The organism is Rhodococcus sp. RD6.2 (assembly GCF_001040705.1).
Lineage (GTDB): Bacteria > Actinomycetota > Actinomycetes > Mycobacteriales > Mycobacteriaceae > Rhodococcus_G.
In genome coordinates this window covers 226,771-282,051 of record NZ_CVQP01000009.1, presented here as the reverse complement: position 1 = coordinate 282,051, position 55,281 = coordinate 226,771, and the positions used below count along the sequence as shown (strand labels likewise).

The following is a 55,281-nucleotide window of genomic DNA, read 5'->3' as shown; positions in this document are numbered from 1 at the left end:
CGAGCAATTCGGGTGCGTGGACACGAATCCGTTCGTCGAACACCGCCCGCCAGGGACCGGCCACCGCCGCCCGCGTCTTCTCGGCGCCCAGTCGAACGTCGGGTATCCACTCGACGGCGTCGGTGTTCGCCCACCAGTCGGCGTGGAACCGGGCGAGTGCGGCCACCGCGGACACGGCATCGTCGTGGGAGCAGTCGCTGCGCAGCGACCCGAGGCACCGCTGCGCCCCGAGGTCCTCGAGGAGCAGCACCGATGCGCCGGTGTCCGCGTCCACCTCACCGAAGTACAACTCCGGAACCCGCACCCCGGACGCCGGTGCGATCGTCCGGTAGAACGCCAGCTCCCGTGCGGCGTATCCGAGCCGGTGGAACAGCGCGCGGCGTCCGGCATCGGCGTTGGGGAGTTTCGCGATCACGGTCGCGGGAAGGTCCGGACCACCGCGCAACGCCAGACGGACAACCTGACCGGTGAAGCCCGCACTGCTCCCCAACGGTTCGACGGACACATCCGACACCGAACCGCGCCCCAGGGCCGACGACAACCACTCGGTCGTCATGTCGTCGGCGCACCGAGGAAGGCCGGAGAGCTCCCGGTTTCCGGTGCTCATTGGTTCAGAATAGGACGAGGAGTCCGATCATGTCGACGTGTCGCCGCCGAGGAGGGTCATGGGGTCATGATCGAGTCGTCGACGAATCAGCAACGGGCCCTTATCGCCATGGTCCAGGTACTCGGGCTCAGTGTCTGGTTCTCCGCCACCACCGTCGTGCCGAGCTGCGGACCGAGTGGGGTATCGAGCCGACGACGGCGGTGTGGCTCACCGCGTCCGTCCAGATCGGGTTCGTCGTCGGCGCAGTCACGTCCACCGCGCTCAACCTCGCCGACCGATTCCCACCCCAGTACCTGCTCGCGGCAAGCGCGTTCGGTGCCGCGTCCTGCACGGCGGCGCTCGCCGCGGTCGCCGGCGGACTCGCTGCGGCGATCCCGCTGCGGTTCCTCACCGGAGTTCTGCTCGCCGGGGTCTATCCCGTGGGGATGAAGCTGATGGCGTCGTGGTCTCCGTCGTCGGACCGCGGTCGCGCGTTCGGGGTGCTCATCGGGGCCCTCACCCTCGGGTCCGCTCTGCCACACCTGATCAGTGGGCTCGGCCCGCTTCCGTGGCGGGCGGTGATGGCGACCGCCGCCATCCTCGGGCTCGCGGGCGCGCTCGTGGCTGCCCTGGTCCTCGTCCCGGGCCCGCACCTCGACACCCGTCCCGTCACCCCGCATCCCCGCTATGCGATTGCGATGTTTCGTGATCGCGGACCTCGTTTGGCGAATATCGGCTACTTCGGCCACATGTGGGAGCTCTACGCCCTGTGGACCTGACTGTCCGCGTTCATCGTCGCCGGCCGCGAGCAGCGCGGAAGCACGGTGACCGCCGCAACCAGCATCATCACCTTCACGTCGATCGGGCTCGCCGGGTTCGTCGGGTGCCTGCTCGGCGGCTGGGCGGCCGACAGGCTCGGACGTCCCCCGGCCGCTGCGGCGGCGCTCGTCGTCAGCGGTCTGTGCTGCCTGCTGTCCCCACTGATGTTCACAGCTCCGCTCGGTGTTCTCCTGCCGTTTCTCCTCGTCTGGGGTGCGGCGGTCATCGCAGATTCCGGAGTCTTCTCCACTGTCCTGTCGGAGACCGCCGACCGGCGCTATGTCGGCACCGCACTCACCGCGCAGACGGCCATCGGCTTCCTGCTGACCGTCGTGACCATCCAGCTCGTTCCTCTCGCAGCGGGTCACATCGGCTGGCAGTACGCCTTCCTCCTCCTCGCCCCCGGCCCCGTGGTCGGCGCCGCCGCCATGACCGTTCTCCATGTCAGCGGTACCGTGACACGCCCGCAACGTTTCGCCGGGTGACCGCGGGGGTATGCGTCGATACGGTGAGAGGAACCGAACTCGGGAGGCCGCAGATGATCGTCCGTCGTATCGCCCGCCCCATGCTCGCCACCGTCTTCATCGCCGGTGGCATCGACTCTCTGCGGAACCCGGGCGCCAAGGCGCCCGCCGCCGAGCAGGCAGCCGACAAGCTGCCCGCGTCAGTTGCGGAGAAGGTTCCCACGAATCCGGAGACGCTGGTCAAGATCAATGCCGCGGTACAGGTCGGCGCCGGCGCACTGCTGGCGGTGGGCAAGGCACCACGGCTGGCATCGTTGGTACTCGCCGGCAGCCTCGTTCCGACCACCGCCGTCGGCCACGCATTCTGGAATATCGAGGACCCTGCGCAGCGCTCTGCGCAGCGAATCCAGTTCTTCAAGAATCTGTCACTTCTCGGTGGCCTGTTGATCGCCGCCGTTGACACCGAGGGCAAGCCGTCGCTCGGCTGGCGGGGCCGCCGTGCCGTCCGACACGCACAGGACCACGTGGCGGATGCCCTCGGGAACGACTCCGGGCACCCTGCTCTCGCCGCTGCGTCCGATCGCGCCCACGTGGCGGTCGAACACGCCGGCGAGCTGGGTGGCGAAGCCCTCGAGGTTGCTCGGGAGCGCAGCGGCGACGCCCTCGAAGTCGCTCGCGAACGCGGAGGCGAGTGGGCCGCCCTTGTTCGCGAGCACGGCACAGAGCTCGCCGAACAAGCACGTGCTCGCGGACTCGAACTCGGCGAACTGGCCCGCGAACGCGGCGCCGAATGGGCAGAGGTCGCGCAAGACCGGGGTGGTGAATGGGCGGAGATCGCACGCGATCGCGGAAGCGAATTGGCCTCGGCCGCAAACGAACAGGCCGAGATTCTGGGGCGCCGCGCGCGACGGAAGGCAAAGCGGGCACTCGCCACCGCCCGGGAGCGCGCTGCCGACCTGCAGCACTGACGCACCGTTCCAACGCACTGGGCTCGCCCGGGCAGACCGGGCGGGCCCTTTCGTCGTGACACCATTGCTCCCAGCGACCCGCCGTGCTCGGCCCCTCGCCGGATTCCCTACGGCATCGTCGCTTCTCGCCGGCTTTGCGCGCTGAACACCAAAGGTCCGCGGGGGTTCGTCTTACGACGAACCCCCGCGGACCGTGTACGTGACGGCCTGTCAGTCGTCACCGGTGAGCTTCTCGGCAACCTCGTTGGCCTTGTCCTTGACCTTCTCGACGCCCTTCTTGGCCGCCGACGACGCCTGGTCTGCCTTGCCTTCGTTCTTCAGGTCGTCATCGTCGGTGGCGGACCCTACCGCCTCCTTCGCGCGTCCCTTGAGTTCTTCCGCCTTGTTGCTGAACTTGTCACCGACACTCATGGCAATTCTCCTGTCGTGATTGATGATTCGTCTGCATCCCCGCGAAAGGGGTCAAGCCCTCGAACGCCCGGTTACGAGCTTGACGAGGAAGAGCAGGATGCACGCACCCGCCAGGCAGGTGACGAAACTGAAGATCCAGCCACCGCCGTCCACATCGGCACCGAAGAGTCCGAAGACCCAGCCACCGATCAGGCCACCGATGATTCCGACGACAATGTTGAGGATGATGCCCTGCTGTGCGTCCGTTCCCATCAGCTTGGAACCGATCCATCCGGCAAGGCCGCCGATGACGATCCATCCGATGATGCTCATTGACAACACTGTGACGTCTCCTTCTGTAATACCGGTTCACGAGACCGGCCGGTAGTGTGGCCGCGCGACCGCGGCCGCGTGAATGTGGCTTTCGCGCAACTCGACTACGAGTGCACGGACGCCGAACCGTCAGGGAGTACCGAGCGCCTCACGGGCCATACGGATTCGCATCCTCTCGGCCTCTGCTGCAAGGACACCGACTGCCACCACTGCCTGTCCCGAGGCGGGTCCGCGGTCAAGACTCGTCTCGCGGGTAAGTTCGCTGTTCGTCGACAGATCGGTCATCACTGCCACCTTTCGGATCAATGCGTGAGGCTCCGTGCTCGGCGCCGCTGCGGTTGACGGACTGATACCCCGGATCTCGACGGGTCATACCTCGGGCAGCAGACCGATCCTGAACTGCTCGGACACAATTCACGCGGAGACGGCAGTCACGGCACGACGCTCCGACTCCGCGAGCCCTCCCCAGACGCCATAGGGCTCGCCCACTGCCAGGGCCTGTTCCAGGCATGCCCGGCGAACGGGGCACCGTCCGCACACGGCTTTGGCCTTCGACTCCCGGAGCCGGCGCGCCCGCAACCCCTCGCCCGTGGGCGGAAAGAAGACCGCCGAATCCGTCGACCGGCACGCGGCCCGCATCTGCCATTCCCAGTCGCTGCCCAGCGGGCGCAGTCGATCGATTCGCGGTTGAGTGATTCGGTTCCTGCTCGCAGACTGCTTCGCCATGGTCGACCTCCCAGTGGATTCGAATTTCCCGGACCTCGCGGCTGAACGTGGTGACTACTTCTAGGGCACCCGGTCAGAGCATGTCAACCAGGGAAAACACGTTTAATCCCTGTACAGAGCGGGTAGGCGGCCGCCCCACCGATCTCGCTGGAATCGGGTGGGTATGGAATCTCGGCGCACGGGGTACCAAGCGGTTGTCGGTATCAGTCGGTGGTCCTCACGGTCACCACGAAGGAGTGTTGAAGCATGCAGTCGAAGACAGCGCGGACATCCTTGTCCGCCGCTCGGATGTCTGTCGTGAAAGGCATGTACGCGGTGTACGGGGTCTCGTACTTTCGGGACAGGACCCGGACCGGGGGCAAGATCATGACGGCACGAACGCGGGCGGTGACCCCATGCGTGCAGTGAACTCCGAGCAGCCGGCCGACGGTAGGGTTCAACAGATGGACCTTCCCGAGCTCGCGCCCGTGTCAAGCCTCGAGCTGGCGGTCGACGTCATCGAAGGCGTCGTGGTCCTGCGTGCCAGCGGCGACATCGACGTCGTGACCGCGCCTGACTTCGAGCAGAAGCTGTCCGAGCTGGTCGGAACGCGCGGAGCGTCCGCGCTGATTGCCGACCTGCTCGGGGTGAAGTTCCTGTCCTCGGCGGGCCTCGCGGTGCTGATGCGCACCGCCGACAGCGCAGAAGGCAGAACCCGATTCCTGGTCGTCGCCGACGGCCCCAACACGTCGCGGCCGATGGAAATCGTGGGAATGACCGACACCGTCGAGGTCTTCCCCACCGTCGAAGCGGCCCTCGCGACGGTGTGACGCCAATGGAACAGGCGGGTTCGCAACGGACGTCGGATCACCGCGTGGACGCCGGCCGCGGCGATCGACGCCTGGCCCTCGAGAGCGTCCATGCCGACCCGTCCGTCCTCACCGCGGTCCGTCACCGGATCGACGGGTTCGCGCGCGAGATCGGGTGGCCGCCGGACACGACGACCGACGTACTGCTCGCGACCTACGAAGCCCTGGCCAATGTGGTCGAACACGCCTACCCAGCCGACGAGCGGGGCACGTTCGACCTGCTTGCCACCTACCACCATGCGGACGGCACACTCAGCGTCGTGATCGTCGACCGGGGCACCTGGCTCCCGCAATCCGACGACAACTCGGCGCGGCGCGGGCAGGGGCTCCGGCTCATGCGCGCCTTGTGCGAGTCCGTCCGCGTGGAACCCCGCGACGGCGGAACAGAAATCGAGTTGCAATGGAAGAGCGGAAATCACCGTCCGTTACCGTTGCCCGGCCGAGAACAGCAGGTTGACCCATGACTCAAGCCACACCGCAGTCGGACGCATCGAAGGCTGTCGGCAGCGAACCGCTTCCTGTCACGCTGTCCGTCCCGGCGCAGCACGCGCAGCTTCCGGTGATCCGGCTGCTCACGGAGATGGTCGCGATGCAGTCCGGCTGCACGCTCGATCAGACCGCCGACGTCAAGCTCGCCGTTGACCAGGTGTGCACACTGCTCATCGATGCAGCTGCCCCGGCCACCGAGATCACCTGTCGATACCAGGCCGTCGGAGACGACTTCCGAATCACTTTGACGGCAGACACGATCACACAGTGGCGACCGGCTCCCGGCAGCCTCGAACGGCGAATCCTCGAGTCGCTGACCGACATGCTCACGATCCGGGACGAGTCCGCCGGAGCAACGCAGCCCGACCGATCGATCGTCCTGCTCAGCATCGGGAAACCCGTATGACGGTGGCCGAATCGGACCACCCGTCCGAACCCACCCGCTCGGCCGAAAGCCAGCAGATCGACGAGTTGTTCACGACCCTTCGACAGCACCCTGAGGGCAGCCCCGAGGCATCCTCGGCACGCGACGAGATAGCAGCCCTGTCGATGCCGTTGGCGCGCAACATCGCCCGACGATTCGCGGGGCGAGGCGAGGACGTGGAGGATCTCAACCAGGTTGCCTACGTCGGCCTGCTTCACGCGATCGACCGATTCGAACCCGCCCGGGGAAGCAACTTCACCTCGTTCGCCGTCCCGACCATCATGGGCGAGGTCCGCCGGTACTTTCGCGACCACAGCTGGAGCACCCATGTGCCCCGTCGAATCAAGGACCTCACCGTCAGCATCGGCAAGGTCACCGACGGATTGGCGCAGCGCCTCGGACGGTCTCCCACGGCGGCCGAGATCGCCTCCGAGATCGGCGCAGAGACCGGCGAGGTGATCGAGGCGCTCGCGGCGCGCAGCGCGTATCAGCCTGCGTCCCTGGACAGCCCGCTCGCGTCGGAGGACGACAACGCCGCCACCCTCGCCGACACCCTCGCCGCGGAGGACGACGAGCTCGAACGTTCGGAGCACTACCTCATGCTTCGGCCACTGCTCGACGAGGTGGCACCCCGGGAGCGACAGATTCTGATCCTGCGGTTCTTCAAGGAGAAGAGCCAGGCCGAGATCGCCCGCGAGATCGGCGTCTCACAGGTCCACGTTTCCCGGCTGCTGACCAGGACTCTCGCCGAGATCCGCGCCAGACTCGGCGACGACTGATCTCCGCGCCGGTCAGGGCCGACTGGGTAGGCGAACCACCTGGACGAAGAAGTTGTCTATCTGGCGGATCGCCGCGATGAACTGGTCCAGGTCGACCGGCTTGGTGACGTACGCGTTGGCGTGGAGCTTGTAACTGCGCACGATGTCCTCCTCCGCACCGGAGGTGGTGAGGATGACCACGGGGATGTCCACCAGTTCCGGATCGGATTTGATCTTCTCGAGCACCTGCCTGCCGTCGTACTTCGGCAGGTTGAGATCGAGCAAGATCAGGTCGGGCCGGACGGCATCCGCGTAGTCGCCCTTCCGATACAGGAAGTCGAGGGCCTGCTCCCCGTCGCGAACCACGTGCAGGGTGTTGCCGACCTTGTTGAACTCGAATGCTTCCTGAGTCATCAGTACGTCACCCGGATCGTCCTCGACGAGCAGGACGTCGATTGCCTGGCCTACGGGGCTCATGTGTGTGTTTCTCCAATGTTGTCGACGGTGTCGGTTGACCGGGCATCCGGATCGGTGACGGCGGGCAGCGTGAAGCAGAACCGGGCGCCGCCGTCGTAGCTCGAATCGAGCGCAATGGTGCCGCCGTGATACTCGACGATCTTCTTGCACAACGCCAGCCCGATTCCGGTGCCGGCATACGCCTCGCGGGCGTGCAGTCGCTGGAAGATGACGAAGATCTTCTCGGAAAACTCTTCGGACACCCCGATCCCGTTGTCCTGCACACATATCTGCCACATGTCGTCGGATCGCTGCGCGGTGACGACCACCAGCGGCTCGATGCCGGGTTCCGCGAACTTGACCGCGTTGCCGAGCAGGTTCTGCCAGAGCATCACCAGCAAGGTGGGATCCCCGTCGATCTCCGGCAACCGATCGGGCCGTTCGATGCGAGCTCCGGTGTCCTCGATCACGACCGCGAGGTTGCCCGCCGCCTTGTCGAGAGTCCGGTCCAGTTCGATCCGTTCGAAACTGTCGGTCACCCTACCCACTCGGGAGAACGTCAGCAGATCGTTGATCAGCGTCTGCATTCGGCGCGCACCGTCGACGGCGAAGTCGATGTACTGACGGCCCCGGTCGTCGAGCGCGTCGCCGTAGCGCTTCTCGAGCAATTGACAGAACGAGGCCACCTTGCGCAACGGCTCCTGCAAATCGTGGGAGGCGACGTAGGCGAACTGTTCGAGGTCGGCATTGGACCGCCGTAGCTCCTCCGCCTGGGCGTCAAGCTGTCGAGCCTGTTCTTCGAGCTGCGACTGTCGTTCCCGGACCACGCCGAGCTCCGCAACGATCCGTTGACGCATCCCCTCGATATCGGTTGCGAGCGAACGGATGTCGGCGGGACCACGTCCGGCATCGACCCGCCGATCGAAATCGCCCTGCGCGACGAGGCGCGAGGTGTCCGCCAACCGTGCGAGAGGCCGAGTGACAGCGACGCGGACCAGCACCGCGAAGACTCCGGCCGCCAGCACGAGCACCACCGCGAGTGCGGTGAAGACGGCGTTGCGGATGGTCCGCATGTCGCCGAGTTGCTCCTGAGCCTCGCCCACCACGTCGGTCAGGTGCCGATTCTGCTGGTCGAACCCCGCGCGTACCTGGTCGAAGAGTTCCTTTCCACGGTCGTAGAGCGCCTGATCGGCCACGATGGCGTCACCGGCCGGGTCGGCGAGGAGCGGCTCGGCGAAACTCGACTGCCAATCCTGCGCCGAGGCCTCCAGCGCGTCGAGATCATCAACCAGATCGGGCCTGCCGTCGAGTAGTTCGCGGATCTGGTCCGCCGACCGCTGCTGCGTCTGCAGTCCTTCCTGATACGGCGCCAGGAACGACTCGTCGCCCGTCAGCGCGTACCCACGCACGCCGGTCTCCTGGTTCACCAATCCGGCCTGCAGTTGGTAGGCCTCGGAACGCGCGGGCATCAGGCGTCCGACCAGGTCGTCGGTGATGTGGGAACTGCGGGTGAGCACAGTGGCACCGACCACCGCACCGGTGCACACGAGCAGTGTCATGATCACCAGGATCAGGTTGAACCAGCCCTGCACCGTCAGTTTGGTGCCAAGTGAGTTGCGTGCCGTCGTCGTCACGAAGCCTCCTCCGTCTCGGTCCAGCGCACGTGCAGTACCGCGACGTCGTCGCTCAGCCCTCCGTACGGCGCCGCGAGACCCTCCACGTGTCCGATCATCGAGTCGACGAATTCCGCTCCGTCCCATTGATCGTCACACGAACGGGCATACGCGAGCAGACCGTCCTCGCCGAGGCGTTCCTCGGGACCTACTCGCGCCTCGAACAATCCGTCGGTGAACAGCACGAGCCCGGTTCGATCATCGATCTCCAGGATCGACTTCTCCCACTGTCCCCGCCTGCGTCCCACTCCGAGCGCCGGCCCCCCGGGCACCTCGAGCCACTGCACGCCGCCCGGCGTTCGCAGCAGGATGCCCGGATGGCCGGCGCGCACGATCTCGACCGTGCGACGGTCGGCGGCCAGAACCATGCTGGTCACGGTGGCGAAGATGTGCGAGCGGGCACGTTCGGCGACGAGGAGTTCCTCCAATGTGCTCATCGCCGTCTCGGCGTCGATCCCCCCGAGTACCAGAGTCCGCCAAGCAATTCGCAACCCCACACCCAGTGCCGCCTCGTCGGCGCCGTGACCGCAGACGTCACCGATGAGCACGTGCACGGCGCCGTCGTCGCCTTCGACCACGTCGAAGAAGTCACCGCCGAGAAGGCCACCGACGCGGCCCGCCCGGTACCTGGTCACGACCTCCATGCGGCCGCTTCGGAGCAACGGGACCGGAAGCAGGCCGCGTTCGAGGCGCGCATTCTCGCGGGAGCGCTGCTCGCTGGCCCGCAATGCCGCCGACGCCAACTCGGCCCGCTTGCGTTCGATCGCGTACCGCACTGCGCGGGTGAGCAATTGCGCGTCGACGTGCCCCTTGACGAGGTAGTCCTGAGCGCCTTCCGCGACGGCGATCAGTCCCGCGCCCTCCTCTGCCAGCCCCGTCATCACGATCACCGGAACACCAGACGCGTAGCGCTGCACCGCGTCGAGCGCATCGAGCCCTCTCGCATCGGGAAGGTTCAGGTCCAGCACGACGCAGTCGGGCCTGGCGGTGCCGAGATGGAGACGTGCCTCGTCGAGCGAACGCGCCCAGACGATGTCGAACTCGACCGCGGCCTCCGTCGCCATCTCCTCAACCAGTACGGCGTCGCCGAAATCGTCCTCGATCAGCAGCAGGGACACCATGGCGGTCCTCGACCCGCCGAACCGGACGCCGTCGGTTCCGATCACTTCATCTCCTGCACCCCTCACACGGAGTTCCCGAGGGTATCGGGTGTGGAGTGCACTGCGCACGTCATGGACATACCTCTAGTCGTACTCGTCAGGGCGATCGGTCCGCTCACCGGCTCGTGTCGATTGCGGGCTTCTGCTCGCGCAGAATTCACGGAACCGTCTCAGGCACCGTCCCGAGAAGCGTTCATGATCGGCCCGTCGTGGCCGGCAGGAGCGAAAAGGATGTCGGGCGGGGCGCTGTCGCGATACTCGACGGGCCACGTCATCGACCCGACGACCGGGTGTGGTGGCTTTCGACGAGGTCGCGAGCGAGATCTGCCACTTTGCGGTTCATCTGCTGGGACGTGCGGCGAAGCAAATCGAATGCCTCGTCCGACGAGATGTTCTCCGTGGCCATCAACAGCCCGATCGCCTTGCCGATCTCCCTGTTGCTCGCCAACCCGGAGCGGAGTGACGCGACATCATCGCCGCGATCGACGGCGGTGACGGTCACCGATGCGAAGGCGCTCAGGACGCTGGCATGGTCCGCGGACCTGGCGGTGAAGGCGCCGGGCCGGTCGGAGAAGAGATTCAATGCCCCGACCTTGTGTTCGTCGATCAACAACCGGAAGCCCATCGCACCCCGGACCGGGGTGGTCTCGACGAGCACGCGGGCCAGTTCGGGCCACGAGGACCCGTCCCGAAGATCCGCCTCGATCTGGGGGACGGCCTCCTCGATGGTGTCCACACAGGGTCCCTCTCCCAGGGACCGCTCGAGCTGATCGATGTGTGCGGCAACCGGATCTGTCGCGGCGACGGTGACGTAGTCGCCCCCCTTGCGGAGCATCACGCTGGCGCGGTCGCAACCCGGCACCAGGAGGGTGGCCGCGGTACAGATGGCGGTGTAGACCTGCTCGGCATCCGCTCCCTTGTAGAGAATCTGCGCCAGCTCGGCGAACACCGAGCCCGGGTCGACGCTCGCCCCATCGGACAGGCGGTCCGAGTCGCCTTCGTCCACCGTCACCGGAGCCGGCTTTCCAGGTTGGGCTGGTGGCGCTGCGTTGACGGGCCTGCCGAGGGGCGGCACAGGGACAACACGCTCATCGATGGGGTTTACCTCCTGGAGGCCCCGGATCCCGCCGCAGCAGCACGACTCGACCCCGCGGACACGGCGACAGAATGGGCTGCTTGTTTAACCCGGACCGATCCTACCCCGGCCGACGTGGTCCCAGTACCGCCGACCTGGGGCGTCACCTGCACCGGAGAGGCGGCCGAGGAGCCCGTCGTAACCAGACTCACTCAACAAAGGTAAGGTTCACCTAACTCACAGGGGTTTCCAGTTTCAGCCCCTGCGAGTGGTCCCCGCAGCCGAGCGGCGACCACCCCGTGCCGCGTGACGAGGATGGACCGAGGATGACGCTTCTGCAGGAAAAGCGGACCGCACTGGCCCGCGCGGTGCTGGGCGAAGACAACTATCGCCGCGTGTTGCGTGTGCTCAACGACCGCCGACAGAAACCGCGCGTCGGCAAGGTGCGCTTCGGTGACCTGCGCCGGATCGAACCGATCTGCCGCGAGTACGGCTTCGACCGGGGACGCCCCGTCGACCGCTTCTACATCGAGAACTTCCTCGACGCCCATCGTTACCTCGTCACCGGGACGGTGCTGGAGATCGGCGAGCGGACCTACACCGAATCCTTCGGAGAAGGCGTCACCCGCTCGGACATGCTGCACGTCGCCGACGTCCCGGGCGCGACCTACGTCGCCGACCTCACCGACGCACCGAACGTGCCGACCGGCACCTACGACTGCATCATCCTCACGCAGACACTGCAGATGATCTTCGACACGAAGGCGGCGGTGGACACCCTGCACCGCATCCTCAAGCCGGGTGGCGTCGTGCTGTGCACCGTTCCCGGCATCAGTCAGATCGCCGATCCCGTGTGGAACTCGACCTGGTACTGGTCGTTCACGGAACTGTCCGTGAACCGCCTTTTCGGGGACGCGTTTCCGGCGGAGGGAGTGGCGGTGCGGGCGTACGGCAATGTGCTGTCGGCGACGGCGTTCCTGCACGGCATGGCCGATCGTGAACTCGAGCGGCACGAGTTGAACGTCTTCGACCCCGAGTACCCCGTCATCGTGTCGGTGGTGGCGCGCAAGGGCGGCGATGTCGCGGCGTGACGCCCTCGTCGCGGCGCTACGACTGCGGGCCCGGCGATGTCGGCGTCGCGGCGGAATCCTGATGTACCACTGCATCACCGAGGACACCGCCGACCCCTGGGCCATCTGCGTGTCCCCGCACGCATTCGACGAGCAGATGACCGTGCTCGCCCACGCCCGGGCCGCCGTCGATCTCGGCGACTTCGCCGGCGACGACGCCTACACCCGCACCGGCGCCCGGATCGCGGTGACGTTCGACGACGGCTACCTCGACAACCTCACCACGGCATTGCCGATCCTCGAACGCCACGAGATCCCGGCGACGATCTTCGTCATCGGCAACGGGGTGGGACGCACCCGCGAATTCTGGTGGGACGCACTGCAACGCGCCCTGCTCACTGGCCCCCTGCCCGAAGCGTTGGACTTTCCGTTCGGCTTCTCCCCGACGGGGTACACCCTCGACGAGCGGCCCGGTGACGACGAGGCGCTCACGGGTTGGCGCGCCGATTTCGACGCCGCCGTCACATCACGGCAGAAACTCTTCCGCGCGCTCTGGGATGCGATCGTCGTACTGGAGCCGACCGAACAGGACGACGCGGTCGACCACCTCCTCGCCTGGGCCGGGCGGCCGACGTCACCGCCGACACCACGGCGAGCGGTCGATGCGGAACAGTTCGCGGAGCTCGCGGCGCACCCGCTGATCACCATCGGCAGCCACACCCTCGACCATCCCTCACTCACGGACCTGCCCCCGACTCGGCAGCACGCCCAGATCCTCGAGGGGCGCCGGACGATCGAGGAACTTGCCGGGCGTCCCGTGACCCGTTTCTCGTATCCGTACGGCCGCCACGACGACACCGCACGTGCAGCCGTTCGCGATGTCGGCATCGACATCGCCTGCTCCAGCGTCCCCGTGCCCGCGATCACCGGGGACGATCGCCACGCCCTTCCACGACTGCAGCCGACAGAGATGGACGGCGACCGGTTCACCCGCCGGCTACGCGAGGACTACGGCCTGCTCACCGGCACGACGAGATGAGTACGCGGTCGCGTCACGGGATTCGATCCAGGTGGTGAACCCCGTGTAACCACGGGTCCGGAACGGTGTTCGCTCCGCCACAATTGGCGACGTCCCGATCCGTCATCTCGCCCTCTGGGAGCCCGATGAACCCCCTCGAATCCACGCTCCCGAACACCCGCGAGCTCGATACGGCCTGGTTACGACGGTCCCTCGGTGTCTGCAGCTTCCTGGAGCAGTCCCGAGCACTGTGCCCCGCCGACGGCGCAGTGGTCACGTTTGCCGTCAGGTGGGCGCCGTTCGGTGGGCCGAGCCCGGAAGATCTGCTGGTCACGTTCGGGGTGGGTCGGGCGAAGTTCGTGTCGATGCTGCGCGCTGCACTGGCCCCGAGGGACAGCGACGTGCACCAGGCCAGGGAGATGAAACGAAAGCTGCTCGCTGAACTGGCAGAGCCGTGGGGTGCGAGGTCGCGACCAGCGTGAACCGACAGGTAGGTTGCACACAATATAACTGTGCACTACCGTTCATTGGGTGACCGACGAACTCGCCCTCGACAAGCAGCTGTGCTTCGCGCTGTATGCAGCGTCCCGCGCAACGACGGCGGTGTACCGCCCACTGCTCGACGAGCTGGGACTGACCTACCCGCAGTACCTGGTCATGCTCGTACTGTGGGAACGAGACGGCCGCGGCGTCCGTGAGATCGGCGACGAACTCGACCTGGACACCGGCACCCTGTCGCCATTGCTGAAGCGAATGGAGGGCCTCGGTCTCCTCGAGCGTCGCAGGCAGTCCGACGACGAGCGGCGGGTCCTGATCCATCTCACCGACGCCGGACACGACCTCCACGAGCCCGCACTGGCCGTCCCCCGCCGCCTCGCCGGATGCTCCGGTCTGCCGACGGAGGAACTTCTCGCACTCCGCTCGACCCTCAAGCGCCTGACCCTCGAGTTGCGCTCCGGCGCGACCCCAACCGACGACTCCACCACAAGCTCCACCTACACAGGGAGAAACCCATGACCATCGTCTACACCGCAGAAGCGCTCGTCTCCGGCGACGGCCGCAACGGCCAGGGTCGCACCAGCGACGGACGCCTCGACCTGACGTTCGCGATCCCGGTCGAGATGGGCGGCACCGGCGACGGCACCAATCCCGAACAGCTGTTCGCCCTCGGGTACGCCGCCTGCTACCACTCCGCACTGCGTCTGGTCGCCCGGCAGTCCGGCGCCGACGTGACCGACTCCGCGGTCGGCGCCCGCGTCGGCATCGGCCCGACCGAGGGTGGCGGCTTCGGCCTCGAGGTGACCCTCGAGGTGACGCTGCCCGCCCTCACGCGCGAGCAGGCCCAGGAGCTGGCGGACAAGGCCCACCTGGTGTGCCCCTACTCGAACGCCACCCGCGGCAACATCGACGTCACCATCCTCGTGACGGGCGACGACGACTGACGGAACGAGGACCGACGATTCGGCTCGGAAGCGAGGATCCGCCACGGCGGAAACGACTTCCGGGCCGAAGCCGTTCTCAGAATCCGCCTAGGCCCTTGCCGATCACCACGGCGCCCATGACGAGAAGCACGATGGCCATCACCTGGTGGTTCTGGGCCTGCAGCCAAGTCTTCGCGGACGCGAGCGGCTCACGCAACCGGTCCGCAGCCAATGCGTACCCCACGACCGGGATCACCACCGTCGACGCCGCCAGCACTGTGAACACCACCAGCGCGACCACCTCGCCGCCGCCATCCAGCCCACCGGCACCGATGGTGACGCCCGCGGACACACACAGGAGCAGGTTCTTCGGGTTCACCGCGGCCAGCACGACACCGAGACCGGCCGCCTTCGGCAACGTCAGCTGATCGATCGCCTCCATCCACTTCGGGGTGGACGTGTCCCCGCGCTCCCGCCACTGCTTGGCCGCGAGCACCACCAGCAGGGCACCGAGGATCACCTTGAGCCACGAGACCGAGGACGACCCGTCGTCGTCCGATGCCCCGACCGTGCCTGCGAGGAGGATGAAGATACCCGTCGCGGCGACGATCCCGACGACCCAGCCGATGCCGAAACCCACGCTCGCACTGCCCGCGTTCGCCGACAGCAACATGAGGATCGCCGCGACGATCGGAATCGGCGAGATCGCCACACCGACCGCGAGGGGAAGAAGATCACCGATGACTGCACCCATGACGCGACCGTATTTCGGACGGCGTCACACCGCCTCGCCCGATACGAGTGAAATCACTCCCCGAGGACACTCACTTCCCCGAGCCCGGACGACTTCGCGAACCGGTAGGTGACGCCGGTGAGCCGTTCCGACAAACCCCACAGCGACGCCGCGACGGCGCGATCACGGGACTTGCCGGACGATCCCACCACCTTGGGATACCCCCGCTGCTCGAACGGTCCGTCGGGACCGAGGTAGCTGCCCGACACCGCGGACGGGGCGGTCGCCGCATACAACTCGGGGAGCGCGCCCATCTCGGCGTTCTGCGCGAACAGGTTGCCGACTCCCATGAGCCGGTCCCAGACCGACTGCGTGTGGCCCTGCAATCCCGTGGACGCGTACCCGGGGTGCGCGGCAAGCGATTTCACGGTGGACCCAGCGGCAGCGAGTCGACGATCGAGTTCGTAGGCGAACATCAGATTCGCCAGCTTGGACTGCCCGTACGCCGGCCACCTGCCGTAGCGGCGGTGCTGCCAATTCGGATCGTCGACGTTGATCGTGCCGATCCGGTGCATCAGGCTGGACATCGTCACGACACAGTCGGTGACGCGGTCCAGCAGCAGCCCGGTGAGTGCAAAGTGCCCGAGGTGGTTGGTCCCGAACTGCATCTCGAAGCCGTCCGCGGTCGTGGACTGCGGTACCCCCATCACACCCGCGTTGTTGATCAGGACGTCGACCGTGTCGACGCCGGCCGCAAAGTCCCGTACCGACGACAGGTCCGCGAGGTCGAGGCGGCGCACCTCGGCGTTCGCGCCGATCGCCGCGGCCACAGGGGCGGCCTTGTCGACGTTGCGGCAGGCCAGGATCACGGTCGCGCCCGCGGCCCCGAGTGCCTTCGCCGCTTCCGCCCCGAGTCCGCTGTTCGCTCCGGTGACGACGACGGTGCGTCCCGTTTGATCGGCAATGTCACGCGCAGTCCATTTCGCCATGTCGCCAGCCTACGTGGGTCAGCGGTTCCCGGGACGTGAGAACACCCGCCGACCGAAACAGGCACCGGCTATCGTCGCGTGACATGACCGACCCCCAGACACCCCTCGGACTCGCCGTCATCGGAACCGGATTCGGGTGTATCACACACGTTCCCGCCTTCCGCGACGCCGGCTTCGACGTTCGCGTCCTGATCGGCCGCGATCGCGAACGCACCGCGGCGCGGGCGAAGCGCTTCGACATCCCGCACGCGGCGACCTCACTGTCCGAGGCGATGGAGTTGACGCAGATCGACGCCGTCACCGTTGCCACTCCCCCGCACACCCATGCCGACCTGGTGATCGAAGCGGTCGGTCACGGCCTGCACGTGGTCTGCGAGAAGCCGTTCGCCGCGGACCTGTCGCAGGCGCGCACGATGCTCGACGCGGCGGATCGAGCCGGTGTCGTGCACCAGGTGGGAACAGAGTTCCGTTACGCGACGCCTCAGGCATTGCTGGCGCGGGAGGTTGCCGCGGGCTCGATCGGTACCCCCAAGCTGGGCACGTTCCTCCTCCACCTGCCGATGTTCGCCGCGGACGGCGCCGAGGCGCCCGATTGGTGGACCGACGGCGCCTCCGGCGGTGGCTGGCTGGGCGCGCAGGGAACTCACATGATCGACCAGATCCGTTACACGCTGGGAGAATTCGATACGGTCAGCGCCGGACTACCTGTGGTGGCCGACCGCGGCCAGACAGCCGAGGACTCGTTCACGGTGCACTTCCGGACCGTCACAGGAGTGGACGGGGTGCTGCAGAGCACTGTCGGGGCATGGGGCCCGCTGATGATGACGACCCGGGTCGCGGGAACCGCAGGCACGCTGTGGTTCGAGGGCCAGACCCTCCGGCACGCCGACGCGTCCGGCGAACGCGACGTACCGGTTCCGGACGATCTCGTCAGCCCTGCACCGGTGCCGCCGCCGTTCGACCTGTTCTCGACCACCTACGACTGGCTGCACGCCTCCGGGATCGACCGCGCGCCGTACACCCGGCTCGCGGACACCTTCCGTCGCCGGATCCTCGGCGAGCCGATCGGGGCGCACGAGCCGCGGCCGGCCACCTTCGCGGACGGGGTCGCCGGGCAAGCGGTGATGGATGCCATCCGGCTCTCGGCAACCGAGGGTCGGTCGGTACGGGTCACGAACCCGACCTGACCCCGGACGGGACCCAACGCACGATGGGAGGGGGCGCAGATCGCTCCGCGCCCCCTCCCATCGGGATGCCTACCCGCGGTCTACAGCGGCGGGGGGGTCACGCCTCCGGCCACCGTATGGGCGCTGATCCAATTGATCACCTCGATGATGCTGAGGATGGACGAGCCGGCGGCCCCGTCCTCGGGCGTCGTCTCGTCGGCAATGTAACCCAGCGCCATGCTGGTCCCCTCTCGTACGTCTGATGCCGCCGATCGGCATCGATTGCCCGGCGGACGTTACCGGAACGAGCGCACCCTCGGCCTCGAACGAAAACAATCACACCTGCGCAGATCCGGATGGGACACCGCTGACTCGCGCACCTGGGCGTTTCCGGTCCGGCAGCACACCAGCGGACCCCCGGAAACCCATCGGATTCAGCGTTCGACACCAACGGTCGGGTAGGTGACGAAGCTCGGCTGATTCGGGTCCAGCTGCAGGTGCTGCGGTCGCAACGCGCTGTCCGAGCGCATCGGTCCGAGCGGCAGGTACCGCGGGGCGCTGAGTGCATACACGTCGACCCGCAGGCGGTGACCGGGCTGCAGAATCGCGTCGGTCGCCAGCAGCTTCACGTCGAGCACCGTCGGCTCACCCGGAACCGTCGGCTGTCGCGATTCCAGCGAGAGGCGGTGATGAGCATCCACGTAGTCACCGTTCGGAGCCTTCGTCGACTTCGAGTCGTCGACGGCGCGGAGCGAGGACGTGAGTGCACCGTTGCTCAGCACCGTGGACCGGCCGTCGGGTGCGACGTCGTTGAGCGTCACAGCCCAGAAGCCGTCCGTCGCGTCGTGCACCGTGTTGAGGCGCACGTTGATCGGGCCCGAGATCGCCGTCGGTTCGGTGACCGGCGCCCCGGTGAACGTCAGACCGTCGCCCTCCTGGACCCGAGAGTCCTTGGTGCACACTGATCCGAGGATCACGGTTGCGCCCGCGGTGCCCTGTGCCGAGTCCCGGGAGCACAGGCTGCGCAAACCGGGTGCGACGGTCAGCCGGGCACTGTCGGCGGGTTTGTCGGCGGCGAGGCTGCCGTCGTGGACGCTGTGGCCGGCGGTACCGCTCGGCGCCGCCGACAGGTACAGCCGCTCGTACTCGACACCTGCCCTCGGGAACTGGTCCGTCGTCGTCCATCCGCCGCCCTGCTGGAGCAGCGTCACCGGCCCGTATTCGTCGATTCCGTTGTCGATTCCCTTGAGCCACTTGTCGAACCACGCGCGCTCGAGGACGTCGATGCGGGGCGGCGCGCCCGGGGTACCGAATCCCTGGCCCGGGTTGAGGTGATACGTCTCGCCCATGACGAGTTGCTTCTCGCCCGGCGGCAGGTCGATGCCGTTGTAGATACGGGGCTCGCTGTTGGCGAAGATGTCGTGCCAGCCGCCGAAGACCATCGTCGGCACCTCGATCGCACTCAGGTTCGCGAGCCGCTGCTGATAGAACGGTCCGTCCTGCGCGACGTCGAGCGTGGTCGGCGAGATCTCGCCGACCGTCGGAGCGGACATCGCCTGCACCAGTTCGGGAAGCAACGTGCCGGGGTTGGCGAGCCGATCGGCCACCCACCGCTGATCCACCGTGCCCCGCAACAGGTCCTGGGCGTTCGGAATGAGTTTGGTGCCGTTCACCAGCGACAGCCACAGTGGCATGAAGCCGACGCCGAGGCCACCACCGGTGCCGACGATGTCGCGGATCAGGTCGTTGCCCGGTTCCACGGGAAAGATCGCCTCGAGCGCGGGTGGCCGATGACCCGCGGCCTGCACCGAGTTGATCCCGGAGTACGAGACGCCGCCCATGCCGACCTTGCCGTTCGCCCACGACTGCTTGCTCGCCCAGTCGACGAGCTCGACGCTGTCCTGCTGCTCACGGGGGCCGAGGACGTCCCACATGCCCTGCGAGAACCCCGTGCCGCGGGCGTCGACGACGACCTGCACGTAACCGCTCTGCACCAGCGGGCGATTGACCCCGAACGCCTTCATCCCGCCACCGGCGACCATTCCGGTGAGCTCCGGGATCCCGTCGAGGGGCGTCCCGGTGAGATTCAGTTCATTGAGGAAGGCGATCAGGTTCTCGCCGACTCCGGGCAGCGACAGCCCCGCGTCGGCGACGGCACTGACGAGCTTCGTGTACGGAGTGACATTGAGAATGGTGGGCAGCTTCTCGCCGATGGCGCGTCCGGAGGCGTCGGCGGGCCGATACACGTTGGCGCGCAGCACGGTGCCGTCGCTCATGGTGATCGGAACGTCCCATTCGATCGCGACGCCGGGATGTTTCGGGGCCTCGACGGCGGTGGCCAGCCACTGCTGCGCCGCCGCTCCGCCGGTGGGATCCGCGATCGCAACGGCGGGGCCGCCTGCGATTCCGACCCCGATCGCCAGCGCGGTCACGACCGCACCGAGTATCTTCCCCTGCACGCGCACCCCGGATGCCCCCTCCGTGTCGGCGGGCACCGGGAGCAGCACACCATGACCGGCACCACAGAAAACCTACCGGAGGGTAACGGCTCACCAGGGGCAGGTCAACGGCTACAGGTTCGCGCCCGGGGGCCGTTGCGCCTACCTTTGGACTGTGCCTTCCGCTCCGCTGCCCGTGCGTGACGGCCTCAACCCGACCCGGTTGCGGCTGCCCGCAGGCAGCGACAGCGCCACGGTGCTCGATCACCTGCTCGCACGTTTTCCGGACGACCGCGAGCGCCTGCGAGAGAAGGTGGCAGCGGCCGAGGTCGTCGACGGATCCGGGACCGCGATCACCGCCGAAACCCCTTATCGTGCACACTCGTTCGTGTACCTCTACCGGGATCCGCCGACGGAGCCGCGGGTGCCGTTCGAGATCGACGTCCTGCACCGCGACGAGGATCTCCTCGTCGTCGACAAGCCTCATTTCCTGGCGAGCACTCCGCGTGGCCGACACGTCGTCGAGTCGGCCCTCGTCCGGCTGCGCCGCGACCTGGAGTTGCCGGACCTGACACCGGTGCACCGGCTCGATCGGGTGACGGCCGGTGTCCTCGTCTTCACGATCCGACCGCAGGCGCGCAGGGCCTATCAGGAGTTGTTCGCGCACCGAGAGGTCACCAAGGAATACGAAGCGGTCGCCGGGCTCGACGCAAACCTGCCCCTACCGACAACCGTACGGAGCCGGATCGTGAAGCCGGACGGCGAACTGCGGTGCGTCGAGGTCGCGGGCGAGCCCAATGCGGAGACCCGGGTCGAGCTGATCGAGGCCAGGGGCGAGGTCGCCCGCTATCGGCTGCTCCCCAGGACGGGAAAAATGCACCAGCTCCGGGTCCACCTGAACTCGCTCGGCATCCCGATCGTCGGCGACAACTTCTACCCGACGCTGTACGACGTTGCGCCCGAAGACTATTCGACTCCGCTTCAGTTGCTCGCGCGCTCCCTGAGCTTCGTCGATCCACTGTCCGGCGCGACGCGGACGTTCACGAGTCGCCGACGCCTGGCCGCCTGGATCTGACCGACGAAAGGGCGCGGAGGTGGCCTGAATCACACTATCTTGCACCTCAAATGCAAATTAAATAGCTTCAGTTCATGAGCCTCTCAGCAGCGTCCACCGAAGTCATCCGCGCCACCCTCCCCGCGGTCGGGGCAGCCATCGGCGACATCACCCCGCTCTTCTACAACAAAATGTTCGCCGCGCACCCCGAGCTCGAGCGCGACCTCTTCAACCGCGGCAACCAGAAGCAGGGCGAGCAGCAGCGTGCACTCGCCGGCTCCATCGCCGCCTTCGCGACGCTGCAGGTGAGCGAGGACGCAGCCAACATCGATGCGATCATGTCCCGGATCGCGAACAAGCACGCCTCGCTCGGCATCACGGCTCCCGAGTACGAGATCGTCCACAAGTACCTGTTCGAGGCAATCGTCGAGGTACTCGGCGAGGCCGTCACCCCGGAGGTTGCCTCCGCGTGGGACGAGGTCTATTGGCTGATGGCCAACACCCTCATCGCGATGGAGCACAAGCTCTACGCCGACGCGGGCGTCGAGGACGGCAAGGTTTGGCGCGAGGTCAAGGTCGCGCGACGCGTCCTCGAGTCCGCCGAGACCGTGTCCTTCGTCCTGACTTCGGTCGACGGCACGCCGCTGCCGCACTACCTTCCGGGCCAGTACATCTCGGTCGGCGTGCACCTCGCGGACGGTGCCCGACAGATTCGCCAGTACAGCCTGGTCGGATCCCCGACCGCCGACGACTGGCAGATCAGCGTCAAGGCCATCCCCGTCGACGGCGACAACCCGGCAGGCGAGGTCTCGAACTTCCTGTACGAGAACGTCTTCGAGGGCGACACCCTGTCGGTGACCACCCCGTTCGGTGACCTCGTCCTCGACGAGGGCGACGCACCGCTGCTGCTGGTGTCCGCAGGCATCGGCTGCACACCGATGATCGGCATCCTCAACCACCTCACGGCCACCTCTGCCACCCGGCCGGTCTCGGTTCTGCACGCCGACCGCTCCCCCGCACGCCACGCGCACCGCGCCGAGCTGACCGAACTCGTCGGCCAGCTGCCGTCCGCGACGATCCACCGGTGGTACGAGGACCTCGGACAGCGCACGCAGGACGAGGACACCTACCTCGGACGCGCCGACCTGTCCGGCATCGACATCGCCGACGGCACGCAGGTGTACCTGTGCGGACCGCTGCCGTTCATGCAGTCGGTGCGCGAGAGCCTGATCGAGCGCCAGGTTCCCGCGACCGCGATCCACTACGAGGTCTTCGGCCCCGACAGCTGGACTCCGGCGAGCTGATCCGAAAATACGTGTGGCCCCGACTCGTTCGAGTCGGGGCCACACGCGTCCCTAGACCCCGGAGATCTCGTTGGGCGTCACGGCGAGCTCCGCACTCGCCGTCACCGCGCCGGTCGTCAGATCCACCGCACGCACGGTCCTCGTCGCAGGCTCGGTCACGTACGCGGTGTCACCGTCCACGAACAGCGTCGGTCGCGGATCCTGCCATTCGAGCGGTTCGGTCCACGGAGCGACGACGTCGATGCGGCGGGTGACGGTGGCGGCAACGGGATCGATCACGTGAAGCGCACCGTCGGTGCCGAGCACGAGGGCCTCACCCCGCGGCCCGCGACCCAGCGACCGGAAGCTGTAGCTCGTGCCGAGTTCGACCGGAGTCAGCCGATGGGTCACGGTGTCGACGAGCATCACCCGTTCGGGACGCTCCAGCTCGGCGTCGCGGTCGGTCTTGTAGTCGCCGAGGACGATCGGCGACGCCTCGCTGCCCGCCTGATTTCCGATGCGCCCGTATGCGTCCGGGCTCGGCACCTTCGTGATGACACCGTCGCGGTGGACGAGAACGCCGTCCTGACATCCGAAGACCAGCGCACCGTCCGCGGCGACGGCCTCTCCGTGCACCCCAGGGCACTGCTCGTTGCGCGTCACCTCGCGGCGGTCGCGGTCGAGAACGACGATGCCGCTGCGGGATTCGGAGTCGCCGATCGTCGTGACGAGTCCGCCGTCGGGTAGGTCGACGGCGACGCCGTGGTGCGCCTCCGGCGTCTGATGGACGGCGCCCTCGGGCCTACCGTCGGCCAATGCGTGCGGATCGAAGGATTCCACGCGCCCGGATCCGTCGGCGAACAGCGTCGTCCGTCCGCCGTGCCGGACGACGTGCCCGGGTTTGTCGGCGTCGAAGGCCCAGGCCGCCAACGCAGGCGTGGCGGTGTAGTGGTGCGCGTGGTCACCGTGAGCCTCCGACCACGCACCCGTGTCGAGCACCCGGAACTGGGACCCGGCGGAGAGCAGGACGTGCCGACCGTCACCCGCCGGGTTGAGCCGTGTGAAGCCGTCGAGTTCGAACTCGGCCACGGTGTCGAGGCTCGACGCATCGAGGACCGTGACGCCGCCGTGGTGGGTCACAACCAGCCGCGGTGCGGCCTTCGACACCTCTGCCGGCGCCGCTGCCACCGTGGATGTTGGTTCGGGATCGGGCGCGTCGGCCGAGGCTGCGCAGCCCGTGAGCAGAATCGCGAGGGCCGCCGCCGGAACGACGACCCGAAAGAGTGAGGTCATGGGACAACCCTGACCGTTAATGAAAACTATTGTCAAAGACGATTGCGTGCATGTGTTTCCCGCGAGAAAATCCGAAGAAACACCGGCGCGAAGTCTTGACTCGTTCCAGAGTGAGGGGCCATATTGGCCATGTGTCCCCGACACCGGACTACGCAGGCCGACTGCGCGAGGCGGATCTCCGGGCAACCCGACCCCGGGTCGCCGTGATGGGCGCCGTGCACGCCCTACCCCACGCGGACACCGAGACGATCTTTTCGTCCGTCCGCCTCGAACTCCCCGACGTGTCCCGTCAGGCCGTGTACGACGTGCTGCATGCACTGACCGCGGCACGACTGGTCCGGCGCATCCAACCGGCCGGGTTCGTCGCACGCTACGAGGCACGGGTCGGGGACAACCACCACCACGTCGTCTGCCGATCCTGCGGGATCATCGCGGACGTCGACTGCACGGTCGGCGAGGCACCGTGCCTGACGCCGGCCGATCCCAACGGCTTCCACCTCGACGAGGCGGAAGTGGTGTTCTGGGGAACCTGCCCCAATTGCCTCACCGCACAACCAGATTCGTCCGCGAGCACCTGAGCGCGACAGCACCGAAGAGACCTGTGATCAGCCCGTTCACCCACTCTCGGAAGGAACACCGTGACATCCGACAGCAGCGCAACCAGCAGCGGTAGCGACAGCGAGAACCCCGCGATCGACTCGCCGACGCCGAAAGCGCCCCGCCCCAACACCAATCAGGACTGGTGGCCGAACCAGATCGACCTCTCCGTCCTGCACGTGCACTCGCCACTGTCCAACCCCCTCGGCGCCGACTTCGACTACGCAACCGAGTTCGCGAAACTCGACGTCGAGGCACTCAAGCGCGACGTCATCGACATGATGACGACCTCCCAGGACTGGTGGCCTGCCGACTACGGCCACTACGGCGGACTGTTCATCCGCATGAGCTGGCATGCGGCAGGCACCTACCGCATCTCCGACGGACGCGGCGGCGGCGGACAGGGCGCACAGCGCTTCGCGCCTCTCAACAGCTGGCCCGACAACGCGAACCTCGACAAGGCACGTCGCCTGCTGTGGCCGATCAAACAGAAGTACGGGCAGCAGATCTCGTGGGCCGACCTGCTCGTGTTCGCAGGCAACTGCGCGCTCGAGTCGATGGGATTCGCAACGTTCGGTTTCGGGTTCGGACGCCCGGACATCTGGGAACCCGAGGAGGTCTACTGGGGCCTCGAGGACGAATGGCTGGGCACCGACAAGCGCTACAGCGGCGAACGCGACCTGGCGAAGCCGTTCGGTGCGACGACGATGGGCCTGATCTACGTGAACCCGGAAGGCCCCGAGGGCAAACCGGATCCGCTCGCCGCCGCCTACGACATCCGCGAGACGTTCGGCCGGATGGCGATGAACGACGAGGAGACCGCGGCACTGATCGTGGGCGGCCACAGCTTCGGCAAGACGCACGGTGCCGGTGACGCCGACCTGGTCGGCCCCGAACCGGAAGCCGCTCCGATCGAGCAGCAGGGCCTCGGCTGGAAGAGCGCATACGGCACCGGCAAGGGCCCGGACCAGATCACCAGCGGCCTCGAGGTCGTCTGGACGCCCACCCCGACCCAGTGGGACAACAGCTTCCTCGAAACCCTCTACGGCTACGAGTGGGAACTGACCAAGAGCCCCGCCGGAACGTGGCAGTACACCGCGAAGGACGGCGCGGGCGCAGGCACCATCCCCGATCCGTTCGGCGGAGCCGGCCGGGCCCCGACGATGCTCGTCACCGACATCACGCTGCGAGAGAGCCCCATCTACAAGGACATCACCCGACGCTGGCTCGATCACCCGGAGGAACTCGCCGAGGCGTTCTCCAAGGCCTGGTACAAGCTGCTGCACCGCGATATGGGTCCGGTATCGCGGTACCTCGGGCCCTGGATCGGGGAGCCGCAGCTCTGGCAGGACCCCGTCCCCGCCGTCGACCACCCGCTCATCGACGAGCAGGATGCCGCCGCACTGAAGTCGACGCTCCTCGCCTCGGGCCTGACGGTGGCGCAGTTGGTCGGCGTCGCATGGGCGTCGGCGGCCAGCTTCCGCGGTACCGACAAGCGGGGTGGCGCGAACGGTGCCCGCCTGCGCCTCGAACCGCAGCGGAGCTGGGCCGCCAACGAGTCCGCGGACCTGGACACCGTCCTTCCCGTCCTGGAACGCGTCAAGCAGGATTTCGACGCGTCGGGCAAGACGGTCTCGCTCGCGGACCTGATCGTGCTCGCCGGAGCGGCGGGGGTCGAGAAGGCCGCGAAGGACGCCGGATTCGACGTCACGGTGCCGTTCTCGCCGGGACGGACCGACGCCACTCAGGACACGACGGACGTGGAGTCGTTCGCGGTACTCGAACCGCGGGCGGACGGGTTCCGCAACTACGCCCGGCCCGACGAGAAGGCTCCCCTCGAACAGCTCCTGCTCGAGCGGGCGTACATGCTGAACCTGACGGCACCCGAGCTGACCGCGCTCGTCGGCGGCCTGCGCGGCCTCGACGTCAACCACGGCGGTACCAAGCACGGCGTGTTCACCGACAAGCCGGGCACGCTGACGAACGACTTCTTCGTCAACCTGCTCGACATGGGCACGGAATGGTCGGCGTCGGAATCGGAGCCGAACGTGTACGTCGGACGCGACCGCACGACCGGTGACGCCAAGTGGACCGCGACCGCCGTCGACCTCGTTTTCGGATCCCATTCCCAGTTGCGTGCCCTCGCCGAGGTGTACGCGTCGGAGGACGGCAAGGCGAAGCTCGTGGACGACTTCGTCGCAGCGTGGACGAAGGTCTCGAACCTCGACCGCTTCGACCTCTGACCTGATCCCAAGCCTCGGCCCCGGCACCCCGCGACGCAGTTCTCGCGGGGTGCCGGACATTAAGGTGTGCCAATGACTTCCCAGGAACAGTGGGAGCGGCGCACCGAATGGCCGATGGCCGTCGTCGCATTCGCCTTTCTCGTCGCGTACAGCTGCGAGGTGCTGCTCGACCTCAGTGCCGGCTGGGCCGCGGTCTGTTCGGCACTGATGTCCGGCACCTGGCTGCTGTTCGTGATCGACTACGTCGCTCGTCTGTATCTCGCCGAGCGACGCGTGCACTGGTTCTTCCGGCACCTGCACGAGTTCGTCGTCGTCGTGCTGCCCGCGATCCGACCGCTGCGCCTGCTTCGCCTTGTCGCGATGGTCACCGTCATGCAGCGGGCGATCGGCGGCGCGATCCGCGGCAAGGTGCTCATCTACACGATCTCCACCTCGTCGCTGCTCCTGTACGTTGCGTCCCTCGCCATGTACGAAGCGGAGCGCGACCATCCCGACTCGACCGTCAACTCGTTCGGCGAAGCCCTCTGGTGGTCGATGACGACGGTGACGACCGTCGGGTACGGCGACTACTCACCGGTGACGACGACGGGCCGTTTGATCGCGGCCGCCCTGATGATCGGCGGGATCAGCCTCATCGGTGTGGTGACCGCCACCATCGCCTCGTGGATCGTCGAGCAGGTCGCGGAGGAGGACAAGGCGAAGCAGGCTGCCACGGCTCACCAGATCGAGGAGTTGCGGCACGAGGTTCGGCGCCTCACGGATCGACTGGCGCAGGATCGGGTGCCGTCGGACTGACGATGCCCGAGAAAAGCGAAAACCCCTTCTCGACGGAGAAGGGGTTTCGACAGCATTGTGGTGGCCAGGGCCGGGATCGAACCGGCGACCTTCCGCTTTTCAGGCGGACGCTCGTACCAACTGAGCTACCTGGCCGGGCGGCACCCGGACCGGATGCCTTCGCTCGGTGTGACACGTCACTCTCACACACAAGAGCGACCCTGACGGGACTCGAACCCGCGACCTCCGCCGTGACAGGGCGGCGCGCTAACCAACTGCGCCACAGGGCCTTGCTAAATGTCGTTGTCAGGCGACATTCTTTGTGCCAGACGCTTTCGCGTCTCGCTCGGTTTGAAACCTAGCAGGCGAACCCGCTACTTCCCAAATCCGTACCCCCTACGGGATTCGAACCCGCGCTACCGCCTTGAAAGGGCGGCGTCCTAGGCCGCTAGACGAAGGGGGCCTACCGAATCTCTCCGGCAAGTACCCGCAACGGCTGTTCCGTTGGGAGCTCGCATAGCTTAGGACACATCTTTCCCAGAACTCAAATCGGCTGGTCACCGCCCGTTTCTGCGTCGTTTGCGACGTTTTCGCCGGCCGCTGCGGCCTCGGCAGCTGCGGCAGCGAGCGGCGCGAGGTCCTGCCAGCCGTCCCGATGCCACCGAGCAAGCCATTCCTCGGATGCCATGGCCTCGAGCAGAACCTCGAAGGCCTCCTCGAACCGGTCGGTCAGTCCCGTGCTGTCCGTGCTCAAGTCGAGCATGTACCGCTGGCCGGCCAGACACGCACCGAGGACGCGGCTGAAGACTGCCGGGTCGGCGCCCGGACGGAGGTGACCCTCGCGCTGTGCGCGCAAGACGAGTTCGTGGGCGGTGTGCCCCCAGACCTGCGTTCCGCCTGCGCGAACGTCCGAGTAGAACTCGGGTTCGATGATCAGTCGAAATTCGGCCTGGACGATGACCTCCGTAGCGAAACGCTCGGAGAGTTCGACGATGATCGCGTGCAGCACCTGAAAGGGGTCGGCGTCGACCCGCTTCCAGCGGTCGATCGCCTCGGTGTACTTACCGAGCGCTTCCGCCAAGACTGCCCGAGCGAGGTCTTCCTTCGATTCGAAATGGAAGTACATCGCGCCTTTGGTCGCGTGCGAACCTTCGAGGATCGTGTTGACCGACGCCGCGGCGTAACCGCGGCGCGCGAACTCAACAGCGGCTGCCTCGACAATCGCCGCGCGGGTTCGCCGTGCGCGTTCCTGTTGACGTGCCATATGAGCTTGTCTCGCCTCCGAAACCTGCAAGTCGTGTCCGTCCGCCCCGACAGGCCACAGAAGACCTCGATCAACACTAACCCCGCAGGACCCGAAATTGTGCGCATGCTCGCCGAGGTTCGGAATGTTAGAGTTCTTACCCGGGAGTAAGGTTGCGTCACCCACGGGCAGAACACACCAAGTGGTACGCTTTCCGGAACTCGGGTGCGCCGCAGGGGGTGCGCACCCGAGTTCACTCTTCACGAACCTCAGAGCCAGTCGCGCCTCTTGAAGCTCCAGTACAGGCCGAATCCGAGCCCGAGGAGCAGCACCAGACTGAACCAGAACCCCGCGGGGATCCCGAATCCGGGAAACGGGACGTTCTGCCCGAAATACCCGGTCACGCCCGTCGGAATCGCGATGATGGCAGCCCACGCCGTCAACTTCTTCATGGTCTCGTTGAGAGAATTACCTTGCATGGCAAGGTGTGTCGCGAGAATCGACTCGATGGTGTCCCGCATGCCGTCGATCCGCTCGGTCGCCCGCAGGGTGTGGTCGTAGACGTCCTGGTAGTACGGCACCAGGTCGCCCGAAACGACGTGCGAACCCTGACGCAGCAGGGCACTGAACGCCTCGTTCATCGGCAACACCGCCCGACCGAGATGCGCGACCGCCTTCCTCAACACGAAACTGCGAAGCTGCACCGCGTTCTTCGGACCAGCACCGAGAAGCAGATCGTCCTCGAGCGACTGGATCCGATCGTCGAGAGTGTCGATCACCTCGAAGAATCCGTCGACCAACTCGTCCAGCACCGTGTGCAACAGGAAGCCGACACCGTGCGACAGCAGATCCGCGTTGTCGTCCCACTCCTCCAGGACAGGCTCGAGCGCAAACCGGTCGTCACCGCGAACGGTGATCAGCGCGCGGACGAGGACGAAGACCGACAGATCGGTGCCGTCGAGACGGTCCATCGCGGCGTCGTAGCGCACCGCGCGTGCGTGCAGCAGACTGTGATCGCGAAACCGGACCAGACGCGGACGCTGACGTCCGGAGAGCACACCCTCGATTGCGAGCGGATGCAATGTCACCTCTCCCCCGATCAACGGCGACAACGCGACGATGTCGGCGACCGACGGCGCGAGCAGGTCCACCCAGATGAGCGCGTTCTCCTGCGAGCGATGCGACGCGAGCTCCTCCAGCGGCAGGTCGCTGCCCACCAGCTTCCCGTCGACGTAGAGCCGATTGCGGATCGCGCACGACACGTGCACACCCGCCGCGCCCACCGTGTCCATCGCACCTCCAGATCGCCGCCCACCAATCCTGACCCGGCGAACCCACAATCGCAGGCAACTGCGACCGTGCGCGGCGCGGCGCGGCGGGTGGGGGTCCCGTGGTCGCAGCCGCCCCGGGCACATTAGACTCCTGCACCACTGCCCCTTTAGCTCAGTTGGTAGAGCTACGGACTTTTAATCCGCAGGTCCTCGGTTCGAGCCCGAGAGGGGGCACCACCGCCCCATCGGGTTCACCCGATGGGGCTTTTGTTTGCCCTCCGTTTGCCGAACGATGTGGTGATCATCACCTCCAACCCTCCCGCAGTCAGCCAGGATCGCGTTTCACGCGATTCCGAAACAACCTGATATGCAGCGGTTTTCGAGAGATTCAGCGCCTTCCTTTTGCGCATCGGACGGCCGATCCGTCGGACTCGACTGGGTAACGCTTTCCTCAAATCCCACTCCAGGGATATCGGTTGGGCGAGTGGTCTGATACCACTAATGAGGCAGCAACGAAGTAAAACGGCCAACTCGACTACAAATCAACAACTTTCGTGGTCGACCTCGGTTTACGCGCAACGCACGAGCTTGTTCAACGAGGCCCGAAAGGCGGTGAGTGGAGATGACCATTCCCCACGTCACTAAGCAGTCGACCCTACGCTCGGCACGACGGTCCTGTGCATGCCCAGGCGAACGTATCGTCGAGTCCGCGGCCATCCGTTCCACCGATGCCGACCTCGGTCACACCACCTTCCGCACCCTCGAGAACACGACGACTTCTCCGCTCACGAACGCCCAGGCCGCAGGCCTCGGCCGGCTGGTCCGCAGGATTGTCAACAGCCCCGTCGGACTGCCGGGCGGTTTCGACACCGTCGAGGACCTCTGTCGCGGGTATCTCGCCGCCAACCTCGCCGCCCCGACGACCGACCAGGTACGGGCAGGAATCCAGCGCACCCTCACCCTGCTGCGATCCACACCCGCCTGACGACTGCAGGCAGCGCCCGTCGCGCCGACTGTGTCGCGAGTGGTGCACGATCCGGTAAAGCAGGTCGACACCACGTTCACCACGGGATCAGAATGGACTCCTGAGGATCTATCCCAGGAGGCCGTCATGACCGTGAACGCCGCCGACGCGAATTCCGCCAACTACGCGGATGCCCGAGATCCGTCACATGTGCGCGAGGTCCGTCGGGACTTCCTGGTCGTGGCGACGGGCGTGGCCCTGGTCCTGCTCAGCCTATGGGTGCCCGTTCAGGGCGACGAACAGATCACCGCCACCATTCTCATCCTCGGCATGGTTGCCTACTCGGCCGGACTCTGGGCCATGACGACGGAGTCTCGAACCAGCCACTGGGGGCTGGTCGTCCTGGGAGCGGCACTCCTGCTGACCCCGCTGGTCATGGCGTTCCCGTCGGGAACCACCACCGCGGCCGTAGTTGCCGTGGCATCGGGCGTGATCGTCGCCGCCGCCGGCGTCCTCGGGCTGATGATGAACCGGGACGACGACCAGGTCGCCCCCCAGCACCGCCGCTGACCGGCGCACGAGCAGGATCGCCCGCTACCGACGAGTGAGCACCGCCAGCCTCGACGCGAGCAGCACGCCGATCGCTAGCAGCGCCCCGATACAGGCGACCGTTCCGGGCCAGCCGCCCGCCCCGTACGCGATGCCCGCGCCTGCCCCCGCGAGGCTCGACCCCAGGTAGTAGGCGCAGAGGTACAGCGCGGACGCCTCCGCGCGGCGGCGGGTCGCGAGGAGCCCGACCCATCCGCTCGCAACCGAGTGCGCCGCGAAGAATCCCGCGGTGAACAGCACCATCCCGGCCAGCACCCACGCGAGCGAGTCCACGAGCGTGCACGCCATTCCCGCTGCACTGCACCCCAACCCCGCGAGCAGCACCCAGCGCCTGCCGAGCCGGTCCGCGAGGCGTCCCGCGGCAGACGACGTCACCGTCCCCGCGAGATAGATGAGGAAGACCAACCCGACGACGGACGACGGCAGGGCGAACGGCTCGCCGAGCAGGCGGAAGCCGAGGAAGTTGTAGGCGGAGACGAACCCACCCATGAGGATGAAGCCGAGTACGAACAGGATTCGCAGTCGCGGGTCACGGAGGTGTTCGGCGAGGTTCGACGCCACAACCCGAAGGCCGACCGGCTGCGGCCGGAAACGCCGAGACGCGGGCATCACTCGCATCATCACGACCGCGAACAGCAGCGCCGCGATCGCCGCCGCCTGCATCGCCCACCGCCAGGTGGTGAGGTCGAGCAGGGTGGTGGGGATCATCCGGCCGAGCAGTCCTCCGATGGTGGTGCCCGCGACGTACCGCCCCATCGCGGCGCCGAGGTCGCCGCCGTGCACCTCCTCCGCGAGATATGCCATCGCGACGGCGGGGATTCCCGCGAGCGTGGCGCCCTGCAGCGCCCGCCCGGCGATCAGGACCTCGAACGTCGGGCTGAGCGGCAAGAGCAGACCGATCGCGCACGACGTGACGGCCGAGACGGCCATCACCCGAGTCCGCCCGAAGCGCTCGGACAGTGCGCTGGCGGGCACGATCACCAGTGCCAGGACTCCGGTGGTGACGGACACCGTCAACGCCGCCGAGGCGGGCCCGACCCCGAAGTCGTCGGCCAGCGCAGGAAGCAGTGCCTGCGCCGAGTACATCGAGATGAAAGCGGCGAGACCTGCGGCGAACAGGGCCACGGTGATACGGGTGTAGCCGGGTGTGCCGCGGCGGTACGCCGGCCCGCGATGCGCAGCCGTTCGCGCATGATCCGTGTCGGGCCGAGCAGCGATGTGGTTGACGAGCGTCATGGAACCTCCGGGCCCCATCCTGATCCGCATCCACTCATCAGTAAAATGCGAGAAACTCGCGTTTCTCATGTAGAAAATGCATATGCTCAGCATCGGGCTCCGCTGGTTCGTCACCCTCGCCGAGGAGGGACAGGTGACGGCGGCCGCGGACATCCTGGGCATCGCCCAGCCCACCCTCTCGCGTCGCCTCGCGACCCTCGAACAGAGCATCGGTGTCGACCTGTTCGACAGGTACGGCCGTCGACTCACACTCAACGCGCACGGCGCACTCCTCTACGAACACGCCCGGCGCGCCCTCGACGAACTCGACGCCGCCGAATCCCGCATCGCGGAGCTGACGAGCGCGACGGACGGCACCGTCCGACTCGACTTCCTTCACTCCCTCGGCTCCTGGCTGGTACCGGCACTGATCCGCGACTTCCACCGCACGGCACCGCGGGTGCGGTTCGCCCTGCACCAGGACGCCGCCGGCCATCTCGCCGACCGGATCCTCGCGGGACACAGCGACCTTGCCGCGGTCTCGCCGCGGCCACGCGCGGAGGGGCTCGGCTGGCTGCTGCTCGACCGCCAGCAACTCGCCCTCGCCGTCCCGACCGGGCACCCTCTCGCAGACCGCCCCGAGATCGACCTCCGCGACGCAGCAGGCGAACCGTTCATCGCGATGCACCCCAACTACGGCATGCGGCGTCTCCTCGACGAGGCCGCCGAACGTGCCGGCTTCGCCCCTCGAATCGTGTTCGAGTCGAGCGAGCTCGCCACCGCGACGGGCCTGGTCTCCGCGGGACTCGGGGTCGCGCTGGTGCCCATCCGGGAAGCCGACCCCGAGGCAGCAGGCGTGGTCGTCGTGCCGATCCGCGGCGGGGACGCCGTTCGAGAAGTGGGGATGGTGTGGGCGCTGAGCCGCCCGCTCACTGCTCCGGCCCTCAGATTCCGCGACTTCGTCGCACAGCACGACCGGTCGCCAGGGTGACGGCCGAGCGCGTCGACGCGCGAACGGCGCCCCAGCGGGCCGATACTGTCCGGAATGGCTTGCAGCGACGCAGACCTGAACAGAAAGCGAGCACCATGTCCGCCGTAGACGAACTCCTCGCACAGATTCCCATCTCCCAGATTGCAGCCCGACTCGGGGTCGACGAAGCCACCGCGGAAACGGCAGTGAGGTCGGCCGTCCCGACACTCCTGGGTGGCCTCGAAGCCAACGCGCAGGACAGCGGCGGAGCCGCATCCCTCGAGAGTGCTCTCGCACAGCACCAGGGCAGTTCCCTGCTCGAGGGGGGAGTCGACATCGACCAGGTGGACGCGACCGACGGGGAGAAGATCGTCGGTCACGTGTTCGGCGACAACACGGACCAGGTGGTCAGCACCCTCGGCGGCATCGGTGGGGCAGGCGGCACTTCCCTGATGAGCAAGCTCCTGCCGATGCTGGCACCGCTGGTGCTCACGTTCGTCGCCAAGCAACTCGGCGGTGGGGCGCAGGGGCAGGCGACCTCCGCATCGGGTGGCGGTATCGGCGATCTCCTCGGCGGCCTGCTCGGCGGAAAATCGGCAGGCGCGGGCGGCGGCCTCGGGGATCTCCTCGGCGGCATCCTGGGCGGCGGCGGGACCGGCGGTTCCGGCGGTATCGGCGACCTCCTCGGAGGCCTGCTGGGCAGCGGCCGCAAGTAGCGCAGAGCCTCCGGCGGCATCCAGCCGCCGGGGGCCGCGTAACGGATCCGGCTCCGTCGCCGATGTCGATCGGTGACCGACTGTAGGTGACCTCCGGGATATCGACGACGAATCCCGAGGTGGTCGCGGTAGGGAACCGAAAGTTATCAGCCGATTCCCAGTTCGAGACCCGCCGGAAACATCCCGGGCCAACCTACGGTCCCGTAGGCTGGTCCCGCCAATACCCGCGACACCTGGAGGCACAGCAATGGCGAGAGAGCTCACCCAACTCGAGTTGCTCAAGGAACTGGAGCCGGTGGCCGAAGCCAACCTCAACCGCCACCTGTCCATGGCCAAGGATTGGCACCCGCACGACTACGTCCCGTGGGACGAGGGCCGCAACTTCGCGGCGATGGGTGGCGACGACTGGGCGGAAGAGCAGTCCCGGCTTGATCCCGTCGCGAAGGCCGCGATGATCACCAACCTCCTCACCGAGGACAACCTCCCCTCCTACCACCGGGAGATCGCGGAGAACTTCTCTCGCGACGGCGCCTGGGGCACCTGGGTGGGCCGCTGGACGGCCGAGGAGAACCGGCACGGCATCGTGATGCGCGACTACCTCACCGTCACCCGCGGTGTGGACCCCGTCGCCCTCGAAGAGGCCCGGATGATCCACATGACCAACGGGTACTCCTCCCCCGGCGACACCGAAGGCCTCCTGCACTCCGTCGCATACGTCACCTTCCAGGAGTTGGCGACGCGTGTCTCGCACCGCAACACCGGCAAGGCGTGCAACGACGACATCGCGGACCGGATGCTCACGCGCATCGCGGCCGACGAGAACCTGCACATGATCTTCTACCGCAATATCTGCGAGGCGGCACTCGACGTGTCCCCCGACCAGACGATCGCGGCGGTCACCGACGTTCTCACGCATTTCCAGATGCCTGGCGCCGGTATGCCCAACTTCCGTCGCAACGGCGTTCTCATGGCCAAGCACGGCATCTACGACCTGCGTCAGCACCTCGAAGAGGTCGTCATGCCGGTGCTGCGCAAGTGGAAGATCTTCGAGCGCACCGATTTCACCGCCGCCGGTGAGGCCTCGCGCGAGTCGCTGTCGGTGTTCCTCGACGACCTCGGCGTGCAGGCGAACAAGTTCGAGGAGCAGCGCGACCGCGCGCTCGCCCGCGAGGCCGCCAAGAGGGAGCGCGAGGAGCGCGCCTCCTGACCTGAACCCGGGTGCGACCCCGGCCGCCGTGCTCGCTGCAGAGCTGCCCGCGCGGAACGGTCACTTCTGGAAAACGGCTATCCTGTGCCCGGCGCCGAACTTCGGTGCCGGGCACATTTCTTTCGAGGTTTATCGATGTCCACCACTGACCCACGCCTGCGTATCGGCTCGCTGGAGCTGCGCAGTCCCGTCGTGCTCGCCCCGATGGCGGGTATCACGAATGTGGCGTTCCGCACGCTCTGCCGTGAGCTCGAACTCGAACGCTCCGGCAGCACGTCCGGCCTGTACGTCTGCGAGATGGTCACCGCTCGCGCGCTCGTCGAGCGGCAGCCCGCGACACTGCACATGACGACCTTCGGCCCCACCGAGACGCCGCGTTCGCTGCAGCTGTACACGGTCGATCCCGACACGACGTACGCGGCAGCGAAGATGATCGTCGACGAGAACATGGCCGACCACATCGATATGAATTTCGGCTGCCCGGTTCCCAAGGTCACCCGCAAGGGCGGCGGGTCGGCACTGCCGTACAAGCGCACCCTGTTCGGCCGGATCGTCGCGGCCGCGGTGAAGGCGACCGAGGGCACCGACATTCCCGTCACGGTGAAGATGCGCGTCGGAATCGACGACGAACACCACACTCACATGGACGCGGGCCGCATCGCCGCGGCCGAGGGTGCCGCGGCGATCGCACTGCATGCGCGCACCGCGGCGCAGCGCTACTCCGGCACCGCCGACTGGAGTGAGATCGCCCGACTCAAGGAACACGTCACCGACGTTCCGGTGCTCGGCAACGGCGACATCTTCGCCGCGGAGGACGCCGTGCGCATGATGGCGGAGACCGGCTGCGACGGCGTCGTCGTCGGTCGTGGCTGCCTGGGCAGGCCGTGGCTCTTCGCCGAGCTGAGTGCCGCCCTCAACGGCACCCAGATGCCGACCCCTCCGACGCTCGGCGAGGTCGCCGCGATCATCCGCAGGCACGCCGAACTGCTCGCCGACCACCACGGCGAAGGCAAGGGGATGCGGGAACTGCGCAAGCACGTCGCCTGGTACCTGCGCGGCTTCCCCGCGGGGTCGGACATGCGCGTCGCAATGGCGATGGTGTCGACCCTCGACGAACTGGACGAGCTTCTCGTGCAGCTTCCTGCGGACGTGCCCTTCCCGAAGGACGCGGAAGGCCCGCGCGGCAGGCAGGGGTCGCCCGGCACCGTCGCCCTTCCCGACGGCTGGCTCGACGACCCCGACGACTGCCTCGTCCCCGTGGGTGCCGACATGATGCATTCGGGCGGCTGAGCTGCCCTGATTCGGCCCGAATGGCTGCCTCAGGTTCGATAAGTATCATGTGTGAACCGTTGCCGGGCGGTCACGAACAGGACACGTTCGTGACCGCCCGAAGCACGGCACCAGAACTGCGGCACACCAGACGACGAGACGACGAGCAAGGGACACCAGTTGGGCGACGATCACGATCCGGGTTCCGCACCCGACGGTCGCGCCCCATGGGAAAGACACCTCTCGCATGTCGGTCGCCCCGGCCGTCGGCCTCGACCCGAGCCGGAGGACCCGCCCGCCCCCAGCTCGCCCGAACCGGACCAGCCGCCCAGGAGTGGACGCGGCGAACCCAGCGACCGACTCTCCGTCGCCGAACTGATGCAGCGGGTCGGCCGTGAGGACGATCCCGAAGCCACCGACCTCACGACCCCCGTCCAGGAACCTCCCCGGTCGACGACCGGCTGGATGTACAAGGCCGCGCCCACCGCGGTCGCCCCGGACGAGCAGACCCAAGCGGGTACCGCGGCAACCACACGACTCGTGGAGAGCAAGGCGCGCAAGCGCCGACGCCTGCGCCTCGCCGGCCGAACGGCCACCGCATTCGTCGCCGTGATGGTGCTCACGATGACCGGTGTCGTGTGGGGATACCTCCGCTCCACCGACAGCGGCTTCAGCCAGGTCGCTGCACTCGACCTCGAGAGCACCGACGTCGTCGACCCCGGCGGCCAGTACGGCGACGAGACGTACCTGATCGTCGGCACCGACACCCGCGCGGGCGCGAACTCCGCCGTCGGCGCGGGCACCGTCGAGGACGCCGAGGGCGCCCGTTCGGACACCGTCATCCTGGTGAACATTCCCGCCGACCGCAGTCGGGTGGTCGCGGTGTCGTTCCCCCGCGACCTCGACGTCGAGGTACCGACCTGCCAGGCCTGGGACAACAACACCGCCCAGTACACCGACGAGATCTACCCGGGCGGCTACAACGACAAGCTCAACTCGGCGTACGCACTGGGCGGACCGAAATGTCTGGTGAAGGTCATCCAGAAGATGTCCGGTCTGAAGATCGGCCACTTCATCGGAATGGACTTCTCCGGGTTCGAAGCGATGGTCAACGAGATCGGCGGCGTGGAGGTGTGCACCACGACTCCGCTGGTCGACGGTGAACTCGGCACGGTCATCGCGAACCCGGGCAGGCAGACCATCGACGGCGTCACCGCCCTCAACTACGTGCGGGCCCGCAAGGTCGAAGCCGAAGGCAACGGCGACTACGGCCGAATCAAACGGCAACAGGTGTTCCTGTCGTCGCTGCTGCGTGGAGCCCTGTCGAACAAGGTGCTGTTCGACCCGGGCAAGCTGAACGGATTCATCTCCGCCTTCACCAAGGAGACGTTCGTGCAGAACGTCGACACCAAGTCGCTGGTGACGCTGGGCCGGTCCCTGCAGAAGGTCGATGCGGGCGCGGTGACGTTCCTGACCGTCCCGACGGCAGGCACGAACGAGGTGGGCAACGAGATTCCGCGCCTCGACGACATCGATGCGATCTTCCGGGCGATCATCGACGACGAGCCGCTCCCCGGCGAGGTGCGCACCCCGGACCCCGTCGCCACCGAGGCCGCGAAGGCTCCGGCCGTTGCGACTCCTCCCCCTGCCTCCGAAGTCATCGCCGTCGACTCGTCGATGGTGACCATCCAGGTGTCCAACGCGTCCGGTGTGACCGGCGTGGCGGCGCAGGCCGCGGAATCCCTCGAGGCACACGGGTTCGCCATCTACAGCGTCGGCAACTACAGCGGAACGAGCTCGTCGACGCTGGTCCGATTCGGACCGGGCCAGGAGGCGGAGGCGGCCTCCGTCGCGGCAACCCTCCCGGGCGCACAATTGCTCGAGAGCGACGACCTCGACGGCATCGTCGACGTGGTCCTCGGCTCCGACTTCGACGGCATCGTCACCCCGCCCGCCGAGCCGGGCACGCAATTGCATCCGACGATCGCACCGCGATCGACGGTCATCTCCGGGACGACGATCGAAGAGCTGCCGGCCGACCTCGCCTACACCAACGCCGGCGACGACACCTGCGCCTGAGCCGGTCGCGTCCGAAAAGCGGTATTCCGAGGTCGGGGGCCATCTACGTGCACCCACGGTTCATTCCACGTTCACTGCCAGTAAGTGACTTGTCCCAGGACGAGAATTAGACTGTCCCTTCATGCGCGTGGCTTACAACGAACAGATGACCGAACTCGCCGACATGCTCGGCGTGATGGCCGGGCTCGCGGGCACGGCGATGGAGAAGGCGACGCAGTCGCTGCTCCAAGCCGATCTGACCCTCGCCGAAGAGGTCATCAGCGATCATGACCAGATCACCGACCTCAGTGCCCTCTGCGAGGAGCGGGCCTTCGCCCTCCTCGCGCTGCAGGCCCCGGTCGCCGGTGACCTGAGGTCGGTCGTCAGTGGCATCCAGATCGTCGCCGACATCGACCGGATGGGCGCCCTCGCACTACACGTCGCAAAGGCCGCTCGGCGCCGACATCCCAACCACGTCCTCCCCGAAGAGGTCAACGGCTACTTCGCGGAGATGGGACGCCTCGCCGTCGCACTCGGCGCCGCCGCCAGGGAAGTCCTCGAATCGCGCGATCCCGAACGCGCCGCGAAGCTCCGCGAGGAGGACGAGGCGATGGACGATCTGCACAAGCACCTGTTCACCGTGCTCATGGACCGTGAATGGGAGCACGGCGTCGCGGCAGCCGTCGACGTCACCCTCCTCGGCCGCTACTACGAGCGGTTCGCCGACCACGCAGTCGAGGTCGGCAGGCGCGTGATCTTCCTCGTCACCGGCAAGATGCCGACCGAACCCGAGGACACCGGCGAGATCAACTGACCCACATCCACCTGACGGGCGGTGCCGGGCCGCGCTGCGAAGCGAGGTCCGACACCGCCCGTATTCATGTGTCGGCGAAGATCGAGGCGTGAGGTATCTGGAGGTCTACCGGCAGTCGGCCGCGGTCTTCGCCGCGGCCTGCGGCGCGGTCGGTGCGGCGGCGGTGCTGGCGTCGCAGATCCGGGTGGAGAATCGTTTCGTCATCCTGCTCGCGGGCTGGGCGCCGGTGTGGATCGGCGCGGCCCTCGTCGGTGCGGTGGTCGCGACGATCGCCCGGCGCTGGCTTGTGCAGGGCGCATGCCTGGTCGTGTGCGCGCTCGGCGGCTGGCTGCTCGCGCCACTCTATGTCGCGGGGCCGGGCGACCCCGATCCGGACGGTCCGACCCTGCTAGTCATGCAGGCGAACATCAAAGTGGGGCAGGCAGATCCGACGAAGCTCACCACCGCTGTTCGCGAACGCGGCGTCGACGTCCTCACCGTGCAGGAGCTCACCGACGAGGCCATCGACGTCCTGCACACCGCCGGGCTCGACGACCTCCTCCCCCACCGATTCGTCGTCCCCCTCGGGCCCGGCGGTCTCGGCGGCGGCGTCTACAGCCGATACCCACTGTCGGACACCAGAGTCCTCGACGGATACCTGTCCGCGAACCTCGCCGCCGACATCGACGTCGGACTTCGGGAGCCGGTCGCGCTGCTCGCGGTACACCCGGCCCCGGCATACCTCTTCCCCGCCGAGATGTGGGCCTCCGAACTCCGCGCCGTCGGCGCCGAGATGACGGCAGTCACGAACCGCGACAACATCGTCGTCGCAGGCGATTTCAACGCGAGTTGGCCGCAGCGTCAGTATCGGGATCTGCTCGTCGACGGCTACCTGGACGCCGCCGACCAGACCGGCGCCGGCCTGGTCCCGACCATGCCCGCCCACCGTCGGTATCCGGCCGTCACCGGAATCGACCGCATCGTGACGAAGGGTGCGGTGGCGACGAGCCTCGACCGCATCGCCGTCGACGGCTCCGACCACCACGGCGTGATCGCCGACATCCGACTGGCGCGCGGCTGATCGCCGAATGTGCGGTTCTCGGTGCGCACGCGCGCGCGATGCGACAACCGCACACTCGCGGCTAGCGAGGCGCGAGTGCGCGGATCATCGGCGCCGGATCACCCGGAGCCACGAGCGCGATGACGGGGGTGGTGACGCCCGCATCGACGTACCGTTCGATGTGCTCGCGACACCGGTCCGCCGGACCGTGCACGATCAGCTGATCGACCACCTTGTCGGGGATCGCCTCGAGAGCCGCCTTGCGGTCGCCCTCCGTCCACGCCTTCCACATGCCGGCGAATTCCTCTGTACGGCCGAGCCATTCATGGAACGCCCGGTATACGGGCACGGTCATGTAGGCCGCGATCATGCGACGGCCGATGGCGCGGGCAGTGTCGGCGTCGACATCGGGCAGCACGAAGATCCGCGCGACGATCTCCTTGCCGTCGCCACCGGCGTGCACCTGCGGCGCGACGGCTCGAACATCCTCCGCGGACAGCCAGTTGACGATCGCGCCGTCACCTTCCCGGCCCGCGAGCCGCAGCATCGACGGACGCAGCGCGGCCAGCAGCACCGGCGGCGGCGTTTCCGCGACCACGCCGGGCACGAATCCGTCGATCGTGAACGTGTCGTATTCCTGGGTGATCTTCTCGCCCCGCAACGCGGCGTGCAGGAACCGGAGCGTGTCGCGGGCCCGCTTGTACGGCTCGTCGAATTCGAGGCCGTTCCACTTCTCGACGATGACGTTCGACGACGTGCCGATGCCGAGCACGAACCGACCCGGCGCCGCCTGCGCCATCGTCGCCGCCGACATCGCCAGCGTCGCCGGACCCCGCGTGTACACCGGAACGATCGCGGTGCCCAGCCGCAGCTGCGGCGCCCACACGCTCGCCAGTGCGAGCGGCGTGAACGCATCCGTCGCGTTCGCCTCCGACGACCACACGTCGGTGTAGCCGAGGTCCGGCAACTCCGCGATCAGGTCACGCTGATCTGCCAGGGACGGTCCCAGAAGGGGCACGGTCAGGCCCCAGCGCTTCACTGTCATGGGACCAGCCTAGGCAGGGGCCGTCGAAGTAGGCGCCCACCTCCGCGCCCACACAGCACTGCACCCCGGCCGCAGCGCGACCGGGGTGCAGCGAGAGACGGTGTGCCGGTTATCCGAAGCGGCCCGAGATGTAGTCCTCGGTCGCCTTCTGGGACGGGTTGGAGAAGATCTTCTCCGTGTCGTCGATCTCGATGAGCCGGCCGGGCTTGCCGGTGGCCTCGAGGTTGAAGAAGGCGGTCTGGTCGCTGACGCGGGCGGCCTGCTGCATGTTGTGCGTGACGATCACGATGGTGAAGTCCTTCTTCAGCTCCGTGATCAAGTCCTCGATCGCGAGAGTGGAGATGGGGTCGAGGGCCGAGCAGGGCTCGTCCATCAGCAGCACGTCCGGGGAGACGGCGATCGCCCGGGCGATGCAGAGACGCTGCTGCTGACCGCCGGACAGTCCGCCGCCCGGCTTGTCGAGGCGGTCCTTGACCTCGTTCCACAGGTTCGCGCCACGCAGGGACTGCTCGGCGATCTCGTCGAGTTCCTTCTTGTTCCGGCCACCCTGCAGTTTGAGTCCCGCGACGACGTTGTCGCGAATGGACATGGTTGGGAACGGGTTCGGGCGCTGGAACACCATGCCGATAGTGCGGCGCACACCGACGGGATCGACCTGGGAGCCGTAGATGTCCTCGCCGTCGAGGAGGATCGCGCCCTCGACGCGGGCACCGGGCGTCACCTCGTGCATGCGGTTGATGGACCGCAGCACCGTGGACTTGCCACAGCCGGACGGGCCGATGAACGCGGTCACGTTGCGCGGAGGCACTGCCAGGCCGACGTCGGCGACGGCATGGAACTTGCCGTAGTAGATGTTGACGTCCTTGAGATCAAGACGCTTCGCCATGGTGGCTCCCTTGCATGGTGGTGACTCGGAGGTTTGAGGGGGTCACTTGCTGACCCGGGAGAAGTGACCGATCAGCTTCGCGACGATGTTGAGCACCGCGATCAGCAGGATCAAGGTCAGTGCGGCGCCCCAGATGCGTTCCGAGCCTGCCGCGGTCGGGTTGTTCATCTCCGCGACCATGACGCCGGGCAGCGAGCCCATCTCGCCGTTGAACAGATCGAAGTTGATGAACGGCGCATACCCGACCAGGATCAGCAGCGGAGCGGTCTCACCGAGGACTCGGGCGAGGGCGAGCATGACACCGGTGATGATGCCGGGAAGCGCGGTCGGGACGACGATCCGCATGATCGTCTTCCACTTCGGCACGCCGAGCGCGTACGACGCCTCCCGCAGATCCTGCGGGACGATCCGCAGCATTTCCTCGGTGCTGCGGATCACGACCGGAACCATCAGCAGCACCAGCGCGAGCGAGACCGCGAACGCCGACTTCGGGAATCCGAACGTCGCGATCCACAGCGCGTAGATGAACAGCGCGGCGACGATCGACGGCACACCCGACAGGATGTCGACCATGAACGTGGTGATCCTCCCGAGCCTCGACGTCCCCGCGTACTCGGTGAGGTACACCGCGACGGCGAGGCCGAGCGGAATCGAGATCACCGCGCACACGACGCCCTGCAGGATCGTGCCGATCAGCGCGTGGTAGATGCCGCCGCCGGAGGCGGATGCGGACAAGCCGTTGAACGAGTTCGTGAACCAGGTGGGGCTGGTGATCGCCGCGAAGCCCTTCTGGATCACCGTGTACAGCACCCAGACCAGCGGGATCAGTGCCAGCAGAACCGATGCCGTGACGAGGACCTTGACGATGAGGTCGGTGGTGCGGCGACGCCCGCCGACGCCCTGGAATGTGGGGGCCTTGACGGGCCGGTCCATTGTCGAGGTCGTCATGTCAGCTCTTCTTCCCTGCGACGGCGGCGCGGGCCGCGGCGTTGACCACGAAGGTCAGCACGAACAGGACCAGGCCGGCCGCGATGTAGGCACCCGCCTGGATGTCGTTGTTGAACTCGGCATAGCCGAGTGCGATCTTCGACGCGATCGTCGAACCGCCGTCGAAGAGCGACCATGTCGCGCTCTTCGCGGTCGTACGCAGGATCATGTAGAGCGCCATGGTCTCGCCAAGCGCGCGGCCGAGGCCGAGCATGGAACCGCTGATGTATCCGGACTTGCCGAACGGCAGGACCGTGGTCTTGACGACTTCCCACTTCGTGGCGCCGAGCGCCAGCGCCGCCTCGATGTGCGATACCGGCGTCTGTGCGAAGACCTCACGGGTCACGGCGGTGATCATCGGCAGGATCATCACCGCGAGCACGATGCCCGCGGTGAAGATCGTGCCGCCGCCCTGGATCGACCCGGACCCGGTCGAGAACAGGAAGAACCAGCCGAGGTTCTCGTTCAGCCACAGCGCGAACGGCTTGATCGCAGGCGCGAAGATCAGCAGACCCCACAGGCCGTAGACGATCGAGGGGACCGCGGCGAGCAGATCGATCACGTAGGCGAGCGGGCGAGACAACCGCGGCGGCGCGTACTGCGTGAGGAACAGGGCGATGCCGAGCGAGACCGGCATCGCGAGAGCCAGCGCGAAGAGCGAGACGAGCACCGTGACCTGCAGCAGGTCCAGGACACCGAATGCCATCGCGTTGATGTCGGTGGTGACCCACTCGCGGCTGGTGAGGAAGTTGACCTCGTTCCGCGAGAGCGCCGGGACTGCCCGCCACACCAGGAACGCACCGATCGCCGCGATCAGCACGGAGATGAAGATCGCCGAGCCGGTGGTCAGCGAGGTGAAGATCCGGTCGCCAGGACGGACCACCGCCTTGCCGGGGGAAGACGGTGTGGGCATCGGTGCCTCCGGTGCTCCGCGCGTGCCCCCCGTCCCGGCCCCGGATTCACCGGGGCCGGGTGCGGGAGGCGCCGACTGGGTTGGCGCGTCGCTCATCTGCGCTCGCATTCTGTTAGTTCTGAATATAGAGCGTCCGACAGGGTCAGCCGATAGCGGCGATCGATGCGTTCAGCTTGTCCTGGACGGTGCCGGGCAGGCTCACGTAGCCCTGCTCCGAGAGGCCGTTCTGACCTTCGTTGGCGGCGCTGGTCAGGAACGACTTCACCGCGGCGGAGGTGTCGGCGTCGTAGCCGTTGGAGCACACGATGGAGTACGTCGCCAGGACGATCGGGTAGGCGCCGGCCTCCTTGGTGCCGAAGATCGAGTCGAGGTTCAGCGTCATGTCGCCGACGGTCTCGGACTTGAACGTCGCACCCTCGATGGCCTTCGCTGCGGTCTCCTCGGTCAGCTCGACCGCGCCTGCACCGGAGTCGATCTGCGCGATCGCGAGCTTGTTCTGGTCCGCGAAGGACTTCTCGACGTAGGTGATCGAGCCGGGAGCACCGGCGACGGCCTGCGAGACACCCGCCGAGCCCTTCGCGCCCTCGCCGACGCCGCCGACGAAGTCGGAGCCGGCGCCCTTGGTCCAGGCACCGTTCGACGCGACGGTGAGGTACTGCTGGAAGTTGTCGGTGGTGCCCGACGAATCGGAACGCACGATCGGAGTGATGGCCGTGTCCGGCAGCGTCACACCCGAGTTGAGCGCCGCGATGGCCGGGTCGTTCCACTTGGTGATCGCGCCAGTGAAGATCTTGGCGATGACCTCGCCGTTGAGGGTCAGGTTCTCGACGCCGTCGAGGTTGTACGCGATGGCGACCGGACCGAAGACCAGCGGCAGGTTCCAGGCGTCGTTACCCGCGCAACGCTCCTTGGCGGCAACGGCCTGATCGCCCTTGATCGCGGAATCGGAACCGGCGAAGTCGACCTGCTTCGCGATGAACTGGGTGCGTCCGTCACCGGAGCCGGTGGGGTTGTAGGCGATCTTGACGTCGACGCCCTTGTCCTTGCACACCGCGATGTAGGTGGCGATGAAGTTGTCCATCGCGTTCTTCTGCGCGGACGAGCCAGCGGCCGACAGCGAGGTCTTGCCGTCGCAGGTCGCGCTCGACGCCGCGCTGTTGACGGAGGTTCCCGACGAGGCCGTGTTGTTGTCGCTTCCACAGGCAACCAGGGTCATGGCACCGACCGCGACTGCACCGAGCACGGCAGCATTGCGCTTGAAGTTCACGCTGTTTCCTCCGGGAGACTCATCAGGTTCGGGCAGCACGCCGCCACCCTGCTCGTGAAACGTAAGGGCAGGTGGTGGACAGGTGGTCCCGAGAGGATGAACGAGAGGTGAACAGGACTATGCGTTTTCAACTACCAGCGCCGCCGCCACCGTGATCGTGGTGAAGATCACGTGGTCGAACGTCAGCCGGCCTTGGATTCGGGCGCGCGGAAGTCGCGGACGGTGTCGGCCGCGGCGGGCACGTTCTTCTTCAGCGACGCCGCGTAGACGTCGACGTACTCCTGACCCGACATCCGCATCAGCTCGTACATGATCTCGTCGGTGACGGTCCGCTCGACCCACCGATTTCCTGCCATGCCCTCGAAGCGGGAGAAGTCCAGCGGCTTGCCGTACTTCACCTGAACTCGGTGCCGACGCCACTTGAACGGCCCGGGCGGGCAGATGACGTCGGTCCCGATCACGGCGACGGGGATGACGGGAATGCCCGTGCTCAACGCGAGCCGCGCGGCACCCGTCTTACCCTTGTACAGGCGACCATCGGGCGAGCGAGTGCCCTCGGGGAACAGGCCTACGAGCTTGCCCTCGTCCAGGAGTCGCGTCGCCGTGTTCAGCGCGGAACTCGCAGCGTCGGCACCACTGCGGTCGATCGGAACCTGACCCGCACCCGCGTAGAACGCCTTCTGCAGGAACCCGCGGAAACCCGGAGTCGTGAAGTACTCGCTCTTCGCGAGGTACGTGATGCGCCGCGGCGACGACAGCGGTGCGAACAACCAGTCCGCGATCGACAGATGATTGCCCACCAGGATCGCCGGACCCGACGTCGGGATGTTCTCCACCCCTTCGACCTTCGGACGGTTGTACAGCCGGATGAACGGCCCGACGAACACGAACTTCAGCAGCCAATAGAACATCTCGCTACCCCTCGTCCCCTGTATGGGCGACGCCCGCATACGCGACGTCCACGTGATACCGCTCGAATGCGAGCCGATAGTAGGTGTGGAGGGCGGCCTCGTTGTCCGCCTCCGTGTACAGCAGTACCGCACCGAGGCCGCGGTCGCGCAGGTAGCGCAATCCGGCGACGGTCAGCAACCGGCCGAGTCCACGACCCTGGGCCGTCGGGGCGACCGCGACGACGTAGACCTCGCCGATCGCGGGCTCCGCGCCGGACTCCGGATGCACCTTCGTCCAGTGGAAGCCGAGCATCTCTCCGGTGTCGGAGTCGACGGCGACGAACAGTCCCGCCGGGTCGAACCACGACTCCGCGACCCGCTCGTCGATTTCGCGTTGGGTCCACGAGCCCTGCTCGGGATGCCAGTCGAACGCCGCCGCGTTGACGCGAAGCAGATCTGCGTCGTCGCTCGGTCCGGCGTAGGCACGGAGCGTGACGCCCTCGGACGTGGGAACCTCCGGCAGCGGAGGCTCTCCCAGCGCTCGGCGCAGTTGGAGCAGTTCTCGCGCGGGGGCGAGTCCGAGCCGGGACGCCACGGCCCGCGCTGCGGGCAGGTCGCCGTGCGCCCACACCCGAGCGTCGCGGCCACCGCACTGCAGCGCCTGCGCCACGAGTTCCCGGCCGATTCCCGCACCCCGGTGCTTCGGATCGACCGCCGCCTCCACCATGGCGGGGTGCCCGTCGTGCGCCGGCTCGACACCGGCATAGCCGACGATGTCGCCATCCGACGTCGCCAGCAGATGCGTGGTGTCGGATCGCCCGCCGAGACGGTGCACCGCCTGCTCGGACACCGGTTCGGTGCCGTCGACCACGGCCGCGCGGGACAGCAGTTCCCGCACCTGCCTTGCCTCGTCTGCGCTCAGGAGGCTGGACCAGTTCGTCGCCGCTTCGACCATCTAGAGGGCCGTGCCGTTCGCCGGCGTCAGCGACGTGTCGTCGGGATTGTCCTCGTCGGCACCGAAGTCGCCCTCGTCGTCGGTGCGGCTCGCCCCCGGTCCCGGCTTGCGGCTCGGCCGTACCGCCTTGTAGCCGACGTTGCGGACGGTACCGATCAGCGCCTCGTACTCGGGGCCGAGCTTGGCGCGGAGTCGTCGCACGTGAACATCGACGGTGCGTGTGCCGCCGAAGAAGTCATAGCCCCACACCTCCTGCAGCAGCTGGGCCCGCGTGAACACCCGCCCCGCGTGCTGCGCGAGGTACTTGAGCAGCTCGAATTCCTTGTAAGTCAGATCGAGGGGACGTCCACGCAGGCGCGCGGTGTACGTCCCCTCGTCGATGACCAGTTCGCCGAGCGTGATCTTGCCGCTCGATTCCGGAGCTGCGGCGCCACCGTTGCGCCCCACCAGCAGACGAAGACGCGCATCGAGCTCCGCCGGCCCGGTACCGGGCAGCAGGATGTCGTCGAGGCCCCAGTCCGAATTGACTGCGACGAGTCCGCCCTCGGTGAGAACCGCGACGACGGGAATCGCGGACCCGGTGCTGCCGAGCAGCCGACACAGGCCACGTGCCGCCGCGAGATCGGTACGGGCATCCACGAGTGCGACGTCGGCCGAACCGGCGTCGAGCAGCGATGACACTTCCGTTGGTGCCGGCCGAACTGTGTGCGCTAGCAGCGCAAGGGAAGGTAGGACCGATTCCGGATTCGGATCGGAGGTCAGCAGGAGCAGCTCCACACAGGCCTCCCCTTCTTGCCGTTCAGGTGCCTGAGCACAGCCGACAACGATGCCAAGTACGGAGTACAGACTAGCCTGCCACCCCCCGGTACCGGCGACGCGAGGCCTGTGGTTCAGACCGCGACGCCTGCGGGTCCGCAGTCTGCGTCCGTCACAATGGTCGAGTGCGCAAACTGATACTCACCGTGGTGTGCCTGATCGCGGCGGCCGTAATCGTCGACTTCGGCGCCGCCGCGTACTCGGAGTACCGGGTGTCGCGGAGCCTGAGAGAGGGAGCGGGCCTCGACGCCGATCCGTCGGTGACGATCACCGGATTCCCGTTCCTCACCCAGGCCGCCGCCGGCCGCTACAAGCACATCGAGATCCGCGCGACGGGCGTCCCGAGCACGGAACTCGGTGACGTGTCCGTCGAGGCCGACCTGCACGGCGTCGAGGTGTCCGCATCGGATCTGATGGCGGGCGACGTCCAGACGATTCCGGTGGAACGACTCGACGGCCGCGTGAAGATCGAAGCGACGAGTCTCGGCGCGTACCTCGGCATTCCGGACCTCGAGGTCTCCGCTCCGCCCGCCGACCCGTCGGACGGGACCGGAGGATCCGGCGGATCCGGGATGAGCACGGGCGGTGGCATCGTCCTCACGGGCACCGTCCCGGTCGGCCCGGTGCAGGCCACGGTCAGCGTGACCGCCAACCTCGCTCTCGACGGTGACAACGTCACCATCGTCGCGACGGATCTGTACTTCGGGCCCGAGGGCAACGCCAACTTCACCGTTCCCGCGCCGCTCAAGCCCGCGGTGCTGGGACTGTTCAGCAGGCAGGTCGACGTCGACCAGCTGCCGTTCGGTGTTCGCCCGACGAAGGTGTACGCGCAGGGGTCGCAGGTGGCGATCGAGGGTTCCGGCGAGAACGTGGTGATCAACATCGACGAGATGACCACGCCGTGACGGGGCTGGTCGTGCTGCTGGTGGTGCTGGTGGCGACGCTCGGGGTCGCGATGCTGATCAAGGCACGTTCGGGGACGGTGCGCGCCACCGATACCGGCGGGCCGACACCCGACGCCCGCGCGGCGTTGCTGCGCGAGGTGGGCGTCCCGGGCGCGGGGCCGACGATCCTGCACTTCTCGGCGGACTGGTGCGGTCCGTGTGCGGCGGTGCGGCGCGTGGTCGGCAACACCGTTGCGGCCCTCGACGAGCGGCTGGACGCGGGCGCGGCCCGTCCCGTCGACCTCGAGCTCGACATCGACGAGAACCCGGTACTGGCACGCGAACTCGGCGTACTGTCCCTTCCGACGACCTTCATCTTCGACCGTGACGGCGAGCAACGGTTCCGGGTCTCGGGTGTGCCGACCGTGTCGGACCTCGAATCGGCCCTGGTGCCGCTCTGCCGACCTGAGGATTCACTTCCCGACGAAAACCGGTAAGCTCGCCGACGTGCACACCGCCACCGAGCTGCTGCTCACCCGACGCCGCGCAGTTGATCTGTGCCGCCTCGGCGGTTGTTGCTGTCCCTGCTGCTGATCATCACGCCTCTTCGGTTGGCGCCTCCCGCGCGCCCCACGTGACAGATCCCCCATGCCCCGCCAGTCACATCTGTGCACGGCACTCGAGCAGGAGCACTACGCAATGCCCACGAACACCACCCATGTCACTCCACCCGTGACCGTCGTCCACACGGCCGATCAGGTCGACGTCCGTGGACCTCGATTCGCGGCATGGATCACCACCGTCGTGCTGGTGGCCGTACTGATCGTGTCCGCTTTCTCGGCCGTCGCGGCGGCCCTGCTCCTCGCCGCGCAGGCGGTCGTGTTCGCGATCGGAGCGGTCGTCGGCCCGCGTCGCAGTCCCTACGGCCAGATCTTCGCGACAGTGGTCGCGCCCCGACTCGACCCGGTGTCCGAACGGGAGCCGGTGGCACCGCTGAAGTTCGCACAACTCGTCGGCGGCGTCTTCGCCACCGTCGGTGTCGTCGGATTCCTCGCGGGACTGCCCCTGCTCGGCACGGTCGCGACCGGCTTCGCCCTGTTCGCGGCCCTTCTCAACGCCGCCGTCGGCTTCTGCCTCGGCTGCCAGATCTATCCGCTCGTGGCCCGCTTCCGCAGGTCGAACCCGATCGCATCGGCATAGCCGCCAGGACCGGGCCGCAGTACCCACTCATCAGCACCACGCAAGTCAGTACCGAAAGGAAACCCATGGCACGCTCCGACGTCCTGGTCTCTGTCGACTGGGCCGAGCAGAACCTCAATGCGCCGAAGACGGTGTTCATCGAGGTCGACGAAGACACCTCGGCCTACGAAGGTGGCCACATCGAGGGCGCCATCCGCCTCGACTGGCGCAAGGACCTCCAGGACGGCGTCCGTCGCGACTTCCTCGACCGTGAGAAGTTCTCGGCGCTGCTCTCCGCGAAGGGTGTCGCCAACGACGACACCGTGATCCTGTACGGCGGAAACAACAACTGGTTCGCCGCCTACGCGTACTGGTACTTCAAGATCTACGGCCACAAGGACGTCCGGCTCATCGACGGTGGCCGCAAGAAGTGGGAGCTCGACGGCCGCGAGCTCTCGCGCGATGTGGTCGTCCGCCCCGTCACCGAGTACAAGGCCGAGGAGGCCGACACCTCGATCCGCGCGTTCCGCGACGAGGTCATCAACGCCATCGGTTCTAAGAACCTGGTCGACGTCCGCTCCCCCGACGAGTTCGCCGGCAAGATCCTCGCCCCGGCGCACCTGCCGCAGGAGCAGGCGCAGCAGCGTGGCCACGTCCCCGGAGCCATCAACATTCCGTGGTCGACCACCGCGAACGAGGACGGCACCTTCAAGTCCGACTCGGACCTCGAGACCCTGTACGCGAACAAGGGGTTCGACGACAGCCGCGAGACCATCGCGTACTGCCGGATCGGCGAGCGCTCGAGCCACACGTGGTTCGTGCTGCAGGAGATCCTCGGCAAGAAGAACGTCAAGAACTACGACGGCAGCTGGGTCGAGTACGGCTCACTCGTCGGTGCACCGATCGAACTGGGAGCGTAATAGTCATGTGTGGAGCACCCGTCCAGGGACAGACCCTGCCCGCCGGCGTGGACGCGTCGAAGGAAACCGTCATCACCGGTCGCGTGCTGGCCGCTGACGGCCAGCCGGTCGGCGGTGCGTTCGTTCGCCTGCTCGACGGCACCGGCGAGTTCACCGCCGAGGTCGTGGCGTCCGGCACCGGCGACTTCCGGTTCTTCGCGGCCCCCGGCACGTGGACCGTTCGCGCCCTGTCGAGCACCGGCAACGGCGACAGCACCATCAGCCCCGAAGCCAACGGCATCCACAACGTGGACATCACCGTCAGCAAGTAGTTCGGGCAACGAAAGCGACCCCGCACCGATCGGTGCGGGGTCGCTTTCGTTCAGCGGCGCCCGGCGGTCTAAACTGTCCCCGTGGTCATCTTCTTCGAGGTGCTGCTGGTTCTCGCAGCCGTTCTCATCACCTGGTTCTCGCTGTACGTCGTGTACCGACTGGTCACCGACAAGCCGTGAGCTCGACCGGCGACAACGAGCCGCTCGACGCCGGAAACGACGCGTCGGCTCCGTCCATCAAGCGTGGCAGCGGCGACAAGGCCCTGGCCGACGCCGCCGAGCGCTCCAAGGACACTGCCGGGCTGAACATCCCCGTACTGCCCGGACTTCCCCTGCCCGAGGACACCGCGAACCTGCGCCTCGGTCCGGACATCCATCCGGAGCTGCTGGCCCTGCTGCCGCTGGTCGGCGTGTGGCGCGGCGAGGGCGAGGGAAACAACCCCGACTCCGGCGACTACCGCTTCGGTCAGCAGATCGTCGTCTCGCACGACGGCGGCAACTACCTGCACTGGGAGTCCCAGTCGTGGGTTCTCGACGCCGACGGCAACTACGTCCGTCCCGACCTGCGTGAGAGCGGCTACTGGCGGGTCGGCGGCGACGGCATCCCCGGCAGCGTCGACGAGGAGACCATCGAACTGCTCCTGACGCACTCGTCCGGCGTCGTCGAACTGTATTACGGCACGGCCCTCACCCAATCGAGCTGGGAACTCGCCACCGACGTGGTGATCCGCAGCAAGCACGGTGCGCTCGTCGGCGGCGCGAAGCGCCTGTACGGCATCGTCGAGGGCGGCGACCTCGCGTACGTCGAGGAACGCGTCCTCGCAGACGGCGAACTGAAGCCCCACATCTCGGCGCGACTGTCCCGCTACATCGGCTAGGTGCGCCTCGCGCGTACATCGGCTCGTGCACCTCGCGCGTACATCGGTAGGTGCGCTGCGCGCAGAACGACCCCCGAGCCGGACGTTGACGTCCTGATCCCGGTCGGACTTGGCCGGGAGACTCGGGGGCCGGGTGGCTGCTGGGATTCGCCGGCCGCGGAGGCGGTTGGTGAAACCCTTCAGCATCGTTGGCTAGCGGACAGCCACCTCACGCGTCCTGTAGTTCTTCAACTTCAGACCACCTCCTTCCTCGTGTAAGGCCGAAAGTACGCCCGTCCCGCGATGTCGGCAACGGATTATTCGGAGCGTGGAACTCAGCAGGTCGAAGGCGCGGGCACGCCGCGGAATCGGGCATCGAGCCAGTCGAGGGCCTGCGGCAGTCCGAGCACCGCCGCGGACAGGTGGTCGGGGCTCGGCGTGAGAAGCGTCTGTACCGGAATGCCTGCATCGCAGTACCGACGGACGGTGTTGTCGATGGCGTCGACGGGAACAAGGGCGTCCGTGGGACTGTGCCATTCGAAGATGGGGACGGACGGAACACCGGGATACAGCTCGAGACTGTTCTCCTCCATCACCTGCCACGCCGACGGGTCGTCCATGAAGTTGACGTTGTCGGTGACCTGCGCAGCTGAACGGCCTACGCCCCAGAACATGATCTCGTTGGTGCAGCCGTCCCGGATCATCGACTGGAGCCAGCGCCCGTTGTCGTTCAGTTGCGCCGTCACGTTCATCCGCTCCGGGTACTCGCGCTCGAGGCCGAGCGCGGCCGCCATGGCGAGACCGAACGCGGGATGCGGATTCGTCCCGAGCGTCGACGCCATCTTCACCATGTTCATCGGCGCGCCGCCCTCGGCGGCGCCGACGATGTCCAGCTCGGGCGCATAGGTCGGCGCGAGCGCGGCAGCCCACGACGTCGCCATGCCGCCGCCGGAGTAGCCGCCCATCCCGACCGGGCTGTTCACCACCCGCAGTTCGGGCACCCGCTTGACCGCCCGGATGCCGTCGAGAGTGATCTGACCGCCGAGTTTCGCTGCACCGTAAGCCATTCGGGGACCGAGGTGATCCGGCAACGCAACCGCCCATCCCCGCGCCAGTGCAATGTTCAGCCCCGGCGCCTCGCGAATCTGGGTGAGCGGGTCCGTCGTGTACAGCTCTGTCGCAATCTTGCACTTGTGCCCGAGCGCATTGATGATGTGCTGGTACGACACGAGCGGGCTGTCGGGAACGAAGTTGGGCGGTATCAGCAGGGTGGTGTTTGCCGCGATCGGCTTGCCCTCGGAATCCGTTGTCCGGAAGAGCAGTTCCCACACCTCGCTGCCCGGAAAGTACAGATTGGGCGGCATGTGCCGGATCTTGAGGACGTCGCCGGGCTGATGCGCGGCGACCAGGTCGGCGGGTGCGCCGAAGAACGGGTCCGGATCGGCCACGGGGTAGATGGGCAGGGCAGAGGCGGACGGTCCGACCGTGGACACCATCAGTGCCGTTGCGAGTCCCACGATCGGTAAGGCGACCAGTCGACGAATCAACGCTCCCATGAACAACTCCCAGAGTCGTATGGACGTGTGACCGAACACTACGACCGAGCACTATGCCAGTTGCGCACGCACCCCGCAGCGTTCGTTACCGCAACGCGTCCGTGTCGCCCGACCTGTCGTGTCCACGGTCGGACGATCGGTCGATCGTGACGATCCGGTCTGCGCGGAGGGATTCGGGCAGGTGGTGCGTCACCACCACGACGGTGCGGTCGACGTCGACGAGCGCGCCGCCGCGGTCCAGGAGCGCGTGCAGGACGCGGGCCGCCGCATCGGCGTCGAGATGTTCGGTGGGTTCGTCGAGGAGCAGGACCCGTGCAGGCGACACCAGCGCGCGGGCGAGCAGGATGCGACGGCGTTGACCACCGGAGACGGACCGACCGCCCGCGTCGAGGGTGGTGTGGACGCCGTCCGGCAGTGAGCGCACCCAGTCGCCGAGGCCGACCTGCTCGAGCGCCGCGACGGCCTCCTCGTCGGTGAGACCGCCGTGAGCCACGCGCAGGTTCTCGAGCAGTGACGTGTCGAACAGGTGCGCGTCCTCGGCGAAGAAGCCGACCTTCCGGCGCAGCTGGTCGGCGTCGATCTCACGGAGCGGCGTGCCGTCGATGTCGACCGTGCCCTCGATCGGCGGCAGCAGCCCGGCGAGCGTCATCAGCAGGGTCGTCTTGCCCGCGCCGGACGGCCCGACGACGGCGGTGCGCGATCCCGGCCGAAGATCCAGGTCGACCGGGCTGCCGGGAGCCGGGGTGCCCGGCCATCCCGTGCGCAGCCCGGACGCCGTCAGGTGGACGGGCTCCGGAACGGGGTCGGCCCCGCCCGACTGCGGTGTGCCCGACCGGTCGAGCAGTTCCATGATGCGGGCGGACGCGAGCCGGCCGCGCGTCAGTGCGATCGCCGCCGCGGGCAGCGCCGACGTCGCCTCGAACGCGGACAGCGGCAGCAGGACGAGGATCCCGAGCGCCATCGGCGTCATCGCACCGGCGGTCCCACCGTCCGGTCCGTACAGGGTGATACCGATGAGCAACGCTCCGAGGACGCTCGCCCCGATGGCGAGGGGCGTCGCTGCGTCCGCGAACGCGGCCGGAACGGCGGCGCGGTCGGTTGCGCGGATCACGTCCCGGTCGTGGCGGTCGGCGCGCTGCACCATCTCGTCGAGTCGACCTGCGACGCGCAGTTCGGCGGCGTGGTCGAGCGC

59 protein-coding genes and 4 tRNA genes (2 of these 63 cut by a window edge) are annotated in these 55,281 nt (G+C 67.3%); 34 read left to right on the top strand and 29 right to left on the bottom strand.

Annotated elements, in window-relative coordinates; translation table 11 throughout:
- Window positions 1-607, bottom strand: the 5' portion of a protein-coding gene (locus RHCRD62_RS20175) for a phosphotransferase (protein WP_050066518.1). The gene continues 509 nt to the left of window position 1, outside the view; only the first 607 of its 1,116 coding nucleotides appear in the window; its start codon is at window positions 605-607; the stop codon falls past the left edge of the window.
- 200 nt (window positions 608-807) lie between these two features.
- On the opposite strand from RHCRD62_RS20175, the gene RHCRD62_RS26495 reads away from it, so the two are divergent.
- The 3 genes from RHCRD62_RS26495 to RHCRD62_RS20165 are packed head-to-tail and all read left to right on the top strand — an operon-like array spanning window position 808 to window position 2,837.
- Window positions 808-1,365: an MFS transporter gene (locus tag RHCRD62_RS26495; RefSeq protein WP_253277403.1), complete on the top strand. Its 558-nt coding sequence runs from the start codon at window positions 808-810 to the stop codon at window positions 1,363-1,365.
- A gap of 45 nt (window positions 1,366-1,410) precedes the next feature.
- Window positions 1,411-1,890 carry an MFS transporter gene (locus tag RHCRD62_RS26490; RefSeq protein WP_253277402.1) on the top strand — a complete coding sequence of 160 codons (480 nt, stop codon included), beginning with the start codon at window positions 1,411-1,413 and terminating at the stop codon, window positions 1,888-1,890.
- 53 nt (window positions 1,891-1,943) lie between these two features.
- Window positions 1,944-2,837, top strand: a complete 894-nt coding sequence (locus RHCRD62_RS20165; protein ID WP_050066517.1) for a DoxX family protein — start codon at window positions 1,944-1,946, stop codon at window positions 2,835-2,837.
- A 210-nt stretch (window positions 2,838-3,047) separates the two neighbouring features.
- On the opposite strand, the gene RHCRD62_RS20160 is transcribed toward RHCRD62_RS20165, so the two are convergent.
- From RHCRD62_RS20160 to RHCRD62_RS25595, 3 genes are all read right to left on the bottom strand, one after another.
- Window positions 3,048-3,248 carry a CsbD family protein gene (locus RHCRD62_RS20160; RefSeq protein WP_050066516.1) on the bottom strand — a complete coding sequence of 67 codons (201 nt, stop codon included), beginning with the start codon at window positions 3,246-3,248 and terminating at the stop codon, window positions 3,048-3,050.
- A gap of 51 nt (window positions 3,249-3,299) precedes the next feature.
- Complete coding sequence (locus RHCRD62_RS20155; RefSeq protein ID WP_050066515.1) at window positions 3,300-3,569, bottom strand: GlsB/YeaQ/YmgE family stress response membrane protein; 270 nt, start codon at window positions 3,567-3,569, stop codon at window positions 3,300-3,302.
- A gap of 405 nt (window positions 3,570-3,974) precedes the next feature.
- Entirely contained in the window at window positions 3,975-4,199 is a 225-nt protein-coding gene (locus RHCRD62_RS25595) for a WhiB family transcriptional regulator (protein WP_249353142.1), read from the bottom strand.
- Window positions 4,200-4,729: 530 nt separating this feature from the next.
- Between RHCRD62_RS25595 and RHCRD62_RS20150 the strand changes: the two genes are divergently transcribed.
- From RHCRD62_RS20150 to RHCRD62_RS20135, 4 genes are read left to right on the top strand one after another with little or no spacing between them, the layout of a single operon-like run.
- Window positions 4,730-5,095, top strand: coding sequence for an anti-sigma factor antagonist (locus tag RHCRD62_RS20150; RefSeq protein WP_050066689.1), 366 nt, complete (start codon window positions 4,730-4,732; stop codon window positions 5,093-5,095).
- 44 nt (window positions 5,096-5,139) lie between these two features.
- Window positions 5,140-5,598, top strand: a complete 459-nt coding sequence (locus tag RHCRD62_RS20145; protein ID WP_172671105.1) for an ATP-binding protein — start codon at window positions 5,140-5,142, stop codon at window positions 5,596-5,598.
- A complete protein-coding gene (locus tag RHCRD62_RS20140) occupies window positions 5,595-6,029 on the top strand; it encodes an ATP-binding protein (protein WP_050066513.1) in 435 nt (144 codons plus the stop codon). The genes RHCRD62_RS20145 and RHCRD62_RS20140 overlap by 4 nt, the downstream gene beginning before the upstream one ends.
- A complete protein-coding gene (locus RHCRD62_RS20135) occupies window positions 6,026-6,826 on the top strand; it encodes a SigB/SigF/SigG family RNA polymerase sigma factor (protein WP_050066512.1) in 801 nt (266 codons plus the stop codon). The genes RHCRD62_RS20140 and RHCRD62_RS20135 overlap by 4 nt, the downstream gene beginning before the upstream one ends.
- 12 nt (window positions 6,827-6,838) lie before the next feature.
- Here RHCRD62_RS20135 and RHCRD62_RS20130 read toward each other — a convergent pair whose 3' ends face one another.
- From RHCRD62_RS20130 to RHCRD62_RS20115, 4 genes are all read right to left on the bottom strand, one after another.
- Window positions 6,839-7,282 carry a response regulator gene (locus RHCRD62_RS20130; protein WP_050066511.1) on the bottom strand — a complete coding sequence of 148 codons (444 nt, stop codon included), beginning with the start codon at window positions 7,280-7,282 and terminating at the stop codon, window positions 6,839-6,841.
- On the bottom strand, window positions 7,279-8,820 hold the full coding sequence (locus RHCRD62_RS20125; protein ID WP_050066688.1) for a sensor histidine kinase: 1,542 nt from the start codon (window positions 8,818-8,820) through the stop codon (window positions 7,279-7,281). The genes RHCRD62_RS20130 and RHCRD62_RS20125 overlap by 4 nt, the downstream gene beginning before the upstream one ends.
- A gap of 71 nt (window positions 8,821-8,891) precedes the next feature.
- Window positions 8,892-10,100 carry a PP2C family protein-serine/threonine phosphatase gene (locus RHCRD62_RS20120; protein ID WP_253277401.1) on the bottom strand — a complete coding sequence of 403 codons (1,209 nt, stop codon included), beginning with the start codon at window positions 10,098-10,100 and terminating at the stop codon, window positions 8,892-8,894.
- Between the two features lie 265 nt (window positions 10,101-10,365).
- On the bottom strand, window positions 10,366-11,106 hold the full coding sequence (locus RHCRD62_RS20115; protein WP_253277400.1) for a GAF and ANTAR domain-containing protein: 741 nt from the start codon (window positions 11,104-11,106) through the stop codon (window positions 10,366-10,368).
- Window positions 11,107-11,495: 389 nt separating this feature from the next.
- Between RHCRD62_RS20115 and RHCRD62_RS20110 the strand changes: the two genes are divergently transcribed.
- The 5 genes from RHCRD62_RS20110 (at window position 11,496) to RHCRD62_RS20090 (ending at window position 14,699) form a co-directional block, all read left to right on the top strand.
- Entirely contained in the window at window positions 11,496-12,260 is a 765-nt protein-coding gene (locus RHCRD62_RS20110; protein ID WP_050066510.1) for a methyltransferase domain-containing protein, read from the top strand.
- Window positions 12,247-13,278, top strand: coding sequence for a polysaccharide deacetylase family protein (locus tag RHCRD62_RS20105; RefSeq protein WP_253277399.1), 1,032 nt, complete (start codon window positions 12,247-12,249; stop codon window positions 13,276-13,278). Before RHCRD62_RS20110 ends, RHCRD62_RS20105 begins: the two co-directional genes overlap by 14 nt.
- Window positions 13,279-13,403: 125 nt before the next feature.
- Window positions 13,404-13,739 (top strand): hypothetical protein, encoded by a 336-nt coding sequence (locus RHCRD62_RS20100; protein ID WP_050066509.1) that lies wholly within the window; start codon window positions 13,404-13,406, stop codon window positions 13,737-13,739.
- Between the two features lie 49 nt (window positions 13,740-13,788).
- Complete coding sequence (locus RHCRD62_RS20095; protein WP_050066508.1) at window positions 13,789-14,274, top strand: MarR family winged helix-turn-helix transcriptional regulator; 486 nt, start codon at window positions 13,789-13,791, stop codon at window positions 14,272-14,274.
- Complete coding sequence (locus RHCRD62_RS20090; RefSeq protein ID WP_050066507.1) at window positions 14,271-14,699, top strand: organic hydroperoxide resistance protein; 429 nt, start codon at window positions 14,271-14,273, stop codon at window positions 14,697-14,699. The genes RHCRD62_RS20095 and RHCRD62_RS20090 overlap by 4 nt, the downstream gene beginning before the upstream one ends.
- A gap of 76 nt (window positions 14,700-14,775) precedes the next feature.
- Here the strand turns inward: RHCRD62_RS20090 and RHCRD62_RS20085 are convergent, their stop codons facing one another.
- Both RHCRD62_RS20085 and RHCRD62_RS20080 read right to left on the bottom strand, forming a co-directional pair.
- Window positions 14,776-15,432 carry a GAP family protein gene (locus RHCRD62_RS20085; protein WP_050066506.1) on the bottom strand — a complete coding sequence of 219 codons (657 nt, stop codon included), beginning with the start codon at window positions 15,430-15,432 and terminating at the stop codon, window positions 14,776-14,778.
- Between the two features lie 53 nt (window positions 15,433-15,485).
- A complete protein-coding gene (locus tag RHCRD62_RS20080; protein WP_050066505.1) occupies window positions 15,486-16,400 on the bottom strand; it encodes an oxidoreductase in 915 nt (304 codons plus the stop codon).
- Window positions 16,401-16,483: 83 nt separating this feature from the next.
- Here RHCRD62_RS20080 and RHCRD62_RS20075 point away from each other — a divergent pair, with 83 nt between their 5' ends.
- Window positions 16,484-17,587, top strand: a complete 1,104-nt coding sequence (locus RHCRD62_RS20075; protein ID WP_050066504.1) for a Gfo/Idh/MocA family protein — start codon at window positions 16,484-16,486, stop codon at window positions 17,585-17,587.
- Between the two features lie 80 nt (window positions 17,588-17,667).
- On the opposite strand, the gene RHCRD62_RS25945 is transcribed toward RHCRD62_RS20075, so the two are convergent.
- Together RHCRD62_RS25945 and RHCRD62_RS20070 are read right to left on the bottom strand one after the other, a co-directional pair.
- Complete coding sequence (locus tag RHCRD62_RS25945) at window positions 17,668-17,805, bottom strand: hypothetical protein (RefSeq protein WP_157051002.1); 138 nt, start codon at window positions 17,803-17,805, stop codon at window positions 17,668-17,670.
- 195 nt (window positions 17,806-18,000) lie between these two features.
- Window positions 18,001-20,031, bottom strand: coding sequence for a CocE/NonD family hydrolase (locus RHCRD62_RS20070; RefSeq protein WP_050066684.1), 2,031 nt, complete (start codon window positions 20,029-20,031; stop codon window positions 18,001-18,003).
- 148 nt (window positions 20,032-20,179) lie between these two features.
- Here RHCRD62_RS20070 and RHCRD62_RS20065 point away from each other — a divergent pair, with 148 nt between their 5' ends.
- A complete protein-coding gene (locus tag RHCRD62_RS20065; RefSeq protein ID WP_050066503.1) occupies window positions 20,180-21,079 on the top strand; it encodes a pseudouridine synthase in 900 nt (299 codons plus the stop codon).
- Window positions 21,080-21,153: 74 nt separating this feature from the next.
- Window positions 21,154-22,362, top strand: coding sequence for a globin domain-containing protein (locus RHCRD62_RS20060; protein WP_050066502.1), 1,209 nt, complete (start codon window positions 21,154-21,156; stop codon window positions 22,360-22,362).
- 51 nt (window positions 22,363-22,413) lie between these two features.
- Here the strand turns inward: RHCRD62_RS20060 and aztD are convergent, their stop codons facing one another.
- Window positions 22,414-23,634 carry a zinc metallochaperone AztD gene (gene aztD / locus RHCRD62_RS20055; RefSeq protein WP_050066501.1) on the bottom strand — a complete coding sequence of 407 codons (1,221 nt, stop codon included), beginning with the start codon at window positions 23,632-23,634 and terminating at the stop codon, window positions 22,414-22,416.
- Window positions 23,635-23,765: 131 nt separating this feature from the next.
- On the opposite strand from aztD, the gene RHCRD62_RS20050 reads away from it, so the two are divergent.
- From RHCRD62_RS20050 to RHCRD62_RS20040, 3 genes are all read left to right on the top strand, one after another.
- The gene (locus RHCRD62_RS20050) at window positions 23,766-24,212 is read left to right on the top strand and encodes a Fur family transcriptional regulator (RefSeq protein WP_050066500.1); all 447 of its coding nucleotides are present in this window, start codon (window positions 23,766-23,768) and stop codon (window positions 24,210-24,212) included.
- A gap of 60 nt (window positions 24,213-24,272) precedes the next feature.
- Window positions 24,273-26,474 carry a catalase/peroxidase HPI gene (gene katG, locus RHCRD62_RS20045; protein ID WP_050066499.1) on the top strand — a complete coding sequence of 734 codons (2,202 nt, stop codon included), beginning with the start codon at window positions 24,273-24,275 and terminating at the stop codon, window positions 26,472-26,474.
- 72 nt (window positions 26,475-26,546) lie between these two features.
- A complete protein-coding gene (locus RHCRD62_RS20040; protein WP_050066498.1) occupies window positions 26,547-27,269 on the top strand; it encodes a potassium channel family protein in 723 nt (240 codons plus the stop codon).
- 58 nt (window positions 27,270-27,327) lie between these two features.
- Here RHCRD62_RS20040 and RHCRD62_RS20035 read toward each other — a convergent pair.
- From RHCRD62_RS20035 to RHCRD62_RS20015, 5 genes are all read right to left on the bottom strand, one after another.
- Window positions 27,328-27,404: transfer RNA gene (locus RHCRD62_RS20035), tRNA-Phe, on the bottom strand.
- A gap of 60 nt (window positions 27,405-27,464) precedes the next feature.
- Window positions 27,465-27,538: transfer RNA gene (locus RHCRD62_RS20030), tRNA-Asp, on the bottom strand.
- A 100-nt stretch (window positions 27,539-27,638) separates the two neighbouring features.
- A tRNA-Glu gene (locus tag RHCRD62_RS20025) sits at window positions 27,639-27,711 on the bottom strand.
- 81 nt (window positions 27,712-27,792) lie between these two features.
- The gene (locus RHCRD62_RS20020; RefSeq protein ID WP_050066497.1) at window positions 27,793-28,512 is read right to left on the bottom strand and encodes a ScbR family autoregulator-binding transcription factor; all 720 of its coding nucleotides are present in this window, start codon (window positions 28,510-28,512) and stop codon (window positions 27,793-27,795) included.
- A 248-nt stretch (window positions 28,513-28,760) separates the two neighbouring features.
- The gene (locus RHCRD62_RS20015; RefSeq protein WP_050066496.1) at window positions 28,761-29,783 is read right to left on the bottom strand and encodes a magnesium transporter CorA family protein; all 1,023 of its coding nucleotides are present in this window, start codon (window positions 29,781-29,783) and stop codon (window positions 28,761-28,763) included.
- Between the two features lie 140 nt (window positions 29,784-29,923).
- Between RHCRD62_RS20015 and RHCRD62_RS20010 the strand changes: the two genes are divergently transcribed.
- From RHCRD62_RS20010 to RHCRD62_RS20000, 3 genes are all read left to right on the top strand, one after another.
- A tRNA-Lys gene (locus RHCRD62_RS20010) sits at window positions 29,924-29,999 on the top strand.
- A 385-nt stretch (window positions 30,000-30,384) separates the two neighbouring features.
- Window positions 30,385-30,747 carry a hypothetical protein gene (locus tag RHCRD62_RS20005; RefSeq protein WP_157051001.1) on the top strand — a complete coding sequence of 121 codons (363 nt, stop codon included), beginning with the start codon at window positions 30,385-30,387 and terminating at the stop codon, window positions 30,745-30,747.
- A gap of 126 nt (window positions 30,748-30,873) precedes the next feature.
- Window positions 30,874-31,296 (top strand): SPW repeat domain-containing protein, encoded by a 423-nt coding sequence (locus RHCRD62_RS20000; RefSeq protein ID WP_050066494.1) that lies wholly within the window; start codon window positions 30,874-30,876, stop codon window positions 31,294-31,296.
- A gap of 24 nt (window positions 31,297-31,320) precedes the next feature.
- On the opposite strand, the gene RHCRD62_RS19995 is transcribed toward RHCRD62_RS20000, so the two are convergent.
- On the bottom strand, window positions 31,321-32,571 hold the full coding sequence (locus RHCRD62_RS19995; RefSeq protein ID WP_084734389.1) for an MFS transporter: 1,251 nt from the start codon (window positions 32,569-32,571) through the stop codon (window positions 31,321-31,323).
- 82 nt (window positions 32,572-32,653) lie between these two features.
- Between RHCRD62_RS19995 and RHCRD62_RS19990 the strand changes: the two genes are divergently transcribed.
- The 7 genes from RHCRD62_RS19990 (at window position 32,654) to RHCRD62_RS19960 (ending at window position 40,644) form a co-directional block, all read left to right on the top strand.
- Window positions 32,654-33,541 carry a LysR family transcriptional regulator gene (locus RHCRD62_RS19990; RefSeq protein WP_157051000.1) on the top strand — a complete coding sequence of 296 codons (888 nt, stop codon included), beginning with the start codon at window positions 32,654-32,656 and terminating at the stop codon, window positions 33,539-33,541.
- 95 nt (window positions 33,542-33,636) lie between these two features.
- Window positions 33,637-34,236, top strand: a complete 600-nt coding sequence (locus tag RHCRD62_RS19985; protein WP_050066492.1) for a DUF937 domain-containing protein — start codon at window positions 33,637-33,639, stop codon at window positions 34,234-34,236.
- A gap of 247 nt (window positions 34,237-34,483) precedes the next feature.
- Window positions 34,484-35,443: an acyl-ACP desaturase gene (locus RHCRD62_RS19980; protein ID WP_050066491.1), complete on the top strand. Its 960-nt coding sequence runs from the start codon at window positions 34,484-34,486 to the stop codon at window positions 35,441-35,443.
- A gap of 135 nt (window positions 35,444-35,578) precedes the next feature.
- Window positions 35,579-36,733 (top strand): tRNA dihydrouridine synthase DusB, encoded by a 1,155-nt coding sequence (gene dusB, locus RHCRD62_RS19975; RefSeq protein ID WP_050066490.1) that lies wholly within the window; start codon window positions 35,579-35,581, stop codon window positions 36,731-36,733.
- 159 nt (window positions 36,734-36,892) lie between these two features.
- Entirely contained in the window at window positions 36,893-38,791 is a 1,899-nt protein-coding gene (locus tag RHCRD62_RS19970; RefSeq protein WP_050066489.1) for an LCP family protein, read from the top strand.
- Window positions 38,792-38,912: 121 nt separating this feature from the next.
- Window positions 38,913-39,584: a phosphate signaling complex protein PhoU gene (phoU, locus tag RHCRD62_RS19965; protein WP_050066488.1), complete on the top strand. Its 672-nt coding sequence runs from the start codon at window positions 38,913-38,915 to the stop codon at window positions 39,582-39,584.
- An 88-nt stretch (window positions 39,585-39,672) separates the two neighbouring features.
- Entirely contained in the window at window positions 39,673-40,644 is a 972-nt protein-coding gene (locus RHCRD62_RS19960) for an endonuclease/exonuclease/phosphatase family protein (protein ID WP_253277398.1), read from the top strand.
- A gap of 61 nt (window positions 40,645-40,705) precedes the next feature.
- Here the strand turns inward: RHCRD62_RS19960 and RHCRD62_RS19955 are convergent, their stop codons facing one another.
- From RHCRD62_RS19955 to RHCRD62_RS19920, 8 genes are all read right to left on the bottom strand, one after another.
- Window positions 40,706-41,668 carry an LLM class F420-dependent oxidoreductase gene (locus tag RHCRD62_RS19955; RefSeq protein ID WP_050066487.1) on the bottom strand — a complete coding sequence of 321 codons (963 nt, stop codon included), beginning with the start codon at window positions 41,666-41,668 and terminating at the stop codon, window positions 40,706-40,708.
- A 109-nt stretch (window positions 41,669-41,777) separates the two neighbouring features.
- A complete protein-coding gene (pstB, locus tag RHCRD62_RS19950) occupies window positions 41,778-42,554 on the bottom strand; it encodes a phosphate ABC transporter ATP-binding protein PstB (protein ID WP_050066486.1) in 777 nt (258 codons plus the stop codon).
- A 42-nt stretch (window positions 42,555-42,596) separates the two neighbouring features.
- Window positions 42,597-43,502, bottom strand: a complete 906-nt coding sequence (pstA, locus tag RHCRD62_RS19945) for a phosphate ABC transporter permease PstA (protein WP_050066485.1) — start codon at window positions 43,500-43,502, stop codon at window positions 42,597-42,599.
- Window position 43,503: 1 nt separating this feature from the next.
- Entirely contained in the window at window positions 43,504-44,550 is a 1,047-nt protein-coding gene (gene pstC / locus RHCRD62_RS19940; RefSeq protein WP_050066484.1) for a phosphate ABC transporter permease subunit PstC, read from the bottom strand.
- Between the two features lie 46 nt (window positions 44,551-44,596).
- Entirely contained in the window at window positions 44,597-45,721 is a 1,125-nt protein-coding gene (gene pstS, locus RHCRD62_RS19935; RefSeq protein WP_050066681.1) for a phosphate ABC transporter substrate-binding protein PstS, read from the bottom strand.
- Between the two features lie 182 nt (window positions 45,722-45,903).
- Window positions 45,904-46,632 carry a lysophospholipid acyltransferase family protein gene (locus tag RHCRD62_RS19930; RefSeq protein WP_050066483.1) on the bottom strand — a complete coding sequence of 243 codons (729 nt, stop codon included), beginning with the start codon at window positions 46,630-46,632 and terminating at the stop codon, window positions 45,904-45,906.
- Window positions 46,633-46,636: 4 nt separating this feature from the next.
- Window positions 46,637-47,566 carry a mycothiol synthase gene (mshD, locus tag RHCRD62_RS19925; RefSeq protein WP_050066482.1) on the bottom strand — a complete coding sequence of 310 codons (930 nt, stop codon included), beginning with the start codon at window positions 47,564-47,566 and terminating at the stop codon, window positions 46,637-46,639.
- The gene (locus RHCRD62_RS19920) at window positions 47,567-48,343 is read right to left on the bottom strand and encodes a winged helix-turn-helix transcriptional regulator (RefSeq protein ID WP_050066481.1); all 777 of its coding nucleotides are present in this window, start codon (window positions 48,341-48,343) and stop codon (window positions 47,567-47,569) included.
- 164 nt (window positions 48,344-48,507) lie between these two features.
- Between RHCRD62_RS19920 and RHCRD62_RS19915 the strand changes: the two genes are divergently transcribed.
- The 6 genes from RHCRD62_RS19915 (at window position 48,508) to RHCRD62_RS19890 (ending at window position 52,554) form a co-directional block, all read left to right on the top strand.
- Window positions 48,508-49,287, top strand: a complete 780-nt coding sequence (locus tag RHCRD62_RS19915) for an LmeA family phospholipid-binding protein (protein WP_050066480.1) — start codon at window positions 48,508-48,510, stop codon at window positions 49,285-49,287.
- A complete protein-coding gene (locus RHCRD62_RS19910; protein WP_050066479.1) occupies window positions 49,284-49,763 on the top strand; it encodes a thioredoxin family protein in 480 nt (159 codons plus the stop codon). The genes RHCRD62_RS19915 and RHCRD62_RS19910 overlap by 4 nt, the downstream gene beginning before the upstream one ends.
- Before the next feature lie 202 nt (window positions 49,764-49,965).
- Window positions 49,966-50,466 (top strand): DUF4395 domain-containing protein, encoded by a 501-nt coding sequence (locus RHCRD62_RS19905; protein ID WP_050066478.1) that lies wholly within the window; start codon window positions 49,966-49,968, stop codon window positions 50,464-50,466.
- Window positions 50,467-50,531: 65 nt separating this feature from the next.
- On the top strand, window positions 50,532-51,365 hold the full coding sequence (locus RHCRD62_RS19900) for a sulfurtransferase (RefSeq protein ID WP_050066477.1): 834 nt from the start codon (window positions 50,532-50,534) through the stop codon (window positions 51,363-51,365).
- Between the two features lie 5 nt (window positions 51,366-51,370).
- Entirely contained in the window at window positions 51,371-51,676 is a 306-nt protein-coding gene (locus RHCRD62_RS19895) for a DUF1416 domain-containing protein (RefSeq protein WP_050066476.1), read from the top strand.
- Window positions 51,677-51,912: 236 nt separating this feature from the next.
- A complete protein-coding gene (locus RHCRD62_RS19890) occupies window positions 51,913-52,554 on the top strand; it encodes a heme-binding beta-barrel domain-containing protein (protein ID WP_253277419.1) in 642 nt (213 codons plus the stop codon).
- 314 nt (window positions 52,555-52,868) lie between these two features.
- Here the strand turns inward: RHCRD62_RS19890 and RHCRD62_RS19885 are convergent, their stop codons facing one another.
- The gene (locus RHCRD62_RS19885; protein WP_253277418.1) at window positions 52,869-54,029 is read right to left on the bottom strand and encodes a lipase family protein; all 1,161 of its coding nucleotides are present in this window, start codon (window positions 54,027-54,029) and stop codon (window positions 52,869-52,871) included.
- A gap of 145 nt (window positions 54,030-54,174) precedes the next feature.
- Window positions 54,175-55,281, bottom strand: partial view of a thiol reductant ABC exporter subunit CydC gene (gene cydC, locus RHCRD62_RS19880; RefSeq protein ID WP_050066473.1) — the 3' portion only. Its footprint extends 609 nt past the window's final position; only the last 1,107 of its 1,716 coding nucleotides appear in the window; its start codon lies off the right edge, out of view — the gene reads right to left on this strand; it ends in the stop codon at window positions 54,175-54,177.

What these genes read in the sequence shown, in the direction of transcription:
- RHCRD62_RS20020 (WP_050066497.1), bottom strand. Translation starts at nt 28,512, where the DNA reads ATGGCACGTCAACAGGAACGCGCACGGCGAACCCGCGCGGCGATTGTC.
- RHCRD62_RS20100 (WP_050066509.1), top strand. Translation starts at nt 13,404, where the DNA reads ATGAACCCCCTCGAATCCACGCTCCCGAACACCCGCGAGCTCGATACG.
- RHCRD62_RS19995 (WP_084734389.1), bottom strand. Translation starts at nt 32,571, where the DNA reads ATGACGCTCGTCAACCACATCGCTGCTCGGCCCGACACGGATCATGCG.
- RHCRD62_RS20090 (WP_050066507.1), top strand. Translation starts at nt 14,271, where the DNA reads ATGACCATCGTCTACACCGCAGAAGCGCTCGTCTCCGGCGACGGCCGC.
- RHCRD62_RS20005 (WP_157051001.1), top strand. Translation starts at nt 30,385, where the DNA reads ATGACCATTCCCCACGTCACTAAGCAGTCGACCCTACGCTCGGCACGA.
- RHCRD62_RS19895 (WP_050066476.1), top strand. Translation starts at nt 51,371, where the DNA reads ATGTGTGGAGCACCCGTCCAGGGACAGACCCTGCCCGCCGGCGTGGAC.
- RHCRD62_RS20125 (WP_050066688.1), bottom strand. Translation starts at nt 8,820, where the DNA reads ATGACACTGCTCGTGTGCACCGGTGCGGTGGTCGGTGCCACTGTGCTC.
- RHCRD62_RS20085 (WP_050066506.1), bottom strand. Translation starts at nt 15,432, where the DNA reads ATGGGTGCAGTCATCGGTGATCTTCTTCCCCTCGCGGTCGGTGTGGCG.
- RHCRD62_RS20105 (WP_253277399.1), top strand. Translation starts at nt 12,247, where the DNA reads ATGTCGCGGCGTGACGCCCTCGTCGCGGCGCTACGACTGCGGGCCCGG.
- RHCRD62_RS20150 (WP_050066689.1), top strand. Translation starts at nt 4,730, where the DNA reads ATGGACCTTCCCGAGCTCGCGCCCGTGTCAAGCCTCGAGCTGGCGGTC.
- mshD (WP_050066482.1), bottom strand. Translation starts at nt 47,566, where the DNA reads ATGGTCGAAGCGGCGACGAACTGGTCCAGCCTCCTGAGCGCAGACGAG.
- RHCRD62_RS20000 (WP_050066494.1), top strand. Translation starts at nt 30,874, where the DNA reads ATGACCGTGAACGCCGCCGACGCGAATTCCGCCAACTACGCGGATGCC.
- RHCRD62_RS19905 (WP_050066478.1), top strand. Translation starts at nt 49,966, where the DNA reads ATGCCCACGAACACCACCCATGTCACTCCACCCGTGACCGTCGTCCAC.
- RHCRD62_RS19885 (WP_253277418.1), bottom strand. Translation starts at nt 54,029, where the DNA reads ATGGTGTCCACGGTCGGACCGTCCGCCTCTGCCCTGCCCATCTACCCC.
- pstB (WP_050066486.1), bottom strand. Translation starts at nt 42,554, where the DNA reads ATGGCGAAGCGTCTTGATCTCAAGGACGTCAACATCTACTACGGCAAG.
- pstC (WP_050066484.1), bottom strand. Translation starts at nt 44,550, where the DNA reads ATGAGCGACGCGCCAACCCAGTCGGCGCCTCCCGCACCCGGCCCCGGT.
- RHCRD62_RS20135 (WP_050066512.1), top strand. Translation starts at nt 6,026, where the DNA reads ATGACGGTGGCCGAATCGGACCACCCGTCCGAACCCACCCGCTCGGCC.
- RHCRD62_RS19990 (WP_157051000.1), top strand. Translation starts at nt 32,654, where the DNA reads ATGCTCAGCATCGGGCTCCGCTGGTTCGTCACCCTCGCCGAGGAGGGA.
- RHCRD62_RS20080 (WP_050066505.1), bottom strand. Translation starts at nt 16,400, where the DNA reads ATGGCGAAATGGACTGCGCGTGACATTGCCGATCAAACGGGACGCACC.
- RHCRD62_RS19980 (WP_050066491.1), top strand. Translation starts at nt 34,484, where the DNA reads ATGGCGAGAGAGCTCACCCAACTCGAGTTGCTCAAGGAACTGGAGCCG.
- pstA (WP_050066485.1), bottom strand. Translation starts at nt 43,502, where the DNA reads ATGACGACCTCGACAATGGACCGGCCCGTCAAGGCCCCCACATTCCAG.
- RHCRD62_RS19955 (WP_050066487.1), bottom strand. Translation starts at nt 41,668, where the DNA reads ATGACAGTGAAGCGCTGGGGCCTGACCGTGCCCCTTCTGGGACCGTCC.
- RHCRD62_RS20060 (WP_050066502.1), top strand. Translation starts at nt 21,154, where the DNA reads ATGAGCCTCTCAGCAGCGTCCACCGAAGTCATCCGCGCCACCCTCCCC.
- RHCRD62_RS20110 (WP_050066510.1), top strand. Translation starts at nt 11,496, where the DNA reads ATGACGCTTCTGCAGGAAAAGCGGACCGCACTGGCCCGCGCGGTGCTG.
- RHCRD62_RS20040 (WP_050066498.1), top strand. Translation starts at nt 26,547, where the DNA reads ATGACTTCCCAGGAACAGTGGGAGCGGCGCACCGAATGGCCGATGGCC.
- RHCRD62_RS20015 (WP_050066496.1), bottom strand. Translation starts at nt 29,783, where the DNA reads ATGGACACGGTGGGCGCGGCGGGTGTGCACGTGTCGTGCGCGATCCGC.
- RHCRD62_RS19985 (WP_050066492.1), top strand. Translation starts at nt 33,637, where the DNA reads ATGTCCGCCGTAGACGAACTCCTCGCACAGATTCCCATCTCCCAGATT.
- RHCRD62_RS20140 (WP_050066513.1), top strand. Translation starts at nt 5,595, where the DNA reads ATGACTCAAGCCACACCGCAGTCGGACGCATCGAAGGCTGTCGGCAGC.
- dusB (WP_050066490.1), top strand. Translation starts at nt 35,579, where the DNA reads ATGTCCACCACTGACCCACGCCTGCGTATCGGCTCGCTGGAGCTGCGC.
- RHCRD62_RS20075 (WP_050066504.1), top strand. Translation starts at nt 16,484, where the DNA reads ATGACCGACCCCCAGACACCCCTCGGACTCGCCGTCATCGGAACCGGA.
- RHCRD62_RS20165 (WP_050066517.1), top strand. Translation starts at nt 1,944, where the DNA reads ATGATCGTCCGTCGTATCGCCCGCCCCATGCTCGCCACCGTCTTCATC.
- RHCRD62_RS19930 (WP_050066483.1), bottom strand. Translation starts at nt 46,632, where the DNA reads ATGTTCTATTGGCTGCTGAAGTTCGTGTTCGTCGGGCCGTTCATCCGG.
- RHCRD62_RS19900 (WP_050066477.1), top strand. Translation starts at nt 50,532, where the DNA reads ATGGCACGCTCCGACGTCCTGGTCTCTGTCGACTGGGCCGAGCAGAAC.
- RHCRD62_RS20160 (WP_050066516.1), bottom strand. Translation starts at nt 3,248, where the DNA reads ATGAGTGTCGGTGACAAGTTCAGCAACAAGGCGGAAGAACTCAAGGGA.
- RHCRD62_RS25945 (WP_157051002.1), bottom strand. Translation starts at nt 17,805, where the DNA reads ATGGCGCTGGGTTACATTGCCGACGAGACGACGCCCGAGGACGGGGCC.
- RHCRD62_RS25595 (WP_249353142.1), bottom strand. Translation starts at nt 4,199, where the DNA reads ATGCGGGCCGCGTGCCGGTCGACGGATTCGGCGGTCTTCTTTCCGCCC.
- phoU (WP_050066488.1), top strand. Translation starts at nt 38,913, where the DNA reads ATGCGCGTGGCTTACAACGAACAGATGACCGAACTCGCCGACATGCTC.
- aztD (WP_050066501.1), bottom strand. Translation starts at nt 23,634, where the DNA reads ATGACCTCACTCTTTCGGGTCGTCGTTCCGGCGGCGGCCCTCGCGATT.
- RHCRD62_RS20130 (WP_050066511.1), bottom strand. Translation starts at nt 7,282, where the DNA reads ATGAGCCCCGTAGGCCAGGCAATCGACGTCCTGCTCGTCGAGGACGAT.